At 64.8% G+C, this 53,045-nt stretch carries 46 protein-coding genes, 1 tRNA gene and 2 pseudogenes; 28 read left to right on the top strand and 21 right to left on the bottom strand.

Annotated elements, in window-relative coordinates; genetic code table 11:
- The 3 genes from P3W85_RS35980 to P3W85_RS35990 all read left to right on the top strand — a co-directional run.
- A partial coding sequence (locus tag P3W85_RS35980) for a glycoside hydrolase family 3 C-terminal domain-containing protein (RefSeq protein ID WP_276268280.1) occupies positions 1-1,123 on the top strand: 1,123 nt, incomplete at its 5' end.
- 162 nt (positions 1,124-1,285) lie between these two features.
- Positions 1,286-1,861, top strand: a complete 576-nt coding sequence (locus P3W85_RS35985; RefSeq protein WP_017230892.1) for a TetR/AcrR family transcriptional regulator — start codon at positions 1,286-1,288, stop codon at positions 1,859-1,861.
- A gap of 126 nt (positions 1,862-1,987) precedes the next feature.
- Positions 1,988-2,683, top strand: a complete 696-nt coding sequence (locus tag P3W85_RS35990) for a pentapeptide repeat-containing protein (protein ID WP_276268281.1) — start codon at positions 1,988-1,990, stop codon at positions 2,681-2,683.
- A gap of 197 nt (positions 2,684-2,880) precedes the next feature.
- Here the strand turns inward: P3W85_RS35990 and P3W85_RS35995 are convergent, their stop codons facing one another.
- Entirely contained in the window at positions 2,881-3,846 is a 966-nt protein-coding gene (locus P3W85_RS35995) for a LysR family transcriptional regulator (protein WP_276268282.1), read from the bottom strand.
- 134 nt (positions 3,847-3,980) lie between these two features.
- On the opposite strand from P3W85_RS35995, the gene P3W85_RS36000 reads away from it, so the two are divergent.
- The 6 genes from P3W85_RS36000 to aroQ all read left to right on the top strand — a co-directional run bounded on the left by P3W85_RS36000 (position 3,981) and on the right by aroQ (position 8,336).
- Complete coding sequence (locus P3W85_RS36000; protein ID WP_276268283.1) at positions 3,981-4,931, top strand: ketopantoate reductase family protein; 951 nt, start codon at positions 3,981-3,983, stop codon at positions 4,929-4,931.
- A gap of 1 nt (position 4,932) precedes the next feature.
- Positions 4,933-5,319, top strand: a complete 387-nt coding sequence (locus tag P3W85_RS36005; protein ID WP_276268284.1) for a VOC family protein — start codon at positions 4,933-4,935, stop codon at positions 5,317-5,319.
- Positions 5,320-5,332: 13 nt separating this feature from the next.
- Complete coding sequence (locus P3W85_RS36010; RefSeq protein WP_430869687.1) at positions 5,333-5,782, top strand: MaoC family dehydratase; 450 nt, start codon at positions 5,333-5,335, stop codon at positions 5,780-5,782.
- Entirely contained in the window at positions 5,779-7,005 is a 1,227-nt protein-coding gene (locus tag P3W85_RS36015; RefSeq protein ID WP_276268286.1) for a CaiB/BaiF CoA transferase family protein, read from the top strand. Before P3W85_RS36010 ends, P3W85_RS36015 begins: the two co-directional genes overlap by 4 nt.
- Positions 7,002-7,823, top strand: coding sequence for a shikimate dehydrogenase (aroE, locus tag P3W85_RS36020; protein ID WP_276268287.1), 822 nt, complete (start codon positions 7,002-7,004; stop codon positions 7,821-7,823). The genes P3W85_RS36015 and aroE overlap by 4 nt, the downstream gene beginning before the upstream one ends.
- 63 nt (positions 7,824-7,886) lie before the next feature.
- Complete coding sequence (gene aroQ, locus P3W85_RS36025; RefSeq protein ID WP_276268288.1) at positions 7,887-8,336, top strand: type II 3-dehydroquinate dehydratase; 450 nt, start codon at positions 7,887-7,889, stop codon at positions 8,334-8,336.
- Between the two features lie 6 nt (positions 8,337-8,342).
- On the opposite strand, the pseudogene P3W85_RS36030 reads toward aroQ, so the two are convergent.
- A pseudogene (locus P3W85_RS36030) lies at positions 8,343-8,677 on the bottom strand (aldo/keto reductase); the annotation flags it as partial.
- A 190-nt stretch (positions 8,678-8,867) separates the two neighbouring features.
- Between P3W85_RS36030 and P3W85_RS36035 the strand changes: the two are divergent.
- The gene (locus tag P3W85_RS36035) at positions 8,868-9,731 is read left to right on the top strand and encodes a cytochrome c (protein ID WP_276268289.1); all 864 of its coding nucleotides are present in this window, start codon (positions 8,868-8,870) and stop codon (positions 9,729-9,731) included.
- 412 nt (positions 9,732-10,143) lie between these two features.
- Here the strand turns inward: P3W85_RS36035 and P3W85_RS36040 are convergent, their stop codons facing one another.
- Positions 10,144-10,434, bottom strand: coding sequence for a hypothetical protein (locus P3W85_RS36040; protein WP_276268290.1), 291 nt, complete (start codon positions 10,432-10,434; stop codon positions 10,144-10,146).
- 443 nt (positions 10,435-10,877) lie between these two features.
- Between P3W85_RS36040 and pip the strand changes: the two genes are divergently transcribed.
- On the top strand, positions 10,878-11,837 hold the full coding sequence (pip, locus tag P3W85_RS36045; protein WP_017230902.1) for a prolyl aminopeptidase: 960 nt from the start codon (positions 10,878-10,880) through the stop codon (positions 11,835-11,837).
- Positions 11,838-11,881: 44 nt separating this feature from the next.
- On the opposite strand, the gene P3W85_RS36050 is transcribed toward pip, so the two are convergent.
- Positions 11,882-12,574, bottom strand: coding sequence for a DUF2076 domain-containing protein (locus P3W85_RS36050; RefSeq protein ID WP_276268291.1), 693 nt, complete (start codon positions 12,572-12,574; stop codon positions 11,882-11,884).
- A gap of 298 nt (positions 12,575-12,872) precedes the next feature.
- Between P3W85_RS36050 and P3W85_RS36055 the strand changes: the two genes are divergently transcribed.
- Positions 12,873-13,370 (top strand): OsmC family protein, encoded by a 498-nt coding sequence (locus P3W85_RS36055; RefSeq protein ID WP_017230904.1) that lies wholly within the window; start codon positions 12,873-12,875, stop codon positions 13,368-13,370.
- Positions 13,371-13,499: 129 nt separating this feature from the next.
- On the opposite strand, the gene P3W85_RS36060 is transcribed toward P3W85_RS36055, so the two are convergent.
- Positions 13,500-13,586, bottom strand: a tRNA-Leu gene (locus tag P3W85_RS36060).
- 187 nt (positions 13,587-13,773) lie between these two features.
- Here P3W85_RS36060 and P3W85_RS36065 point away from each other — a divergent pair.
- A complete protein-coding gene (locus P3W85_RS36065; protein ID WP_276268292.1) occupies positions 13,774-14,115 on the top strand; it encodes an FKBP-type peptidyl-prolyl cis-trans isomerase in 342 nt (113 codons plus the stop codon).
- Between the two features lie 114 nt (positions 14,116-14,229).
- Here the strand turns inward: P3W85_RS36065 and P3W85_RS36070 are convergent, their stop codons facing one another.
- Positions 14,230-15,585 (bottom strand): sensor domain-containing diguanylate cyclase, encoded by a 1,356-nt coding sequence (locus tag P3W85_RS36070; protein WP_276268293.1) that lies wholly within the window; start codon positions 15,583-15,585, stop codon positions 14,230-14,232.
- A gap of 715 nt (positions 15,586-16,300) precedes the next feature.
- Between P3W85_RS36070 and P3W85_RS36075 the strand changes: the two genes are divergently transcribed.
- Positions 16,301-19,051 carry a UPF0182 family membrane protein gene (locus tag P3W85_RS36075; protein ID WP_276268294.1) on the top strand — a complete coding sequence of 917 codons (2,751 nt, stop codon included), beginning with the start codon at positions 16,301-16,303 and terminating at the stop codon, positions 19,049-19,051.
- Here the strand turns inward: P3W85_RS36075 and P3W85_RS36080 are convergent.
- Positions 19,042-19,218, bottom strand: a complete 177-nt coding sequence (locus P3W85_RS36080) for a hypothetical protein (RefSeq protein ID WP_276268295.1) — start codon at positions 19,216-19,218, stop codon at positions 19,042-19,044. The two genes, P3W85_RS36075 and P3W85_RS36080, sit on opposite strands and share 10 nt — an antisense overlap.
- Here P3W85_RS36080 and P3W85_RS36085 point away from each other — a divergent pair.
- Complete coding sequence (locus tag P3W85_RS36085) at positions 19,217-19,840, top strand: phosphatase PAP2 family protein (protein WP_276268296.1); 624 nt, start codon at positions 19,217-19,219, stop codon at positions 19,838-19,840. The two genes, P3W85_RS36080 and P3W85_RS36085, sit on opposite strands and share 2 nt — an antisense overlap.
- Here P3W85_RS36085 and P3W85_RS36090 read toward each other — a convergent pair.
- Positions 19,806-21,365 (bottom strand): TerC family protein, encoded by a 1,560-nt coding sequence (locus tag P3W85_RS36090; protein WP_017229218.1) that lies wholly within the window; start codon positions 21,363-21,365, stop codon positions 19,806-19,808. The genes P3W85_RS36085 and P3W85_RS36090 overlap by 35 nt on opposite strands.
- A gap of 283 nt (positions 21,366-21,648) precedes the next feature.
- Between P3W85_RS36090 and P3W85_RS36095 the strand changes: the two genes are divergently transcribed.
- The 6 genes from P3W85_RS36095 (at position 21,649) to P3W85_RS36120 (ending at position 30,084) form a co-directional block, all read left to right on the top strand.
- Positions 21,649-23,190, top strand: a complete 1,542-nt coding sequence (locus tag P3W85_RS36095) for a methyl-accepting chemotaxis protein (protein WP_276268297.1) — start codon at positions 21,649-21,651, stop codon at positions 23,188-23,190.
- Positions 23,191-23,815: 625 nt separating this feature from the next.
- Positions 23,816-25,054, top strand: coding sequence for a carboxylate--amine ligase (locus P3W85_RS36100; protein WP_276268298.1), 1,239 nt, complete (start codon positions 23,816-23,818; stop codon positions 25,052-25,054).
- Positions 25,054-26,355 (top strand): NAD(P)-binding domain-containing protein, encoded by a 1,302-nt coding sequence (locus P3W85_RS36105; RefSeq protein WP_276268299.1) that lies wholly within the window; start codon positions 25,054-25,056, stop codon positions 26,353-26,355. Before P3W85_RS36100 ends, P3W85_RS36105 begins: the two co-directional genes overlap by 1 nt.
- Positions 26,356-26,433: 78 nt before the next feature.
- Positions 26,434-27,744 carry a VpsF family polysaccharide biosynthesis protein gene (locus P3W85_RS36110; RefSeq protein ID WP_276268300.1) on the top strand — a complete coding sequence of 437 codons (1,311 nt, stop codon included), beginning with the start codon at positions 26,434-26,436 and terminating at the stop codon, positions 27,742-27,744.
- Positions 27,741-28,871: a glycosyltransferase gene (locus tag P3W85_RS36115; protein WP_276268301.1), complete on the top strand. Its 1,131-nt coding sequence runs from the start codon at positions 27,741-27,743 to the stop codon at positions 28,869-28,871. The genes P3W85_RS36110 and P3W85_RS36115 overlap by 4 nt, the downstream gene beginning before the upstream one ends.
- Before the next feature lie 88 nt (positions 28,872-28,959).
- Positions 28,960-30,084, top strand: coding sequence for a hypothetical protein (locus P3W85_RS36120; protein ID WP_276268302.1), 1,125 nt, complete (start codon positions 28,960-28,962; stop codon positions 30,082-30,084).
- Here P3W85_RS36120 and P3W85_RS36125 read toward each other — a convergent pair.
- The 12 genes from P3W85_RS36125 to P3W85_RS36180 form a co-directional block, all read right to left on the bottom strand.
- On the bottom strand, positions 30,081-31,571 hold the full coding sequence (locus P3W85_RS36125; protein ID WP_276268314.1) for a WecB/TagA/CpsF family glycosyltransferase: 1,491 nt from the start codon (positions 31,569-31,571) through the stop codon (positions 30,081-30,083). The two genes, P3W85_RS36120 and P3W85_RS36125, sit on opposite strands and share 4 nt — an antisense overlap.
- 38 nt (positions 31,572-31,609) lie before the next feature.
- Positions 31,610-32,815, bottom strand: coding sequence for a glycosyltransferase (locus P3W85_RS36130; RefSeq protein WP_276268303.1), 1,206 nt, complete (start codon positions 32,813-32,815; stop codon positions 31,610-31,612).
- Positions 32,816-32,868: 53 nt separating this feature from the next.
- Positions 32,869-34,305 carry a lipopolysaccharide biosynthesis protein gene (locus P3W85_RS36135; RefSeq protein ID WP_276268304.1) on the bottom strand — a complete coding sequence of 479 codons (1,437 nt, stop codon included), beginning with the start codon at positions 34,303-34,305 and terminating at the stop codon, positions 32,869-32,871.
- Between the two features lie 57 nt (positions 34,306-34,362).
- On the bottom strand, positions 34,363-35,934 hold the full coding sequence (locus P3W85_RS36140) for a glucosamine inositolphosphorylceramide transferase family protein (protein WP_017229204.1): 1,572 nt from the start codon (positions 35,932-35,934) through the stop codon (positions 34,363-34,365).
- The gene (locus P3W85_RS36145; RefSeq protein WP_276268305.1) at positions 35,927-36,718 is read right to left on the bottom strand and encodes a hypothetical protein; all 792 of its coding nucleotides are present in this window, start codon (positions 36,716-36,718) and stop codon (positions 35,927-35,929) included. The genes P3W85_RS36140 and P3W85_RS36145 overlap by 8 nt, the downstream gene beginning before the upstream one ends.
- A 71-nt stretch (positions 36,719-36,789) precedes the next feature.
- The gene (locus P3W85_RS36150) at positions 36,790-38,277 is read right to left on the bottom strand and encodes a GumC family protein (RefSeq protein WP_276268306.1); all 1,488 of its coding nucleotides are present in this window, start codon (positions 38,275-38,277) and stop codon (positions 36,790-36,792) included.
- Positions 38,278-38,280: 3 nt separating this feature from the next.
- Positions 38,281-38,976: a polysaccharide biosynthesis/export family protein gene (locus P3W85_RS36155; RefSeq protein ID WP_276268307.1), complete on the bottom strand. Its 696-nt coding sequence runs from the start codon at positions 38,974-38,976 to the stop codon at positions 38,281-38,283.
- A gap of 185 nt (positions 38,977-39,161) precedes the next feature.
- Positions 39,162-39,443 carry a hypothetical protein gene (locus P3W85_RS36160; RefSeq protein ID WP_017229200.1) on the bottom strand — a complete coding sequence of 94 codons (282 nt, stop codon included), beginning with the start codon at positions 39,441-39,443 and terminating at the stop codon, positions 39,162-39,164.
- Between the two features lie 357 nt (positions 39,444-39,800).
- Complete coding sequence (locus tag P3W85_RS36165; protein WP_017229199.1) at positions 39,801-41,183, bottom strand: undecaprenyl-phosphate glucose phosphotransferase; 1,383 nt, start codon at positions 41,181-41,183, stop codon at positions 39,801-39,803.
- A gap of 135 nt (positions 41,184-41,318) precedes the next feature.
- A complete protein-coding gene (locus tag P3W85_RS36170; RefSeq protein ID WP_017229198.1) occupies positions 41,319-41,456 on the bottom strand; it encodes a hypothetical protein in 138 nt (45 codons plus the stop codon).
- Positions 41,457-41,576: 120 nt separating this feature from the next.
- Entirely contained in the window at positions 41,577-43,157 is a 1,581-nt protein-coding gene (locus P3W85_RS36175) for an aldehyde dehydrogenase (NADP(+)) (RefSeq protein ID WP_276268308.1), read from the bottom strand.
- A 68-nt stretch (positions 43,158-43,225) separates the two neighbouring features.
- Positions 43,226-44,158, bottom strand: a complete 933-nt coding sequence (locus P3W85_RS36180) for a dihydrodipicolinate synthase family protein (protein ID WP_017229197.1) — start codon at positions 44,156-44,158, stop codon at positions 43,226-43,228.
- A 146-nt stretch (positions 44,159-44,304) separates the two neighbouring features.
- Between P3W85_RS36180 and P3W85_RS36185 the strand changes: the two genes are divergently transcribed.
- The 4 genes from P3W85_RS36185 to P3W85_RS36200 all read left to right on the top strand — a co-directional run bounded on the left by P3W85_RS36185 (position 44,305) and on the right by P3W85_RS36200 (position 49,204).
- Positions 44,305-45,240 (top strand): LysR family transcriptional regulator, encoded by a 936-nt coding sequence (locus tag P3W85_RS36185; RefSeq protein ID WP_276268309.1) that lies wholly within the window; start codon positions 44,305-44,307, stop codon positions 45,238-45,240.
- A 163-nt stretch (positions 45,241-45,403) separates the two neighbouring features.
- Positions 45,404-46,366 (top strand): Bug family tripartite tricarboxylate transporter substrate binding protein, encoded by a 963-nt coding sequence (locus P3W85_RS36190; protein WP_276268310.1) that lies wholly within the window; start codon positions 45,404-45,406, stop codon positions 46,364-46,366.
- Positions 46,367-46,464: 98 nt separating this feature from the next.
- The gene (locus P3W85_RS36195) at positions 46,465-47,640 is read left to right on the top strand and encodes an L-rhamnonate dehydratase (RefSeq protein WP_017227263.1); all 1,176 of its coding nucleotides are present in this window, start codon (positions 46,465-46,467) and stop codon (positions 47,638-47,640) included.
- Between the two features lie 241 nt (positions 47,641-47,881).
- Positions 47,882-49,204 carry an MFS transporter gene (locus P3W85_RS36200; protein ID WP_276268311.1) on the top strand — a complete coding sequence of 441 codons (1,323 nt, stop codon included), beginning with the start codon at positions 47,882-47,884 and terminating at the stop codon, positions 49,202-49,204.
- 24 nt (positions 49,205-49,228) lie between these two features.
- Here P3W85_RS36200 and P3W85_RS36205 read toward each other — a convergent pair whose 3' ends face one another.
- Entirely contained in the window at positions 49,229-50,713 is a 1,485-nt protein-coding gene (locus P3W85_RS36205; protein WP_276268312.1) for a PLP-dependent aminotransferase family protein, read from the bottom strand.
- Between the two features lie 182 nt (positions 50,714-50,895).
- Here P3W85_RS36205 and P3W85_RS36210 point away from each other — a divergent pair, with 182 nt between their 5' ends.
- The 3 genes and pseudogenes from P3W85_RS36210 to P3W85_RS36220 form a co-directional block, all read left to right on the top strand.
- A complete protein-coding gene (locus tag P3W85_RS36210) occupies positions 50,896-51,684 on the top strand; it encodes an aldolase (protein ID WP_017227260.1) in 789 nt (262 codons plus the stop codon).
- 50 nt (positions 51,685-51,734) lie between these two features.
- A complete protein-coding gene (locus P3W85_RS36215) occupies positions 51,735-52,625 on the top strand; it encodes a dihydrodipicolinate synthase family protein (protein WP_276268313.1) in 891 nt (296 codons plus the stop codon).
- 229 nt (positions 52,626-52,854) lie between these two features.
- Positions 52,855-53,045: pseudogene (locus P3W85_RS36220) on the top strand (hypothetical protein); the annotation flags it as partial.

Genomic DNA, 53,045 nt, shown 5'->3' on the forward strand with positions numbered 1-53,045 from the left:
GGTCCTGCTCGAGAACCGCGGCCGGACGCTGCCCCTGAAGAAGACCGGCACGCTCGCGGTGATCGGGCCGTTGGCCGATGCGCCCGTCGACACCATGGGCAGCTGGTCGGCGGCCGGCAAATCCGGGCAGACGGTCACGCTGCTGCAAGGCGTGCGCGACGCCGTTGGCGACCAGGCCCGGGTGGTCTATGCCCGCGGCGCGAACGTGACCGACGATGCCGGCGTGGTCGGATACCTGAACTTCATGAACTGGGACAAGCCCGAGATCGTGCAGGACAAGCGTGCTCCCGGCGACATGATTGCCGAGGCCGTGGAAGCAGCACGCGGCGCCGACGCCATCGTGGTCGCCGTAGGCGAGTCGCGCGGCATGTCGCATGAGGCATCGAGCCGTACGAGCCTGTCCTTGCCGGGCGGCCAGGAGACCCTGCTCAAGGCGCTCAGGACGACCGGCAAGCCGCTGGTGGTGGTACTGATGAACGGCCGCCCCCTGACGCTCGCCTGGGAAAAGGAGAACGCCGATGCCCTGCTCGAGACCTGGTACGCCGGCACCGAGGGCGGCCATGCGATTGCCGATGTATTGTTCGGCGACTACAACCCATCGGGCAAGCTGCCCATTTCCTTCCCGCGTTCGCTGGGGCAGATCCCGACCTATTACAACCATCTGCGCATCGGACGCCCTTTCGTGCCGGGCAAGCCGCCGAACTATACTTCGCAATACTTCGAAGAGCCGTCCGGCCCGCTGTATCCGTTCGGCTATGGCCTGAGCTATACGGACTTCAGCGTGTCCGACATCACGCTATCGAGCCCGGCCATGCCGCGCCATGGCCGGATCGAGGCCAGCGTGACGGTGACCAACACCGGGGAGCGCGACGGGGAGACGGTGGTCCAGCTCTATATCCAGGATGTCGCCGCCTCTGTGGTGAGGCCGGTGAAGGAGTTGAAGGACTTCCGCAAGCTCATGCTCAAGGCGGGCGAGGCGCGCGTGGTGCATTTCACCATCGACGAGGACAAGCTGAAATTCTTCAACGCCAGGCTCGAATACGCCGCCGAGGCGGGGGATTTCAAGGTGCAGATCGGGCTGGACTCGGAGACGGTGCGGGAACGGGGGTTCGCGCTGCGCTAGCCTGGCTGGCGGGGCTGGCCATGCAGCCGGGCAGGTCAGGTCCCTCCAGGCTGTTCCAGCCACTCACGGCCTGACGTCAGCCCCCGGCCCCGCTTTGTCTTGTCCTTGCTACAAAGCAAGGGCAAGGTGCTAGAATAATAAATCCGTCTGGCTGGATTTATCATGTCCGAAGCAAGCAAGCGTCTCAAGAACCCTGAACTGATCCGGACCCAGTGCCTCTCGGTCGTGCGGGACCTGCTGGTCTCTGACGGCCCCGAGTCGGTTACGCTCGACCTGGTGGCGCAACGCGCCGGCGTGAGCAAGGGAGGCCTGCAGTATCACTACCGCAGCAAGAACGCCCTGCTCGAAGCCCTGTGCGAGCAGCTCTTCGAGGAATTCGACAGCCGCTATCAACGCGCGCTGTCCGCCGAGCCGGATGGTCCCGGCAAACACGCCCGCGCCTACATCAGGACATGCTTCGACAGCACCTCGCCCAACAACGCCATTGGAACGCAGCGTGCCATTGCCATGCTGGCCTTGACGCTCCCCAGCTGCCGCCAGGGATGGAGCCAGCGCATGAGGGACGCCATCGCGCATGACCCCGCCGACACCACTGCCGAAGATCGGCTCCTGATCTGCCGCCTGGCGGGAGATGGCATGTGGTACGCGGAAATGTTCGAGGTCTATGACGTCGATGCGCCCCGCAAGGCACGTCTGCTGGCATCGTTGCTGGCGATGTGCGACAGGGCCACGCACTAGACACAATGTATTGACGCACTCGCTCGTCGATCGCTTGCCTCATCCTCTCGGACACACCCAGGTGACCAAGGGCGGCACTTCCAAAACAGAATCAAGGCGTCATCCGACGTTCCTTCCGCCAATCCCATGCCCATACCATCCCCCCACATCATCAGCAATGCCGGGCTCTCGCGCAACGGCATCCTCGAGATGCTTGCGCAACGGCCGGCCGCGCTCCGTTTCGCGCAATGCAGCTTCGACGACCTGGACCTGAGCGGCCTGGACTTTTCGTCCGTGGAATTCCTGATGTGCACCTTTGCGGGCGCGCAGCTGAGAAAGGCGAACCTCGCCGAGTCGAAATGGATGCGCTGCAAGGCCGCCGGCGCCGACTTCACCCTGGTCGACGCCACGGAAGCGCGCTTCTGCAACAGCGACCTGAACAACACGCAATGGGAGCGCGCGCGGCTGGCCGGCGCCCTCTTCACGGAAACCAAGCTGACCGGCGCCCGGTTCCGCGAAACCGCCACCCTGGGCCTCGTTTTCCACAACACCCTTCTCGTCGGCAGCGACCTGCGCGGCTTGTCGTTCCGCAAGCAACGCCTGGAGCAACTCGACCTGTCCGATGCCGACCTCGCCGGCTGCGATTTCCGGGATACCGTGTTCGAGGGCGGCAGCCTGCGTGACGCCAACCTGAAGCACGCCCGCTTCGATGGCGCGGACCTCCGCCTGGCCGAACTCGGCGGGCTGAGCCTCACGACCGCCGCGGCCTCGTTCAAGGGAGCCATCATCTCCGTTGGACAGGCCGCCGAGATGGTCGGGCAGGCGGGCATCCGCGTCGGCTGAACCGGCGTTGGAACGCCAGGATTCCGTGCTGGCTTCCGTCTCCGTTGCCCGGCCCGGAATCCGGCATCGCGCGTACGGCAACCCGGCGCCAGGACAAGTGGACGCCGGCGAAGGGTTGCAACCGGTGAGCAGTTCAGCGCGCCGGCGTCGGCGGCAAGGCCGCTCCTCCGCCATGCCCTGCCCGAATTCCTGGCCTCCTACGCTTCCGAGCCGGGCTTCGGCTCCCCGTGCTTGATTCGGCGGCTCTGGAACAGGATTTCGCACACCCCGCGCAGCCAGCGATTGGCGGGATCGTGGTGGAAGCGAGCATGCCAATGCTGCTTGACGGTGAAGGGCGGGATGGCCACTGGGCAAGCCAGAACGGATAAATTGGTCATTGCCGCCAGCGTCTCGCCAATATGGCGCGGCACGGTGGCGATCAGGTCGGTCGATGCGACGATTGCCGCCAGTCCAAGGAAGCCGGGGAGTTCAAGCATGATGTTGCGGTGGATCTGTTGCTCCTCCAGCGCGCGCTCCAGCACTTGCGCGCCCGTGCCCCCGACAATGCCGATGTGACCTTCGCCGCAATAGCGCTGCAGCGTGAGTTGCTGCGCAATGCGGGCATGGCGCGCATTGACCAGGCACACCCAATCCTGCGGAAACAAGGTTTGCTGGTAGAAGCCCGCGTCAAGCCAGGGCACCAGGCCGAGCGCCAGGTCTGCCTCGCCGGACTGCAGCGCCGCCGCCGTATTGCCGTCGATACGCGCCGCCACCAGCCGAACGCAAGGAGCAAAGGTGCGCACGTGCGCCAGCAACTGCGGCAACAGCGTGATGTGGCTGGCGTCAGTCATGCAAATGCGGAAGGTACGTTCCGCCGTGGCGGGGTCGAAACTGACATCGCACGTGGTGAGCAAGCGCAAAGACTCCAGCGCGTTGCGGGCGGTCTCGATCAGCGCATCGGCGCGGGGCGTCGGCTGCATGCCGGAGGGCGTGCGAACGAACAGCGGATCGTTCAGCTGGCGGCGCAGCTTGCCCAGCCAGATGCTGACCGTGGACTGGCTTTGTCCCAGCGCCGCCGCCGACTGCGTGACGCTGCGCGTTCGGTAGAGCAGATCCAGCAGCCTGAGCATGCGGGGCTCAATCAGGTCGTCGTCGGGATTCGGGGCGAGCGCAGTGTGCGGCATGCGGTATGTGCGGCGTATGCGTATTGCATTTCGCAATGAACAGTATTGCCTTCATTGTATTTACCAAATAGGCCGAGGTCCATATCGTTTCACCTGTGGCTGCGCCCCCTTTCGGCGCGGCATAAGGAGACAAGGTGAAGATTTATGTCCTCGGTGCCGGCGCGCTCGGTTGCGCGATCGGCGGAACGTTGGCCAGGGCTGGCTCGGACGTCACACTGATCGATCGCTTCCAGGCGCACGTCGATGCCGTCCATCGCGATGGCCTGCTCATGCGGGACGGCGATTCGGAAATCCGCGTCCGGGTGAAGGCTGCCACCGGCTGCGCCGGCCTGGCGCCGGCCGATCTGGTGATCGTGCTCGTCAAATCCTTCCATACCGCGCAAGCCATTGCTTCAGCCATGCCCATCGTCGGCGCGCAGACCTCGGTCATGTCGCTGCAAAACGGCATGGGCCATGAAGACATCCTGGCGCAGGCAGTGGGCCGCGCACGCGTGCTGGCCGGCAAGACCTATGTCGGCGGGGTATTCCTGGGCCCGGGCCGCATCATTGCCGGCACCCGGGGCAAGCTCACCATCATCGGCGAACTCGACGGCGCGCTGAGCGACCGCGTGCGCGCCATCGCGGCGGAGTTCGAGCGCGCCGGCCTGCGCACCGACGTCAGCGACAACATCGTCGGCACCATGTGGGACAAGTTGCTGATCAACGTCGCCACCGGCGCGCTCAGCGGCATCACCCGCCTGCCCTATGGCGGCCTCTACGCCGTACCCGAGGCCGAGGCTTGCGCCGTGGCTGCGGTTGCCGAAGCCATGGCGGTGGCGCGTGCCAACGACGTGAAGCTCTCGATTGCCCAGCCGCGCGACGCCTGGGTGATGGCGGCAGACGGGCTGCCGCCGGATTTCAAGGCATCCATGCTGCAGAGCCTGGAAAAAGGCGCCGCCACCGAAGTCGATTTCATCAACGGCGCGGTGGTGCGGGCGGGAGCGCGCTGCGGCGTGCCGACGCCGGTCAACCAGGCGCTGGTGGCGTGCATCAAGGGCATCGAGCACGGCCTGACCCAGCAGCCTGCCGCCGCGGGGAGCCAATGACATGGCAGCCGCAAGCAAAGCCTATGTGGAGCATGCCGCCATCCGGGTCAGGGACATCCACTGGCATATCCGCTTTTTCCGCGACGTGCTGGGCATGGCCATGCGCGAGATCGACGGCACGCAGGCGCAGCCGCGCCAGTACTGGACACTCGGCGGCATGCAGTTCATCGCCAGCCCGGACTTCGACGGCCCCGAAGGCCGGCTCGCCCACCTTGGCGTGATGTGCGAGGACCTGGAAGCCGCGCTCGCCGCGGCCGCATCGTTCGGCGTGAGCGAGATGCCCCAGGGCCGCAACTGGCTGCGCCTGCCGGACGGCCTCGCCGTCGAACTCATTCAAGCCAGCCCCGGCGCGGTAGCGCAGGCCCTGGCCATCAATCCCCGTGCCTGACAAGGATATGGCAATGAGCGAAGAACGTTACTGGGACGACGCCCGCGTGGGCGACGAATGCATCAGCCCCGCCTACGAGGTGACCGAGGCCCGCGTCATGGCCTACGCCGACCTGACGGGTGACCACACCCCTGTGCACACCGACGAGGCATATGCCAGGACCACGCCGTTCGGCACGCGGGTGGCACACGGCCTGTTCGGCCTTTCGATTGCCGACGGGCTGAAGACCGTCAGCGAATACCGCTTCCTGCCCGGCATGTCGCTCGGCTGGACCTGGGATTTCCTGGGTCCGATCAAGCTCGGCGACACGCTGCACGTCAGGTTTCGCGTGGGCAGCATGCGCGAGTCGAAGAGCAAGCCCGGCTGGGGCATCGTGGTACTGCCCTCCGAGCTGATCAACCAGCGCGGCGAAGTCGTGCAGAAAGGCGAGCATCGCCTGATGATTCCGCGGAGACCGGCATGACGCAAGCGCTTCCCCTGGATGGCATCCGTGTCATCGACTACAGCCACTTCCTGGCGGGCCCCTACCTGAGCCGTTGCCTTGCCGCGCTGGGCGCGGAGGTGATCAAGGTCGAGCGTCCCACCACGGGCGACGCCGGGCGCCAGCACCCCTACTTCGTCGATGGGCAAAGCGGCTACTTCCTGCAGCAGAACATGGGAAAAAAGGGCCTATGCATCAACCTCAAGGACCCGCGCGGCCTGGAACTGATGCACAGGCTGGCCGATACGGCCGACGTGTTCGTCGAGAACTACCGGCCGGGGGCACTGGACAAGCTCGGCCTTGGCTACAAGGCCCTGAGCGAGCGCAACCCGAAGCTGGTGTATTGCTCGGTCTCGGCCTATGGCCACACCGGCCCGGATTCGCATCGTGCCGGCTTCGGGCTGATCGCGGAAGCCAAGAGCGGCATCATGCAGATGGTCGGCTCGCCCGGCGAGGCCCCGCCGTTGCTGCGCATTGCGCTGGGTGACATGTACACCGGCATCCACGGCGTGGCTTCGGTCTGCGCCGCCCTGCTGGGCCGGGTCAAGTCCGGCCGCGGGCAGCACATCGACATGGCCCTGTATGACTGCCTGGTGTCGATGCACGAGTACGCGGTGCAGTGCTACACGATGTCGGGCGGCCAGGAAGTGCCGGTGCAGACCGGCCACGACCTGCCGCAGTCGACCCTCTACGGTGTCTTTACCGCATCGGACGGCTACGTCGTTATCGCGGCCCAGGTCGACGATGCGTGGAAGCGCTTCGCCGCCCTGGTCGGCGGCGAGGCGTTCGCCGCCGACACGCGGATGCACACCGCCGCTGGCCGCAATGCCCACCGCGCGGAGATCCTGCCGGTCGCACGCGGCTGGGTGGCGCAGCGCACGGTCGCGCAATGCCTGGTGGCGCTCGATGCCATCGACGTGCCGTGCGCCAAGGTGCAACGCATTGACGAAGTGCTGGCCGATCCGCAAGTAGCGGCACGCGGCATGGTGATCGAGCAGGCGCATCCGCTGCTCGGCAAGGTGCGGCTGCCCAACCTGCCGTTCCGCTTCTCGGACTGCGACACCACGCAGAAAATGCCGGCACCCCTGATGGGCCAGCACAACCTGGACATCGCTGCCGAGCTTGGCTTCACGGCCGCGCAGATCGACGCAATGGTGAACGACGGCGTGCTGTATGCCGAGGCCACTGCAAGGAGCACGACATGACCGACCGCTACGCCGTGATCGGCAATCCTATCGGCCACACCAAGTCGCCGCTGATCCATGGTGAATTCGCGCGGGCCACCGCGCAGGATATGGAATACATTGCGATCGAGGGGCCGCTCGAGGGCGTTGCCGAGGCGCTGCTGGCCTTCCGCGACGCCGGCGGGCGCGGCATGAACGTGACCGCGCCATTCAAGCTGCAGGCCTATGAACTCGCCACCGACAGGCTGGAGCGCGCACAACTGGCAGGGGCGGCCAACGCGCTGAAATTCGAGGGCGGCCGCATCCTCGCCGACAACTTCGACGGCGTGGGGCTCCTCAACGACATCCAGCGCAATCTCGGCTTCTCGCTGGCGGGCAAGCGCGTGCTGGTGCTCGGCGCGGGCGGTGCCGCCCGCGGGGCATTGCTGCCTTTCCTGCAAGCGGAGCCGGCGGAAGTGGTCATTGCGAACCGAACCGTCGAAAAAGCGTCCGCGCTCGCCAGCCAGTTCGCCGCGCATGGCCGGGTGAGCGGCTGCGGCTACCAGGACCTGGCGCGCGAACGCTTCGACCTGGTCGTCAATGCCACCTCCGCGAGCCTCAAGGGCGGGTTGCCGCCGGTGCCGGCCGATGCCTTCGTCCGGGCAGCGCTTGCCTATGAGCTGGTCTACGGCAAGGGGCTCACGCCCTTCCTGCGCTTCGCGCAAAACGCGGGGGCGGCATCATTGGCCGACGGCGTCGGCATGCTGGTGGAACAAGCCGCTGAAGCCTTCGCCTGGTGGCGCGGCGTCCGGCCCGAGACACGGGATCTGATCCGGCGCATGACCGTGCCCTTGGTGTAGGACGCGAAGCGGATCCGCAGGTCCGGGTCAGCTGAAATCCCGATTCAGAAAAGGAGTACGGCCATGAAGGTTCTCATGCTGCACGGCATCAACCACAATATGTTCGGCAAGCGCGACCCCAAGCAGTACGGGACCATCACGCTGGCGGAAATCGACGCGAAACTGCAGGCACTTGGCCAGGAGCTGGGCGCCGAGGTGGACAGCTTCCAGACCAACAGTGAAGGGGCGATGTGCGAACGCATCCACCAGGCCTATGCGGAGGGCGTCGATGCCGTGCTGATCAATGCGGGGGCCTGGACGCACTACAGCTACGGGATCCGCGATGCACTGGCGATCCTGACGGTGCCAGTGGTCGAACTGCATATGTCCAACATCCACGCGCGCGAGGCATTTCGTCATCAATCGGTCTTCGCGGAAATCATCCTGGGTCAGATATCGGGCTTTGGCGTGGACAGCTACCTGCTGGCCCTGCGCGCCGCGGTGTCAGCCGCGCAAGCCGCACGGCAGGCCTGATCTTCATTCGGTCTGCTGGATTCGCTTGTCGCCGCGCCCGGCGCGGCTGTCGGCCGGCGGCGGCGCATCCGTCGCGTACTTGCCGCTGAGTACACCGCGTGCCAGCGGGCTGTACGAAACGACGCCAAGCCCATAGCGGGCCGCTGCCGGCAATTGCTCCACCTCCGCGGTGCGGAGCGGTTCGCTGGCGACGGGCCTGTCCATGCTGAATGCATCGGCAAGGCGCACGATGTCGGCAAGGCGCCAACCGCGGAAATTGGATGCGCCGAAGTACCGGAGCTTGCCCTGGCGGATCAGGTCGCCGACAGCCCGCCCCCCTCCTCCAGCGGCGCCTCGGCGAGCGTGAAGTCCCGGGGCAGCAACGACCGTTCGGGCCGCACTCTCCGCCTTCGCGCTTTCGCATACACTGTGCGCTCAAACAAGAATGGGTACATTCCGGCTGTCGCTCAACCGGCTCGGGGCGCAAGCACGCGAGACATTGGTTGACAGCAGGATTCCCGCACATTCCCCCGGAAAACTGGAGAAAGACGCATGAAAGCCTGGATCGCAAGGACCGTTGGCGCGCTTGGCTGCGCGATGGCATTCCTGGCAGGTCCGGCGTGCGCCGCGGACACGGCGACGCTAACCATTGCCGCTGGTACGCAACAGCGCAGCTGGACGCTCGATGGACTGCTGACCGACCGTCGCCTGACCGATGTGACGGTGGACGACGACAACCTGAAACGCCGCCTGACGTTCAAGGCGATCCCCCTGGCGGCCCTGCTGCGCGGCATGCCGGTGACGGCCGACGCGAGTGCGACGACCGCGGCCAGCGACGGCTATATTTCCCACCTGCCGATGCGCCTGCTGCTGGCCGATCGCACCGACGAGCCGCGCGCCTGGCTGGCGGTGGAAAATCCCGCCGCACCCTGGCCGACGCTCAAGGGCCAGGACATCGGGCCGTTCCGTCTGATCTGGACAGTGCCGTCGGGCCACGCCGCCGCCGTGGTCAACGAGAGCCTCTGGACCTACAGCATCGTGCGCATCGACATCACCGCATCGCCTGCCGAGCGCTTTGCGGCCATCCGGCCCGCCCCCGGCCTGCCGGCCGACGGACCGGTCATGCGCGGCTTCGCGACATTCCAGCGCGTTTGCTTTTCGTGCCATTCCCTCAACCGGGTCGGCGACGCCCACCTTGGCCCCGATCTGAACGTGCCGTACAGCCCGGTCGAGTATCTGGGCGACGACAAGCTGGCCAGCCTGATCCGCGATCCGCAGTCGCTGCGCTGGTGGCCCAACGCGCGCATGTCGGCGATCGACGAAAAAACGCTGCCCGACGCCGACCTGAAGGACTTGCTGGCCTATCTGCGGCATATGGCCGGACGCAAGGTGGCGGCGTCTGCTGCCGGCTCCTGAACTGCATCGAGCAGACAAGCGGGCGAGCTACTGGAAAGATCCGCCCTTCTGCCGGCGCTCCCGCATCGGATCTCCTGGTACGAAGCAGACGGCAGGGCCGCCTTGCCCAGGGTAGCGAGCACGCCACTGGTGAGGACGCTTGCGCTCCCATTCACGCGCACCTGGTTGATGGGCACAAGGACACGGCCAACACCGCAAGCCGGCGCATCGGTCATGGCTTGCCTGCCTGGCTGGGAAATTTGCCCAAGGCCGGCCAACCGCCAGTGTCCCGAACAGTGGACTTGGGACGCGCACCGCCCAACGACGTGCCGCGCCCAAGCAGATACTGGAGATCCTGGGTGCTCCCTGCGCCGTTCTCCAGCGCCTGGGCGGCGTGCAGCACCTTGTCGGGCCCCACGCGGCCACCCCGGAATCAGGCGCTGGCGCCTTCTTCCCCGCCACCCATCGCCATCATCTCGCTCAGCACCAGCGTCTCGTGCGCCAGGCCGGCAGCCAGCGATAGCAGGCGCCCCTGGATCTCTCCAGTCGGGTTGGCGCACGGGCCGGCGGCGGCGTAGTCGCTGGCGGCGCACAGCAGCGCATGAAGCTGCGCCGCCTTCTCGGCAGCGAGACTCAGCGGGCTCTCATTTGGCGTATGGGCGGTCACGAACATATCGGCGCCCGTGTGCTCGGCCGTGATGCCATGGCGAGTGTGCTTATGCATGGGCGGCCTCCTGCTGCGTACCGTGCAAGCGCGGCACGATGATGAGGGAGAGGGGGTCGGGAAGTGCGAAGTGCCCGGTACGGGCGAGCGAAAACTGGGGCATGGGAGTGCCTCCTTCTTGAGCGGTTTCGGACCCGCTCCCCGCTGTCAATCGGGGTGGGCGGGCGCATGACAGGGTTGACAGACCGGCAAGAAGGGACCGGCGAGCCCGAAGGCTCCCCTGCCAAGGCCCGCCCATAGGGACGTGCGAAGGCACGACGGACGAAAAAATGCCGCCTGGTTGGCGGTCGTCCGCCCTCTTGCTCGGGCTGTCAAACCCGGCCGCCGTTGTTGCAGCGGCCCGCGTAGTATAGCTTGAGGCGCCAGCGCATTGGAGCGCATGCGGCCGTCCAGCCTCGCGCGATACACTCCGACTCTGCCAACGCATCCCCTGGACCCGACCCATGCCACAGCTTCGCTCGCTCTATCCCGCCATCGAACCCTATCAAACCGGCACGATGGATGTCGGCGACGGCCACGTGGTCTACTACGAACGGGTCGGCACGCCTGGCGCCAAGCCGGCGGTCTTCCTGCATGGCGGCCCCGGTGGCGGCATTTCGGCCGATCACCGCCGCTTGTTCGATCCGGCGCGCTACGACGTCATGCTGTTCGACCAGCGCGGCTGTGGCCGCTCTACCCCGCACGCCGGGCTGGAGGCCAATACGACGTGGCACCTGGTGGAGGACATCGAGCGCCTGCGCCAGCTGGCCGGCGTCGAACGCTGGCTGGTCTTTGGCGGCTCGTGGGGCTCGACGCTCGCGCTGGCCTATGCGCAGACATACCCGGAGCGGACCAGCGAACTGGTGCTACGCGGGGTCTATACCGTGTCCCAAGCGGAACTGGACTGGTACTACCAGCACGGCGTCTCGGAGATGTTTCCCGACAAATGGGCCCGCTTCCAGGCCCCCGTCCCGGAAGCCGAGCGCGGCAACATGATGGCCGCCTACCGCAAGCTGCTGACCGGCAGCGATACCGCGAAACAGCTGGAGGCGGCCCGGGCGTGGAGCGTGTGGGAAGGCGAAACCATCACTTTGCTGCCCGATCCTGACAACAGTGCAAAGCACGCCGACGGCCATTTCGCGCTGGCGTTCGCACGGTTGGAGAACCACTACTTCACGCACCGCGCCTGGCTGGAGGAAGGACAGTTGCTGCGCGACGCGCATCGCCTTGCCGGCATTCCCGGCGTGATCGTGCACGGCCGCTACGACATGCCCTGCCCGGCAAGGTATGCCTTTGCCCTGCACCAGGCGTGGCCCGACGCCGATCTGCATCTGATCGAAGGCGCCGGGCACGCATGGACCGAACCCGGCATCCTCGATCAGCTGATTGCCGCTACCGACCGGTTTGCGGCGGCACCGCGATAGTCCGGCGCGGGCAGTCCGGGCAAGCCCCGCACGCCCTGAACGTCCTAGGCGTTGAATGCATCGTCATTCAGGAAGTCGTCATTGCCCAATCCGTCATCCAGGAGCCCATTGCTCAGGCCCCCATCCGTATCGGGCGCCCCCCGCGACGAGCGGCCGTCGTTCTCGTAGTAGTTGTTGACGACGGTGGTCTCCGTCGGCATCTGCCCCATGGCGGGCTGCCCGAAGAAGCCGCCGCCGCTGCCGCTATTGCGATGGAACAGGTTCTCGATCCCCTGGAACAGGAACGCGCCGCCGGCCACGCCGGCTGCCGTCGTTGCGATACCGCCCAGCGCGCTCCCCAGGCCGCCGCTCAGGAAACCGGGCCGGGACGGCTCCGCCGGCACGGGCTGGGCCTGCTGCGGCACGGCGACAGGCGCGCTCGCCGGCGGCGGCATGACGGGGTTCGGTGCGGCGCGGCCAGCGCTATTGCCCCAGGCATTGTCCGGGTCGAGAAAGCGATTGGCGCCGCTGGACTGCGCCATCTGCAACTGACTCTGCAGCGTGGCGATCTGCGTTTTTGCCGTCGCCAGCGCATGGTCCAGCATCATGGCGCGCTGGACCAGCAGGTATGCGGCATCGGGCTGCCTGGCAACCGCGTCGGCAATGAAGGCCTCTGCCTGGGGGTCTTTCGCCCCAGCCCTGGCCTGCGTCAGCTGCGTCAAGAAGCCTTCCAGCGCTTGCATCTCTTGCGGGGTCATGGCACCTCCTATCCGGGTTGTCTTGTGTGCTGCCAGTCTATGGGCCGAGACTTAAGCAAGACTTAAAAAAGGCCGCTCCAAAGTGACTACCGAGCCGCGCGACCGCCTCGCGCCGGGGCCTCGGCAACACCTTGCATTGCCAGCAGGCCTTCCGTGTCGCCACCGTTCCAGTTTCGTGGCGCGCCCAGGCTTGGCCGTTGCCGCCGGGTCACTACAGATATGCAAACTCGAATTCCTTATTTCCCAAGGATGGGAAAAGCCTCAAGAATCGGACTGAAAGACGCTCGAGGAGACTATCTTGTCCGATCCATATCAATCGCTGTTCATCGCAAACCAGCAAGCATTGGCTGCACAACCCGAAAAGGCCGTTGTCAATTTCTCGGTGGAAAGCCGCGGCGAGGACGGACTGCACCGCAAGGTCAGGATACGGGAGTTCACGGTGGACGTGGACGAGCCGCTTGGCCTTGGCGGCAGCGACAAGGCGGCCAGCCCGGTCGAGCTTGCCCTGGCTGCCCTGGCGACCTGCCAGGAGATCACCTACCGCCTGCATGCAGCCGCGCTCGGCATTCCCCTGAGGGATGTTTCCGTCCAGCTACAAGGCACGCTTGACCTGAGAGGCTTCTTTAGCGTTGATCCGGAGGTTCGCCCAGGCTTTACCGATATTCAAGGCACCGTGAAATTCGATAGCAGCGCGAGCCAGGATGCGCTCAAGGCGCTCAAGGAGAGCGTTGACCGGCATTGCCCGGTGCTGGATCTCTTCCGGAATCCGACCCCTGTCTCGATAGCGATCGCCTAGCGGCGTTCAAACTGCGGGTGCGGGGAGACCACATGCGCGGATTCGCTTTGGGCAGTGCAAAAGCTACAAAAGCTAAAAAGCTACAGAAACAAAAGGCCTGCACGGATGCAGGCCTTTTGCTTTCAATCTTGGTGCCCAGGAGAGGACTCGAACCTCCACAGTGTTGCCACCGCTAGGACCTGAACCTAGTGCGTCTACCAATTTCGCCACCTGGGCAAGGTGAGCTGCGCATTTTACCCAACCAATCGAAATTTGCAAGCGCTGCGCATGCGGGATCGGAAGAAAATTCGCACCGCGTCCCGCAGGCACTCCAGGCCCGCGTGCATGGCGATGCTTCAGGAAGTTTGCGAGAATCCCGCCTGAGCAGGCTATCCACGAACCACCAGGCGAACGAGAACGATCGATGAGCAGCGAACTACAGGTTGAAGACCTTCAAATCGGCGACGGCAAGGCCGTGGTCAAAGGCGCCTTGATCACCACCCAGTACAGCGGCTTCCTGGAGGACGGCACCAGGTTCGACTCCTCCTACGATCGCGGCAAGCCCTTCCAGTGCGTGATCGGCAGCGGGCGCGTGATCAAGGGCTGGGATCAGGGGCTGATGGGCATGAAAGCCGGCGGCAAGCGCAAGCTCTTCGTACCCGCCCACCTGGCGTATGGCGAGCGGCAGGTCGGCGAGCATATCAAGCCGAACGCCAACCTGATCTTCGAGATCGAGCTGCTGGAAGTGCTGACGCGGGACGATTGAGCGCGCAAGGCCCGGCGCGTTACGGCACCACTCGCTCCGCTCCCCGGGATGAGATCCCGGATTTCGCCGCGTGACCGCAGCCGCCGGGAGCCACCGGAAGCCACCAGACGCCATTCAGCCATCCGCGAGATGAACGCGATTGCGCCCGGCCGCTTTCGCCCTGTACAGCGCCACGTCGGCCGCCTCGACCAGTTCGTCGGCCAACCTTTCCCACCGCAGCGCGGCGCAGCCGGCGCTGACCGTGACGTATCCGGCGGGAGCCGGGGCGTCGAGTCTCAACCGCATCACCGCCTGGGTCGCTTGCGCCGCGATTTCGGATGCGCCATGCAGATCGGTGTCCGGCAGCACGATGGCAAACTCCTCTCCGCCGTAGCGGCAGACGAAGTCCGCCGGACGCCGGACGACTCCGGCCAGGGCCGATGCCACGGCGACCAGGCAGGCATCTCCCTTGGGGTGCCCCAGGGCGTCGTTGTAGCGCTTGAAATGATCGACATCGATCATGATCAGCGACAGCGGCAGATTCCCGCGCTTGGCGCGCTCGAATTCCTTGCCGAACTGCGCGTTGAAATAGCTGCGGTTGTAGATCGCCGTGAGCGCGTCATGCACCGATGTCTGCAGCAACGTGACATGGGCTGCGAACAGCCGCCGGTACAGCACCGTGACTTCCCACACCAGGACGCACACCAGGACGCCCGGGGCAAACATGCTGAATACCCTGGCGAGATACCAGCCCACGCTGAACCTGGCCGCGCTCAGCAGGTTCAGGCTGGTATCGATAAGGCAGGCAAGCAGGGCGATCGATATCCATATATCGAGCACGGCGCGCAGGCGCCCGCGTAGCAGCACGACGGCAATGGCGACGACATTGAGCGCCCAGATCACCAGCGCCGTAGCATTCCTCTCATAGCCGCCCGAACTGCCCGCTACCTTGAGCGCGGATGGCAAATCGCCGTACAGGGCCAGCCCGCAAAGCGCCACGCCGACCGCGACCGGCCCGCCCACCAGCCCCCACGTCCACAGGCCGACATTCCTGGGGCGGATCAACGCTTCCCCGGACAGGTTACGCATCACCACGGCGAGAATCACAAAGAACGGAAAGCCGCCATGCCAGAAGACCCACATCCACAGCGCGCTGTCGGGGCCGGCGCCAAAGAGGCCATCGGGCGTGAAGACGCCGGGAAACATCATCAACTGCAAAGCCACCGCCAGCGCTGTGAAGGCGTAGGCGCCACCGAGCGCGCCCAGGATCGGCTGCCGCGTCACGGTGAATTGCGCGCTGAGCAGGAAGCTGACAATGCAGGCTGTCGTGAATACCGTCAGCGCGCACATCGGCATGAAGGGAGGCACCGCGGGCAGCGCCTGCGTTGCGCGAGGCACGGCCAGCGCGAAGACGCCCAGGATGAGCAGCGTCGTGATGCCGGCAAGCGTTGCCTGTCTGCGCGTAGCCGGCCTTACCAGGAAGCTTTCCATGCAGTCCACCCGTATCAGTGTCCGGAGTCACAACTTCGTTGAGTAAGTCAGCCGATAAGACGCGCGATCCGCCGTCACCAATGCTCGCAAGGCTTCAGCCTTGCTGCGCTTCGCTCCCAGGCTCCCATGCCTGCTCTACTGACTTGCCCGGTCAACGAGGTTCAGACCCAGGACACCAGCCGTCCCTCCGCGGCCGGCAGCCATCGGGTCCGGCAACGCGAAGCGACATCCGTCGAAACGCTATCCACGCACAGGCTGTCATGCCGTGTTCCCGGCATTGCGCTGACGATTCTGCGCCACTTTGCGCTTGCACGACAAGGGGAGCCCACTCTTCTGCCATGCGTCGGCGGCAAGGTGAAAAGACCGGAAAGACCACCTGCAAGCTAGCGTCGGCCACCGCCGCGTCGGAGCCGGCGCCTGAGCAACGGCAAAATGTTACTTAATATTCACACCAACAGGCGTACGGGACAATCCGCCAAGCCGGGCAATCGAGTGAGACTTGACCCACGCAGGCGCCCGCGGGAGCCCCCCGCTTGCCTGTTCGCAAGCCTACAATGAGTTATCCGGTGCTCTCTGCGGCGGTTTCTTGCCTGGCTACGGGCCGCCATGCGCTTATGCATCGCCCGTCCGTTCAGCCGCGCGCCTTGCGGCATTGGCGATGCCCGATGGTCCGGCCGCATCCGGCGAAGGATAACGGCCCGGCAAAGGAGGGGCGATGCGGTCGCGAGTCAGATCCGGCGGGCGCTTGAAACGGTATGCGGTCACGGCCGCAGCCGTCGTCGCCGGCCTGTTCGCCGTCGGGCGCTTCACCAGCATACTGGTCGACTGGCTCTGGTTTTCCTCGGTCGGCTACGCCGGCGTTTTCTGGACCATCTTCTCCACCCAGGCGCTCCTGTTTGCCGCCGTGTTCGCGGCATCGGCCGGCGCGATCTGGGCATCGGGGCGGCTGGCGCACCGCTATGCGAGCAGCCCCGGCACCCTGCGGGCCGCCTTCTCGCATGGTATGCCCGAAGTCGTCAGTGAACTGGCCGAAGAGGTCGCGCCGCACATTCCGTGGCGCGCCAGCATCGCCTGGGCCGCCATTCTTCTCGGGCTGCTGATCGCCACCAGCGAAATATCGAACTGGAGCATGGTGCTCCGCTTCCTTCATCAGGTGCCATTTGGCGAGCGCGATCCGATCTTCGGCAAGGACATCGGCTTTTATCTCTTTTCCCTGCCCGTCTATGTCGCGCTCAAGAACTGGCTGCTGCAACTGCTTTTCTGCTGCGCAGCGATCGCGGGCGTGATCTACGGGATGCGCGGAGACATCGCGCCGGGCTGGTCGCCGGGCGGATTCTCGCCCGCCGCGGCCGGTCACGGCTCGGCTCTGCTCGGCTTGTTCTTTTTGCTGAAGGCCTGGTCCTACGGGCTCGATCGCTTCCTGCTGCTCTACGGCGACAACGGCGTGGTGGTCGGCGCGGGCTATACGGATATCCATGTCGAACTGCCGCTCCTGTGGCTGCTTGCCGGCCTTGCCGTTGCCGCATCCGCCGCCTGCTGGGCGAATATGCGCTGGCACGACTATCGCATTCCCGCCGCGTCGGCACTGCTGGTGTTCGGCGGTTCGCTGGTGTTCGCAGAGATCTACCCGGCGCTGTTCCAGCGCTTCTACGTCAAGCCGAACGAGTTGCAGCTGGAGACGCCGTATATCGAGCACAATATCGCGCTGACGCGGCAGGCCTACGGTCTGGGGCGGATCGCGGTAAAGCCGTTTCCGGCCGAGCAGGATCTGAATCTCGCCTCGCTCCAGGCCAATCGCCCGACCATCGACAACGTCCGCCTGTGGGATGTCCAGCCGCTGCTGGATACCTACGCGCAGTTGCAGGAAATCAGGACCTACTACAAATTCCTCTCCGTGGATATCGACCGCTACCGGCTCGACGCCGGCTACCGGCAGGTGATGCTGTCCGCGCGCGAACTGGAGCCGGCGATGCTGCCGTCGAACGCGCAGACCTGGGTGAACCTGCATCTCCTGTTTACCCACGGCAACGGCGTGGTGATGTCGCCGGTCACCGAGAAATCCACGGAAGGCCTGCCTTCCCTTTATCTGCAGGATATTCCGCCCGCCGCCAACGGCGGCCCGCCCATCCGCGAACCGCGCATCTATTTCGGCGAAGGCGGCCAGGGCTTTGTCATCGTCAAGGGCAACATACCTGAATTCGACTACCCCAAGGGAAAGGACAACGTCTACGCCGCCTACAGCGGGCGCGACGGCGTCGCCGTCGGCAGCCTGGCACGGCGCAGCCTGTTCGCCTGGCAGCTCGACGATCTCAACATCCTGCTGACGGGCTATATCACGGACGAGAGCCGGATCCTGCTCCATCGCAATATCCAGGACCGGGTACGTACGATCGCCCCGTTCCTCAGCCTCGATCACGACCCCTATATCGTGGCGAGCGACGGACGCCTGTTCTGGATGCAGGACGCCTATACCACCAGCAGCTGGTTTCCCTACGCCGAACCGGGCACCGGCGACGGCACCAACTACATCCGCAACGCGGTCAAGGTGGTGATCGACGCCTATAACGGCACGGTCGAGTTCTATGTGAGCGACCCTGCCGACCCGATCGTGCGGACGTACCAGCGCATCTTCCCCGGCCTGTTCAAGCCGCTGGAGGCCATGCCGCAGGACCTGCGGCAGCATATCCGCTACCCCGAGGATCTGTTCCTGATCCAGGCGCAGCGCTACCGCGCGTACCACATGGATGCGCCGGAAGTCTTCTACAACCGCGAGGATCTCTGGCAATTCCCCCGGGCACCGACCGATCTCGACGGCAGGAATTCCCCCGGCATGCAGATGATGCCCTATTACATGATCATGCGGCTGCCCGGGGAGCCGCGCGCCGAGTTCGTCCTCATGCTGCCAATGGTGCCAAGCCAGCGCGAGAATATGATCGCCTGGCTGGCGGCGCGTTGCGATCCACCCGAGTACGGCAAGCTGATCGTCTACGCCTTCCCCAAGGACAAGCTGGTCTTCGGGCCGTTCCAGATCGAGGCGCGCATCCAGCAGAATACCGAGATCTCGCAGCAGATCTCGTTATGGAACCAGATGGGCTCGCGCGTCATCCGCGGCCATCTGCTGGTGGTGCCGATCGAGAACTCGATCCTCTACGTCTCCCCGCTCTACCTGCGCGCGGCATCCGGCCAGTTGCCCGAGCTGAAACGGGTGATTGCCGCCTATGGCGAGCGCGTGGTGATGGAGGAAACCCTGGGCGAAGCGCTGGCGGCGCTGTTCAAGGAAGCCGCCCCGCTGACAGCGCCGCCCGGCGGCACGGCGGACGCCCGCGCGCGCGCGGCGCTAGCCCATTATGACCGTGCCATCGAGCGATTGAAGGCGGGAGACTGGAGCGGCTTCGGCGCGGAGCTCGATGCGATGCGGCCGCTGCTGGAGGCGCTCGGCGCCGGCCACCCCAAGGATCAGAGGTAATCCTGCTTTGCCGCCAGGTAGCGCCGCGCGGTCCGGCCCGCCCGGGCGAGTAACATGCCCACGGAAAACCCGCGGCGATGCCACGATGGCGGCGCCTTCAACTCACGAAATATCACGATGCCGGTTTCCTGGATCACGATCACGAATTTTGGCGGCGCGGCCGTCATGCTGCCGGCCGCCGCCGCTATCACAGCGTGGCTGCTGCTTGGCCGCGTATGGCGGATGGCACTGGCATGGGCGCTTCTGTTCGGCATCGGCGCCTTGCTGGTGGCGCTCAGCAAGATGCTGTTCCTGGGCTGGGGCATCGGCATCCGCGCGATCGACTTTACCGGCATCAGCGGCCACGCCATGCTGGCCGCGGCGGTATTTCCCACCGTGGCGCACCTGGTGCTGCAAAAGCGCTCGCCGCACGTTCGCCTGTGCGGGGCGGCGCTGGCGCTGGCGCTCAGCCTCGGGGTCGCCGTGTCACGCGTGGCGCTGATCGCCCATTCGGTTTCCGAGGCAGTGGCGGGCTGCGCGCTCGGGTTCGCGGTCAGCGCGGCTTTCATCCACCTGACGCGCAAGCTCGAAGCGCCAAGATTGAGCGCGCTGCCCATGGCGCTCAGCTTGTTCGTGCTGATCATGCTGCTGCATGGCGAACGCCTGCCTACGCAGCGCTGGATCACGGACGCGGCGCTGCAATTGTCGGGGCGCGAGCATCCCTTCCGGCGGGCGCGCTGGAAGGCAAGCGGCTTGCCAGGCGTCACGCCTGCCATCACCCGGCAGCCGGCGCGTCTCCCACATACCTGACTTCAACGCTATCGATCCGGCGATCGGACACTGCGACAACCGTGAACCGGTAGCCCTGATAGTCAAACACGGTATCCGGCGACGGCACCGCCCCGAGGTGGGCAAGCAGGAACCCGCCGAGGCTGGAGAACGAAGCGCCCGCGCCAGGCCCAGCCAGAGGGATCTCCAGCGTCCGCGCAATCGTGTGCAGGTCCGCGCCCCCGTCCATCAGCCAATGGCGATCGCCCAGCGGCGCGATCTCGGCTGCCTCGTCCTCGTCCGGGAAGTCCCCTGCGATCGCCTCCAGGATATCCACCGGGGTCACCACGCCTTGCAAGGCGCCGTACTCGTCCGTCACCAGCACCAGCTGGCCGCGGGAATTCCTCAATGTCTCCAGCAACCGCAGGATGCCGATCGACTCGTGCACGATGATCGGATCCCGGACTGTCTTCGCCATATCGATATGGCCCTGCTCGAGAATGTCCCCGATCAGGTCTTTCCCCCGTGCGACGCCGATAACGTCATCCATCTGCGTGCGGCAGACCGGGAAGAAGCTATGGGGCGCGTCCAGAACCTGCTTCCGGATCGCCCCGGCATCATCTTCGACCCTGATCCAGGAGATATCGGCACGCGGGGTCATGACGGAGCGCACCGACCGTTCCGCCAGCGTCAGCACGCCGCTTACCATGTTGCGCTCCTCAGGCGCGAATGCGGTGGCCTGGGGCAGTGGCTGAGGTACGCCTTCCTGCTCCGCGACGGCGCTTTTGCGGCGGCCGCCGAGCAACCCGAGCACCGCGTCGGCCGTGCGCTGGCGCATCGGCAGCCGCGCTTCGTGGCGCCGGACATTCCTTCTCGCCACCTGGTTGAAGAACTCGATCACGACCGAAAAACCGATCGCCGCGTACAGATAGCCCTTGGGGATGTGGAAACCGACGCCCTCCGCCACAAGGCTCAGCCCGATCATCAGCAGGAAACTCAGGCACAGGACCACCACGGTCGGATGTGCGTTGACAAAACGCGTCAACGGCTTGGATGCCAGCAGCATGACGCCAATGGCAATCACCACCGCCGCCATCATGACAGCCAGTTGATTGACCATGCCGACGGCGGTGATGACCGCATCCAGCGAAAACACGGCATCCAGGATGACGATCTGCGCGACCACGACCCAGAAACCCGCATAGTTCGACCTGCCGCCCTCCTCATGCGGCATGCCCTCCAGCCGCTCGTGCAATTCCGTGGTGGCCTTGAAGAGCAGGAACAGGCCGCCGAGCAGCAGGATCAGATCGCGCCCCGACACCGGCCAGGTTCCAACCGCGAACAGGGGATCGGTCAGCGTGATCAGCCACGACATCACCGAAAGCAGGCCAAGCCGCATCAGCAAGGCAAGCGACAGCCCGATGAGCCGTGCTTTATCGCGCTGACCGGGGGGAAGCTTGTCCGCGAGGATGGCGATGAATATCAGGTTATCGATCCCGAGAACGATCTCCAGCACCACCAGCGTAGCCAGGCCGATCCAGATGGAGGGGTCAGTCAGCCATTCCATTTTCTAATCCATTCCTTTGTAGTCCAGGAAGCCGGCCAGGCCGTCCTCCGCAAGTTGCATATTCTAAGGTAGCCGCGTTACCGATACAGGTGGGCGGCGCTCCGCCGGGCCTCTTCCCATCGGCGTGCCGGCAGTGCCCGCACTAAAGTTTCTCCCCCGCTTGTCGTTACTCACCATAGTCCGCAACTACGTCCGCCATCGCGCGGTGCGGCAGGGAAAAGAGCGGATTGGCGCCTTGGGCGCCAGCCTTTCGCCGCCATTCATATCCAATCAGGTAGAAGAAATGAAGAATCTTGGAATTGGTGTACGCCTTGGCATCGGCTTCGGCGTGGTGCTACTGCTGTCAACGCTCATGACCGTCTTCGGCATCCTGTCGCTGCAGGCTGTCGCCGGGCACACGCACGACATGATGCAGCAGCCGCTGGCCAAGGAGCGGCTGGTCAGCGACTGGTATCGCCTCATGCACACCAGCGTGCGCCGCACGACTGCCGTGGCAAAGAGTGCGGACCCCTCGCTCGGCGCGTTCTTTGCCGCGGAGACCCAGGGGTCCGTCGTGGCCATTGCCGCGCTGCGGGACAAGATCCAGCCGATGCTGGTCTCCGCGGAGGAGAAGGCTGCGTTCCAGAAGATCCAGAGCGTGCGCGGCCCCTATAACGAGTCCCGCGACCGGATCACCAAGCTGAAGGCGGCGGGCCAGACGGACGAAGCCGGCAGCGTGCTGGAGAAAGAGTTCGTGCCCGCCGGCAACGCCTATCTTGCCGAGGTCCAGAAGCTCCTGGATATCCAGCGCGCCAGCATCGACGAGACGGCGGGCAACATCAACGCGATCTATGAGACCGCGCGAACCCGCCTGATCGTGTTCGGCGTGCTGGTATTGGCGATCGGCGCCGCCTTCTCCCTGTGGCTGACCACCGGCATCACGCGGCCGCTCCACCGGGCCGTTGGCTTCGCGCGGACCGTCGCATCCGGCGACCTGACCAGCCGCATCGAGGCGGACAGCAAGGACGAGACCGGCCAGTTGCTGCAAGCCCTGGCCGACATGAACGCCAACATTCTGCGCATTGTCAGCCAGGTACGCACCGGCACCGAGTCCATCGCCGCCGGCACCAGCCAGATCGCCGCGGGCAACACCGACCTGTCCCAGCGCACGGAAGAACAGGCGTCGTCGCTGGAGGAAACCGCTTCCAGCATGGAGGAACTGACCAGCATCGTCCGCCAGAATGCAGACAATGCAAGGCAGGCGAGCTCCCTCGCGGTCAATGCCTCCCACATCGCGGTCAAGGGCGGCGAAGTCGTCGGACAGGTAGTCGATACCATGGACGAGATCAACGGCGCGTCGAGAAAGGTGGTCGACATCATCTCCGTGATCGAGGGCATCGCCTTCCAGACCAATATCCTGGCGCTGAATGCCGCGGTGGAAGCCGCCCGCGCGGGTGAGCAGGGCCGGGGCTTCGCGGTGGTGGCCGGCGAGGTGCGCAGCCTTGCCCAGCGCAGCGCGACCGCGGCCAAGGAGATCAAATCACTGATCGGCGACTCCGCGGACCGCGTGGAAAAGGGCTCGCAGCTCGTCGCGCAGGCCGGCCAGACCATGGAGGAGATCGTGGGCGCGGTGAAGCGGGTGACCGATATCATGGGCGAGATCAGCGCCGCGTCCAACGAGCAAAGCGCTGGGATCGAGCAGGTCAACCAGGCGGTCAACCAGATGGACACCGTGACGCAGCAGAATGCCGCGCTGGTGGAGCAGGCCGCTGCCGCCGCGGGGTCGCTGGAAGAACAGGCCCAGCGCCTGAAGCAGGCGGTGTCGACGTTCCGCCTCGCGGCGTAGGAGGCATTGGCAGACGCCAGGCAGATGCGCCAAAGCCGCCTGGAATGACGACGATTGTTGCCCCCATCCCCTCTGGGCGGCTTAGCCAGGAGCCACTGGAAGCGAAGCCAACGGTTTGATCCAGGGCGCGGCGGCACTTGGCACACCCGCCATCTCCCGCCCCTCTCCCGCAAGCGGGAGAGGGGAGAAAATCGGCGGCACCATGGTTTTATCGGCAAAAAGAAGCCCCGCATGGGGCTTTCTTTTTGCCCTCCCCTCCAAGAATCCAGTCCGCCGCGAAAAAGAATGTAGTGGTCAGGCTTCTTCGGACAGGCTGACAGGTTGCTCTGCTGTTGGCTTGGCCTCGTAAGCGGTAGGCGATACACATCGTCGGCTGCACTGCACAGGTGCCGTTGAGAACACGCGAGAGCTTTGTCCTGGACGGTGCCTGTACCCCATATCCCGGATCGACATTGGCAACTGACCGTGCCGACTGTGTGCGCGCGCGTACGGATGACGCGGCATCGTGCTCGCAGACTCGGGTTATCGGGTCCGGCCGTGCGAACACGGCAACCCCATATGGACATGCCGGAGCGAGACCGTCGCCAACAATGTTGACGCGCTGACAGTGAGCCCGGCAGCTTTCATGGAAGATGATCACACGATCAGGGTCATGACAACAGAAAGCCTTATCGAACAGAGAACTGCCGCGGTTATCGTCGGTGGCGAACTCAATGGGCTGGGACTGGTACGCTCGATGGGCCGTCAGAAAGTCCCCACCATTGCAGTCGATATTTCACGCGATAGGGCCGCATTATGGTCACGCTACGCCCGTGGCTGTTTGATTCGCAGCTTCACGGGACACCACTTTGTCGAGGATATGGTTGCGCTCGGCAAGAGATTCGATAGACGCCCGATTCTTTTCCTGACTGATGAAGATGCGGTTCATACGGTATCCGAGAATCGTGACGAACTCGCCAACTGGTTTCAGTTCCGTCTACCTTCGGACCATAACGTCAAGCTTTTGAGCAATAAGGCAGAGTTCCACGGGTTCGCTCTGCAGAACAACTTTCCCGTTCCACATTCGGTCATTCTGCGGAGCCAATCCGACCTCGGACTTCTGCAGCACCTGGGTTTTCCCTGCGTGCTGAAGCCCGATGACAAGCGCCAGGTATTGAGGGGGGATAAAGAGCGGGCAGTACGCGTCAATTCCCTGAGCGAGGCGCTGGAACACGCGAGCATCATGCTCCGCACGCCGGGCGGAGTCATCGCCCAGGAATGGATCGACGGCCCGGAGAGCAATATCTACTTCACCCTCTTCTATAGAGGTGCCGAGGGGCGGGTCGCGGGTATCTTTACGGGACGCAAGATCTTATGCTTCCCCCCTGATGTGGGCAGTACAGCCATCTGCATCGCGGCCCCCGAAGCGCGTGAAGCGCTTGAAGCGATGACGCTTGCCTTTGCCGAGTGCACCGGCTTCGAAGGCATGGGCAGCATGGAATATAAATGGGACGACAATCGCAATAAATATATCATGATTGAGCCAACCGTCGGCAGAACGGATTGGCAGGAAGAAATCGCGACATTGTGCGGAGTGAATATTCCGCTAGCGGCCTACAATTGCGAACTGGGACTTCCGGGAATAAAAAATACGACAAGCCCCACCCAGGTTGCATGGCGTGCAACCTTTATGCAAGCGCCACCACGCCATTTAATACCGGCACGAACCCGGTTGATTGATGGATATTTTCGCTGGGATGATCCACTGCCGGCATTTCAGTATTACTGCATGGATCGCACCATTAATCGCATAATCCGGCCATGGCGCATGCATCGAGAATTCTCGGGCGGCAACGGTAGCGGAAAATCCGCGGGGAAAATATAATGCCATCTACCGACACCGTTATTATCGGCGCGGGCCCCTATGGCTTGTCGGTTTCAAGCCACTTGACCGCGGCCGGCGTGCCACATGAAATTCTTGGAAATCCAATGCATGCCTGGCGGCATTTCATGCCGCCAGGCATGTTTCTGCGGTCGGAGGCATTTGCTTCGAATCTCTATGCGCCGCAGCGCGGCTACACGATGGAAGCATATTGCCGGCAAAACCATATCGCATACGAACCGGTGGGCATGCGACTGCCGCTGGAAACGTTTGTGGATTATGGCCTTTGGTTCCAGTCGCATCTCGTGAAGCATGTTCGCAAGGTAGATGTGGTCGGAATCCACCGCAAGGATGGCTTATTTCGCCTTGATCTGAGCGATGGCAAACCGTTGGTTGCGCGGCGCGTGGTGATAGCGCTAGGCCTGAAGGGCTTTGAGCAAATGCCGCCAGTGCTGCAGGGCCTGCCCAGACCCTATGTAGCCCACTCCGGTGAATTCGGGAGCCTGGCTTGGGCGAAAGGCAAGAATATTGTCCTGGTGGGTGGCGGTCAATCTGCGCTGGGTCTTGCCGCCCTCCTGGGCGAGATCGGGGCGCGTGTCCGCATACTCGTGCGCGACGGGACCGTGACCTGGAATGACAGGCCGAAGTTGTCGCGTGGAATCATCTCCAGGCTATTAAAGCCGGAAGGAGGCCTCGGACCCGGGTGGCGTTCTTATATCTTCTCCGAATATCCATTCGTTTTCCACGAACTGGGTAGCCAACGCCGCAAGAGGATTATCGAGACCTCCTGGGGGCCTTCGGGCGCATGGTGGCTGCGCGATCGCGTGGCAGATGACGATATTATACTTAATACCGAAATCAATCACGCCGAAATCAAAGGCAATCAGGTAATTCTAGGGATCAAATCCGATGGCAAAACATCCAGCATTATGGCTGAACATGTTATTGTCGCCACCGGATTCCGTGTGGATATGAGGCAACACGCCTTCCTCTCGCAAGAGATCATGGATTCGCTTTCGGTCATCGGTGGCTCGCCAGAACTGACCCGTGATTTTGAGACCAGTATCCGTGGACTTTATGTTGTTGGACCAGCCTCCGCACGAAGCTTCGGCCCTGTTATGCGTTTTGTCTATGGCGCGAAGTATACGGCTCCGCGCCTGGCGCGGCATATCGGAAAGTGCTTCCTGGAAGACGCCAGAAGCAGTCGCCTCACTCAGTCAGTAGTCACCCCTCCGGAATTTGTGGAGGGTAGCGGTGGAAGCGGGTTGCCGGGACAGCCTGTTTTCCGGAACCCCCAGAAATAGCGGTGCGGACTGCAGGCCGCGGCAGCACATGGCACGTCACTGCGTTGTCCTTTCGCTCGGATTGGCAGGAGATCACAGATGAGACCCAACCGCGCCTATCAAGCTTCCGTTGTCGCGACCTGCCTGGCGATCGGCCTGTACATGACCGTGTCGCCAGCGCTGCTGACCGCCATTGGTGTGCCTTACATCACGACCACGGGCAATTTCATCTTCAAGCTTCATCCGGGGACCTATGCGTTGCTCGCCGCCGTGGCGTTCGGCCTGCTCTCCCGCGGCAATCCCCTCACATCGGCGATCCTTTCGATGCGCAAGCATCTGCCTCTCGTTCTGCATCTCTGCGGCATCCTGCTGTTGTTCGGCTACTCGATGCTCCGGTATGGCCCATCGGGCTCGGCGTTCCTGATCGAAACGTTCATGGCGCCGGCCTTGATTGTGCTGGTGCTGGCAAACTTCCGCGCATCCGAGCAGCGGTTCGTCTATCGATTCATCCTTGGCCTCCTGGTTGTCAATTCCCTGATTGCAATCGGCGAGACGCTGTTGCAGCAGCATCTGGTCCCGTACATCGTCTCGGACGGTGTTGCGATCGAGGAAGAGTACTTTCGGGCCACATCACTGCTCGGCCACCCGCTGAACAATGCCATCATCACCGCCAGCCTGCTCTTCAGCACACTCGATATGCGCAGCCGGCCGGCCAAGGTGCTGCTGATCGGCCTGTTCGCGATCGCGTTGCTTGTGTTCGGTGGCCGAGCCGCCTCCATCGTGGCCGTCGGCGTGTTGAGTGCCTATCTGTTCATCAAGGCCTTCAGCGGAATTGTCACGGCGCGCTTCAGCTACGTGCAGATACTGGGCGGCGCGCTGCTCGCCCTCGCCCTGACCGCGCTGTTCGCCGGCGTGGTCGCGGTATCGGGATTCGGCGAGAGCATTTTTTCGCGGCTGTACCTGGATGACAGCGCAGCAATACGGATGCAGAACTGGCAGGTATTCAATTACATGACGCCGGGGGAGATCCTCTTTGGACTGTCGCCCCAGGACATCGTCCAAGTGATGTTCCGGCTCGGCCTGCATTACCCGTTCGAGACCATCGAGATTCCGTGGATCTACATGACCATGCAGTTCGGCCTCTTCGGGCTCGCGGTTCTGCTGGTGTCGCTTGGTTCAGCGTCTGTCTGGTTTTACCGGCGGACCGCCGCAGGCGGCCGTCTCGCATTGCTGGTGTTTTTCGTGATTGCATCCACATATAGCTCGCTGGCCGCAAAAAACTGCGCCCTGGTGCTGCTGTTCGCCGCGGTTGCCAGCGTGAGCGGACTTGCCGTGCAACGCCCGCGCGCAGTCGCAAAACCGGCGCGCCCGCGGCAACGCGTCGGCGCAACACTGAAGGTGAGCACATGAAAGTGCTGCATCTGATCAATGGAGACCTCTACTCGGGCGCCGAACGCGTGGAAGATCTGCTCGCGTTGAACTTGCCGGCATTCGGCTATCACGCGGACGTTGCAACGCTCAAGCGCGGATGCTTCGCGCAATGCCGCCAGGCATCGGGCGCAAACCTGTTCGAAGTCACGATGCGCTCGCGCATCGACTTCCACGCAGCCTGGAAGATTGCCCGGCTCCTGCGCGCGGGGCAGTTCCAATTGCTCCACACGCATACGCCGCGCAGCGCGATGATTGGCGGAATCGCCGCCAGACTCGCGCAATGCCCTATGGTGCATCACGTCCACAGCCCGACCTCGCGCGACACCCAGACCGCCTGGCGCAATATGACGAATGCCACAGTCGAACGCTGGAGCCTCACAGGCGCACGCCGGTTGATCGCCGTATCGGACAGCCTGCGCAGCTATCTTGAGCAGGCGGGCTTCAACTCTGCGTCCATCAGTGTGGTTCCCAATGGCGTCCCCGTGCACGAACCAGGCATCGAGTGGCGCGCACCCGCAGGGCCATGGGTTGTCGGCACCGTCGGTCTGTTCCGGCCGCGCAAAGGCATCGAGATCCTGATCGAGGCGCTGCACCTATGCCTGCAATCCGGCCTGGATGTACGGCTGCTCGCCGTCGGCAGCTTCGAGGAGGATAGCTATCGCCAGGCGATGGTGCGACTGGCCCGGAAGCTTGGCGTCGCGGACAGAATCGAATGGGCAGGCTTCAAGCTCGATGTCCGCGCCGAACTGCGGCGCATGCACATCTTCGCTCTTCCGAGCCTGTATGGCGAGGGCTTGCCGATGGCACTCATCGAAGCGATGGCCGCAGGCCTGCCCGTGGCCGCGACCGCCGTGGAAGGTACACCGGAGGTACTCACGCCTGCAGGTGCTGGGCTGCTCGTCGAGCCAGGCAACGCCAGCCAGCTTGCCGACGCCATTGCCTCGCTGGCCGCGCTCGGGCCACGCGCACGCGAGGTGGGCGACGCAGGACGCAGGCGTCAGATCGAGCGCTATTCGGACGCGGTGATGGCGCGCGCCGTAGCGGATGTCTACGACCTGGTGCTCAAGCCGCATGCGGGATGCCACGCGGAAGCGATTCCGTTGTAGCCTGGCATGAGATCGGGCGATTCTCGCCAGAATGCGCGTTTTGGGAAAACCATTGGCGCGCTCGCGCTGCCTACATCACGATCAATCCATGGATCGCCGTCAGTTCCTCGCAATACTGGCTGCCGCGAGCTGTAGAACCGCCCTCGCCGCATATGGCGATGCCGGTGGCGAGAGCGCTGGCCCCATCGCCCAAAGTCAGCAGCGCAGCACCGCCGGCAGTGCTGAGAGTGCTGAGAGTGCCGGCGGCATGTCGGCAGCATCACCCGCGTCTTCCGCCAGCGGAGCATCCCTCGCCATGCATCGCGATCCAGACCTGCAGCCCTTCAGCAGCGCGAGCGTGTGGAATGCCGGAATCGGCTCGGGAGCCCGATGGAGTCGCCCCGAAGACCCCGACACCCTCGATCTGCGAGCACCGTCGACATGGATAAACGCCGGCGAATGGTCGATGCCGTTCTACGTCGGCGCGGCCACCGATCCGCTTGTGACTGTGACGTGCACCGACACACTCTACCCGGTTTCGCCGCAACGGATTCATATGCCGGCCGGCGCTGTACCTGCAATGCCCGTCAACGGCGACAGGCACATGAATTTCTTCGACGAGACCCAGCCGGGTCTGATGTGGTCTTATTGGGGCTGCTCGGGCAATACGGAGACGGGCTTCACCGCCGCTCTCGGCACGGTCGATCATGTCTGCGCCGACCTTCCCGGAGACTACAACTTCGGCATCGGCACGATCCGCCAATGGGAACTCGACGCCGGCGCGATCCATCACGCGCTGCGCATCGTGCTCCCGACCAGCAGGACCAGGTCGCCCGGCTCGACGTGGACGCAGGGCATCCCGTGGCCCATGAGCCACGAGGACTACAATGGTCCGACAGAATACACGGGGAATGTCATTTTCGGTTCGACCATTGGGATTCCGGCCAGCATCCCGCTGTCATCGCTCGGCCTGACGAGCGGCGGCCTGCTCCTTGCGACCGCCTTGCAGACGTATGGGGCCATGCTGCGCGACACAGCCGGCGCCGATGGCCCTCTGCTGTTCTTCGCCGAACCGTCAGCCGAAGGATCGGTGGTGCTTGCCCAGATGCGCAGCGACCTTCCGAAGATACAGGCCCTGCTGTGCGTTCTTCGCAATCAATCGCCGGGCACGGTGAATGGTGGTGGAAAGCCGATCGCCCCGACGCCGTTGCCGTTGAAACCGGGACTCTGCTAAGCGGGCTCCTCGACCACCCGGGCAGGCGCTGCCGCGGACAGGCGACGCTGGTTCATTATCGTGCCGAGCACGTTGGCGCGAACCGAGCGCAGATCGTCAAGGATGTCGCGCACCCGTGCTATCTGGGTGTGTTCCGCATCGACAACCATCATCACCGCGTCCACGTTGGAGGCGACCACCAGCCCGAACTGCGAAGCATGTGGCGTGCTGCTGCCGACGACCACTTCATCGAAGCCGTCGCGCAGTTTCGCCCATAGTGCGCTCTGGGCTATCATCGCGTGGGCCGCGTAGTCGGGTTCGCGCAAGCCCCTGAAGGCAGTGTATGAAAGCGTGCCCGATACCTGGCGCACGGCACTCTCCAGAGGCCGGCCGCACTGCAGGCAATCCAGCACGCCCAGCTCGACGTCGGGATCCTCGGCCGAAATAAGCAGTACCCGCCGCTTGCACAATTGCGCGGACAGGCTGGCGTAAGCGAACGCCACGTCCGGCACCCCCGCCCCCCAGGACGTGCCGAGGAACTGCAACAGGCGCGCCGGACGGCTGCCAAGCGCGGTGTCGATGCGGCTCACCAGTTGGGCCATCGACATGTCAAAGTCCCGAGCCGGGCCCGCCTGCCCTTCCGCCTCCGTGCTCCCCACGCTCGGCCGCATGCAATGCTCGACATCGCGCGACGGCTGGCCATCGCTTGCAGGCACAGACCATGCGCGCCCAGGCCCGCTCATGGCATCGCGCGCCGCCATCATTTCACGCGCCAGCAAACCGGGAAAGACGAGCGCGTCATGCGCGTAACGCCGCGAGAGGCGCCCCGGCTCTGACGCAACGCGATGCAGCCATTCGAGTCCGTGTTCGCGCATCCAGAGCGGCGCACGCGCCTTTTCGCCGGCCACGAAGTCGATCGCAGCGCCCACACATAGCGCGACCTTCGCGTCAACGCTATGCCGGTTCGCGTGAATCCACAGTTCCTGCTTCGGAGCGCCAAGACCGATGATCAGGATATCCGGCTTGGCAGCACGGATGGCGGCGAGGACCTTGTCGCGCTCGCGCGGCACGTTCTCGAACCCGAATGGCGGACTGGATGTCCCCACCACCTCGATGCCATGCCACAGGTTCTGAATCATCACGGACGCGCGTTGTGCGACGCCGGGCGCAGCGCCGAGCAGATAGACGCTCCTGCGGCGGTCCCCGGACGCGAGGCGATCGAAGAGACTCGGTATCAGATCGCTGCCTGGCACAACGCCCGGCAAAGGACGTCCGAGCACTCGCGACGCCCATACGACCGGCCTGCCGTCAGCCAGCACCATCGACGCGTCCCTGTATGCCTGCCGGAAGGCCTGTGAAGCGTCCAGCTTCACAATATGGTTGACGTTCGGTGTCACCACGTAGCGGCACGGCCCCGGAGGATCTTCGAGCCAGGCCAGAATTCTCTCGATTGCGGCGTCCATGCCTATCGCATCGACTTCGATGCCAAACAGATTTGATTTTTTCATGATCACGGCGCGTCTGATTGTTTTGGTGTTTTATGGTCTCAGGCCTGCTTTTCGCGATGGGCAATCCCGAGCCGGGCGAAGAGCATGCGATAGCCGCACACGCTCTTTTCCACGGTGAAATCCTGCGCGCGGGATTGCGCAGCTTTCACGTCGCCCGGCGAAATCAGCGCCCGGCCGATGGCTTCAGCGACAGCCTGTGCCGAATCCTGCGCGACCAGCTCGCCGTAGCGCCCGCCCGCGAGAACCTCGCGCGGCCCTACCGGACAATCCGTGCTGACGACCGGAATCCCCGCAGCCATGGCCTCCACCAGCACATTGCCGAACCCCTCGAACTTCGACGTCAGCACAAACACGGCGGCGCGGTGCATATAGGCGAGCACGCGCGGGCTTTGACCGGGCATGCGCACGCAAGCCGAGAGTCCTTCGCGGCGAATCCTCTCTTCCAGGCCGGCGCGCTCCGGCCCCTCGCCCAGGATGAGAAGGCGTGCAGCGCTGCCGCGCTTGCGCAGCAGCCCGAACGCGTCCAGCAGCAGCGGCAGATTCTTCTCTACGCTCAGGCGGCCCACGGCAAGCACGACCGGCGGGGCGCCTTCGGCGAACCAGAGGTCATCGACCGGTGCGTCGGCGAGTGCCTGCCAGTCAGGCGTGAGCACCGGGTTGTAGATCACCTGCACGAGTTGCCGCCTGCGCGGCCCCAGCAGGGTCGCCAGATCGTCGGCCACGCCGCTCGAAACAGCAACGACAGCGTCCGCGAGCCCATAGGCAAACGGCAGCAGCCAGGGCAGCACCCGGTATCGCCACTCGGAGCGAGAGCGCATCAGCGCTGTCACCGGCGCATGCTCGGTCAGGACAAGGCGGCATGCGCGTCGAGACACCAGCACGGCCGCGACCGCCATGATGTTGTTATGGGTCAGCCCGGAGACCAGGACATCGGGCCGCTCGCGGCGCAGCAGGCGCGCAAGCCGCGGCAAGGCGCCCCGCGTGGATCCGACCCCGAGATCGGCGATCGGCAGGTCGCCAGCGAGTTCCCGCGCCATGCCTTGCATGGTATGGAGCACCAGCGTGACCTGACAACCCTCGCGTGCCAGTCCTTGCGCCAGACGGACCATCGCGACCTCCGCGCCACCCACTATCAGCTTCGGCAAATAGATCATCACGTGTTCGCCCGCAGTCACGCGAGCCCGCGGCCGAGTTCGCGCGGGTGCGCCGATATCGGGAAGTGCATCGCTCATCCGCGTCTTCATGGTGTCATTCCTTTTCGGTCGCCCGCCTGCATATCTTTCCCGTGAGGCCCCTGCTAGCTACGGAATTCCACGAAACGCCGATACAGGAATGCACGCATTCCCGCGACATCCAGCGCAAGACACGTGGCGGCGTATACCGCGACGCCAAGCGACACCGCGCCCGCGAGTCCCCCAAACGTTGGCGGCAGGTCCAGGCCGCGAATGGCGGCCATCATGGCGGCCGATGCCAGGACGATGCGCAGCGCCGGCCCAACGGGAAAGTCGAACTTCAACGCGCGACGGCCCAGCACGATGCTGGCGGCAAGCGCCACCGCGTGTGCGATCAGCGACGCCCAGACGGCCCCCATCAAGCCAATCCGCGGCAGCAATACGAAGTTCAGGACCACGTTCAGCAGCGCCGCCGGACCGACACACCAGAGCACTGTCGTAGTGCGCTTGCCAAGAATGAAGGTGTGATCGAAGTAGTGAACCTGCATGCCGCTCATCAGCGCGGAGATGACGATCCACGGCATGATCTGCAGCGCCTCCTCGCGAAACGCAGGTCCGATCAGCACCGCCCCAAGCTGGGGTCCCGCAGCGATCAACCCGGCGCATGCCGGCAGTGCTATCGACAGGAGCAGCGTGCCATTGCTTGTCATCTGCTTGCTGGCGGCCGAGCTGCCATGCGTCTCGAGTGCACGCACGGTCAGTGGAAACGCCGCCATGCTGATGGCGATAAAGATGCTCCCGATCGATCTGTCGATGGTGTTGTAGGCCACGGAATAAATGCCGACCTCGCTCGAACCGAGCAGATATTGAATCACGATCCGGTCCGCCGCATTCAGCGCATAGCCGAGCGTATTGACCAGGATCAGCGGCCCGCCAAACGACAAAAGCGAGCGCAGCACCCGTGCATCGGCTGGAACGCGCGTGACGCGCACGATCGCCTGGAAGTCGATTGCGCATCCAACCAGCGCGCCGGCGACGAGGCCGAGCAAGACGCTGCGCGCGCCGTCGTGGCGGACCATCAATATCGAAACGCCGAGGCCAAGTGCAAGCAATGTCTGGCTACACTCGATCAGATTGTAGCGAACGATCTTCGCGCCACCGCGGTTGAGGGCCTGGTTGATCGACACAAGGCTGCGTGTCAGCACGAGCGGCAACCCCAGCCAAAGCCCGTCCAGGAGGTCCTTGTGGAACGTGCCGAACAACAGCACGGCCACATAGCCTGCGGAGAGCAGCGCCGAACTCAGCGCCGCGCCCCTGTAGACGCTTGCGGCGAAGACCGGCATGTTGGCATCGATCTCCGCCCGGGCATAAAAACGAGTCGCACCGACTTGCAGCCAATAGAAGAATCCCGCCTGGCACAGAAGCGTGACGTTGACGACAACGGAATAGACACCATAGTCGGCAGGACTGAGCATGCGCGTGTAGACGTACACGGAGGCAAATGCCGTGATCGCGGGAACCACGTTGGCCGGCAGATAGCCGAGGACATGCCGAACTAACACTTGCCACGCTCCCCGTTGAAATGCCACGCCGAATGAAGGCCAGGCGGCCGTTTTGTTTTATAGCTTGTCCTGGGCTCGGGCCTTGGACAGGGCGAACGAGCGACGTATGCGGGACATACGCGAGGCGATCTTGCGCCCTACTACCGCAAAGTTGATTCCGTAGCGCTTGCCGTCCACCAGCATGCGGTCACCCCATTCCGATATCGTGTGGAGCCCGTGCGGATTCATCCGGTCCCCTGCCGGGCTCACGATTCCGACCACCTCTTCCCGATAGAGGTCCGGCGTGCAATGCAGGATGCGATTGACGGCGATCGCCTGTCCGTATCCACTCCTGCACACCTGCGCCACCCGCAGAAGCTGATTTCCGTCCTTCACCACGGAGCCCGCCGAACGGGCCGAGCAATGATCGATCTTCACGGGATTCTGCGGATGCGCACGCCACGGCCCGAGAAGATCGGATGCATAGCACAGGCACAGGTTGTCGAATGCCCCCAGCGACACGTCGGTGTACGCCAGCCAGAAATAGCCATCGTGCTCAAAGATCGTAGGATCAGCGGCTTCCGTCTCGTATAGCGGCACCGCGACCTGCAACCATCGTCCGTTGTCATCCTGGCGGTTCAACACGCAACGGCGGCTCTGCGCCGACTCCGCGACGCAATACAGGACACCGGCGTGACGGAACAGGTAGGGGTACGACAAATGCCCCGGCAAACCAAGATCGACCGGCTCCGGCCGAGCCAGCACGGCAACTCCATCGAGCTTGAGCTTGACAATGCGTCCAACGCCACGCCCAACGTCGTATTCCTCGCAATAGAGCTCGTCGTTGCGGCCCGGCACGCCAAATGGATCGGCCCAGTAATACGACGACACGCGCTCGCCGATCCATCGTACCGGCAGGCGTTGCGAGCGCAGCGCTTCATTGGGCGTCATGTCGACGACACCCAGCATCCACTGTTCGACCAGCAGGATGCGTGCAAGCCGCCGCAGCACGTGATTCTTCCGTCCGCGCGCCTTCCAGATCAACCTTTGTACCGATGTCGGGCGCGATCCGCGTGCTTTCCACGCGGGGCGAGGATCGAGCGCGCCGAGCGCGCGGATCTCGCGCAGCGCCGCAAGCAGCAGCGTTTCGGCAAAGGTGCACAATCGCTGCAGCGAAACGTCCTCGGAGGGATCGACATACGCCGCGGCGCTGTCGATCAGCGTGATCGCCGCCGCCTTGCTTGCAACCAGGTGAAGACGCGCACCCACTCCCGACGCGATCGTTTCGAGTCCGTGATGCGCATCCCCGAGCACCACGTCTCGCCCGTCGCAAAGGCGCCATATACCCTCGACGGCGTAGCGATGCGAGCCCGCATCGAGCCGACCGCTCAGATCGACGATTGCCGTGACCATGCGTGCCTCGGGCGGCGTGCCCACGCGGCCGGATCGCGGCGGACCGCCGTTCCCGCCATCGACCGATGCCGCATCCCAGACAAGGGGCTCGCACAGGCCGGACCCTCGCAGCCGGTTCACCAACTGTTGCTCCCAGCAAGCCGGATCGCGCGAAGCAAGCACAATCGCAATGGCAGGAAGAGCGGCAGTGCTCGAGGCAGCGCTCGAAGCCTGGCGCTCGTCCCGGATGTCATTCATCGTCGCCTCGCGAACCGGACCGCCCCTCCCACGTATCGTGGTTCAGTACCGCGCCCAGCACAGGCGCGTTGACAGCATCGAGCGAATCCAGCAACGCCTGCGCAGAAGTCTCCAGCGTGCGGCCGGCCTCGATGACAACGACAACGCCATCCGCGCGTGACGCGATCGCAAGCGCGCCGAGAGAAATATCGACGGGCCTGCAATCGACCACGACTTCATCGAACGCCTCGCCGATCTTCCGCCAGACGGCGACATCGGCCATCAGCATCTCCGCATCGCGATCGCTGGTGAGCTCGCAGTTCAGCGCGCCATAGGAGAGCGTGCCGTGCAGTGTGGAGATGGCGTCGCTCAGCGGCCGCCCTCCGGACACGCACGCAAGCACGCCGGGGGCACCTCGGCCTTCGTCGGCGGACAGAAGCAACACTCTGCGCTGGCGCAGGGCGGCCAATGCGCTTGCATACGCGAACGCAACAGTCGAGGCGCCGGCGCCACGGTTCGCACCGATGAATTGCAGCACGCGCTTCGTGCGGCCTGAAAGCCGCACGTCGATGCGATGGACCAGATCGGCAATATGGGGCTCGCATGCGCTGAAGAGCCAGTCCGTGTGATTCGGCGGGGTCTCGCAGTGCGGATCATCGGAAGCGGCACCCTCGCGGCCCTGCGCGCCATCTCCCGGGCCCTCCGCCTGCGGCTCCCTGCGCAATGCCCTTGGCCATGCGCGGTTCCGCGTGGCATCGGGCTCGATCTTCGCATCGCGGTGGCGTAGCCTCTGCACTGATGTCATGATATGTCCCCCTCGAAAGATCTCCTGGCCTCATCCCGGATCGAACCGCGTTCGCTGCCGTGAAGATCCGGTCAATGCACAGCGGGAATATCGGCGAGCACGGGTACGCCGAGCGAGCGCTCGACAGCTTCCCGCGAAAGGAAGGTCGGCCGCATCAGCGCGAGCGCAAAGGCAGCCGTCAGCGCGCAGCACAGGCTTAGCACCAGGCCGACGCCGAAGATCACCAACTGATAGGACTTGGCGGTAACCGGACGAAGTCCGCTCTGGATAATGCTCACGTTGGCCTGCGCTTTCTGATCGCGTTCATCCATCAGGCGGGCATCCTGCAGCTTGCGCACGTTTTCCATGTAGCCGTCTTCGACCAGCTTGCGCTCGCGATTCAGGCCCTCGACGCGCGATTGCAGTGCCGACAACTCCGCGATCCGTCGCGTAATCGCGGTTCGTTGATCCAGCAGCGTCGCTCGGCGCGCCGCTGCCGAGCCGGCCTCGGTGCGGGCGCGGATCAGATCGGTTTCGACCGCATCGCGCACCGGATTGCGCCCGGTGCGCACGACACTGCGTGGCTGGGCTTCCTGCTGGCGAATGAAGGTCTCGGCCTTGTCGATATCCTTGCGCACATCGACAACAAGAGGGTTGTCGTCGAAAAACCTGCTCGTCAGGTCGCGCTCCTTGAGCCGCAGCTCGAGCAGCTTTTGCTTCGCGGCGTCGACCGCCCCGACGGGCGAAGTCTCCCGCAGAAGCTGGATGTCGCCAGGAACGGCCGCAAGGCTTCTACTCAAGGTCTGCACCCGGTTCACACCGGAATCCGCGTCCTGGACGGCCTCGGCGAGCTTGAGCTCCATGACATTGCGCTCGTTGAGCAGCAGCGTCAGCTCATGATCGAACGACACCACGTTGTGCTCACGCCGGAACTGCGAGAGGTCGCCATCGGCTTTGGCAAGGCGCTGCTGGTACTTTTCGACCTGTCCTTCCAGGAAGGCGCCGCGCGGACTCGCGAATATGGTCCTGCGCCTGTCGAGATAAGCGGCCACGATATGGTTCACGACCTGAGCGGCGATATCCGGGTCCGGGTGCCCGAACGTCACCTGAATGACGTTGCTATCCTTGAGAAGCTCCGCCTTGAGCTGCTTGTTTACCCGTTCAGCCGCAACGGCCATCCGCTTCGCGGGCGAATCCTTCAACTCGTTCGCAATCGAGGGGTACACCTTGTCGATGCCGACTTCGCCCAACGCGCGATCGATCACGTCTCGGCTTTGCAGGATCTGGACTTCGGCATGCAGCGTCTGATCGCGATCGAACGACATCGGCTGAGCGTTGCCGTCCCGGTTGTCCGGATTGTAGACATACTCCCGCCCGAACCTCACCAGCAGCGACGATGTCGACTGGAAGAGCGGCTTCGGAATGAAGGAGAGAATAGTGAAGAGCAGCATCGGCAGCGCGAATGCTCGCAGGATCCACTTCCGATCCCGCTTCAGTGCCGCGGCCACTTCACGCAGGGTTGCCCGTGCCTCCAATGTACTGCCGAGTGAGGACGGGTCGGTTTCATCGAACGCGCGCATGGCTCAGTTCCCCACCATGTTATGGTTGATCACGTAGGAAAACGCGGTATTGAACGGAATGTTGCGACGGATGTATTGATCGATCCACAGGTTCAGGTTCGCCACCGCGGAGCGCTGCACGATGACGACATCGAACGGCTGCAAGGTGACATCCTTCGACTGCGCTTTGCCATCCATCACGGCCGCGGCGTCGACACTCAGCATTTGCGCGTTTCCGTCGGGGGCGCGGCGCAGGATCGAAACCTTGCTGGCGTCCGCCGTCTCCTTGAAGCCCTGCGCAACCAGAATCGCCTGCAACGCGGTGAGCGAAGGCGACAGCGGCTGAACGCCGGGATGCAGTACCTCGCCGCCCACGAAGACCTGCTGGCTGCCAAAGCCCTTGACGATGTTGATCGCAAGATCCGGACGCCGCAGCTTTGCCGAATACGCCGCCTTCAGTTGCCTGGCGAGGTCGTCGGCGGTGCGGCCCGCCGCCAGCTGCGAGCCGATCAGAGGCAGGTCGATGTGACCGTCCGGACGAACTGTCGCGACCGTATTGAATTCGGGCACGAAGTCGAAGCGCACCGAGAGTTCATCGCCGGGAGAAATGAGATAGATACCGGCGTCAGGCGCTCTGCTTGCATCGGGCGCGGGGGCTTGCGGAGCCGACACTTGCGGCCCTGGCGGGATGATCAGGCCGGTGTTCGGATCAGGCGGCAATTGCGCGTGTGCCGCCGAGCCGGCCGCGAGCAGGCACGCGCATATCCCGGCTTTGCACCAGATGCGGCCCGGGGATTGCCTGGTTCGAGTTCTTGATGTCATTTTCACTCCCTTTCACGCTCGGGGCCTCTCGTTTCCGATGCAAGCCCAACACGGCAGGTGCCGCGCCGGACCGGGCAAGGGCGTCAAAGGCGGCGTTCCAGTTGGGGATATGGGTCCGGCGATCGGCATGCTCTCCTGGTGCGCCGATGCGCAGCCCAGCCGATCGCCGATGGCAAGCGGCCGGACTCGCGCTTGATGAGCTTGTAGCATTCGCTGGATTGCGTCCTCATTCCCCTCATGGCCGCAGAGGCGATCCCGGCGGCGCTGCCGTCTTTCGGCAGGGGAAACATACGGACGGCGGCAGTGGCGCGGAAAACGACATGAACGATGCGCAGCCCGGAATCGGCGCGCATGCGCACTGGCATGGGAGGGTTCCGGCATCGGCTCCCAACCCTTGCGCGGCAATGCCGACAACACAGGGTTGACATGCGGATCCGGTCGCTGATTGAACATCTTTCTCCCCCCCGGCCCATCAAAAAAACACGTGATTCAACGCCGGCCCGTCTCTCGCGGGGTCCGCGCCGGCCGCCTCTACTGTGGACCTGGCTCGCACGGCATCTATCTTTGCTCTTATTTAAATCTACATATGGTCAACCCAACAGTGGACACACGGATGATCCCTGCTCATCCTTCGGTAGGAATGAAGGCCGCGCGGGAGCGGGTTGCAGTGCAGCAATCACCAGGACTTGGCTGCGCATGGCATGCCGGCAGCTGCCGGACCATCAGTGCAGCAGGCTGTGCAGGATGATGTGCAGATCCAGACGGAACGACCAGTTGCGGATATAGAAGATGTCGAACTCAACGCGCCTGCGCATGGTTTCCATGGCGTCGGTCTGGCCGCCCAGGCTGTTGATCTGCTCCCAGCCGGTTATGCCGGGCCTGACGCGATGGCACAGCATGTAGCGATCGACGATTCCCTTGTAGAGTTCGGCATGCTCGATGGCATGCGGACGCGGGCCCACCACCGACATATCGCCACGCAGCACATTGAAGAGCTGTGGCAGCTTGTCAAGCCCGGTACGGCGCATGAAGCCCCCCACGCTTGTCACGCGCGCATCTCCGCGCACGACCCGGGTGATGCCGCTTGCCTCCTTGCGCTGCTCCATGGTGCGGAATCCGTAGAGGCGGAAGGGCTGTCCGTCCATGCCCAGGTGAGCCTGGCGCGACAGCACGGGCCCCCGGGACGAGAGCTTGACCAGCGCCGCCAGCACCAGTAGCAGCGGCGCCAGGCCGATCAGCGCGACGACGGCGAATACGCGATCGAAACTGGCCTTGAGTACACCGGTAATGCCTGACATCGTGGGACTGTTGAGATCGATGACCGGCAGGCCGAGGAACTCGCCAAAGCGGTGGCCGAGCAATTCGACCGACATGATGTCGGGTACCCAGCGGATATCGATCAGATCATTGCGGAAGTGTGACACCACGCTATAGAGATCGCGGCAGGCTGCCATCGGCAGCGTCAGCCAGATTTCATGCACACCGTTGCTGCGTACGAAGGCACAGACGTGCTCCAGCGACTCAAGGCGCATCACGCCGGCGGGCACCGGCCGCGTGCCTTCGTCGTAGATGCCGACCACGTTGTAGCCAGCGCCACGATTGCTCCGCACGCGTTGGTACATCTCGTCACCGAGCGAGCCATAGCCCAGGATGACCACCCGCTTGGCGTTGATACCCGCTTTGCGCGCGCTGTCCAGCATGCAGTAAAGCGCGATTCTCGACGCTGGCAACGCTACCGCCACGCTCAGCAGCCAGCTCATGTACCAGAGGCGGGAAAGCGCAGCCGACTGGTGCAACAAGTAAGCCGCGGCCACGCCGAGGAAACAGACTGCTCCCCAGGCTGCCAGCGTGCGCAGCAACTGTGCGGCCCGGCTGCGGCCGCGCCAGGACTTGTATAGCCCACAGGCGGGAAATACCAGCAAGGTGGTTACGGTGCACAAGGCAGTGATGAAGCCATGCACGGGAGCGGCACCGCTCATGCCTTGCGGAAATATCAGCTCGGCTGCCGCCACGCCGCAGCCCGCGACAATACCCGCATCGGAGAAGCGATATAGGTGTTGCAGGGCGGCTTGCCGCGCCGCAACAAATGCGCAGACCGTTGACATGAGTGGGGTCTCCGTCGGGCATGCCGGACCGTTGATGGAGACCATGGTCGTGCTGCACCCAAACCCGGTCTGTTTGCTTGCGTACGCATCGGGATGGGAGGCAGGCCGCCGGCTCGACAACGCATTGGGGCGCTGTCACGCGCACACGGCGGGTGTCGCCTGCGTGCGCAGCGTTGCCGAATCTGCCCGGCCCGCGCCGCGCTCGCGCTTGCGGCAAAGCGGGCCGGTGTCGAAGCGCAATTGCACATGCCAGCGGATCGCGAGGTGTTGCATCTGACGGCGCCAGACAGGGAGCAGCCGTTGCGCCCCCTGCCCGTATGTGCTTGGACGCCTGCCGTCCTGGCGAGGACAATGCAGGTCGAAACGGCCGCCGGTATCGCCAGCAGCCGGCGGCTAGCGCCCTGGCTGCGCCTCGCCGTCGACCCGCAACGCCAGGCCGAGCGGATTGCCCGGCTGCAGCGCTTGCGGCAGCAGCGCCGCAGGCATGTCCTGATAGCAGACGGGCCGCAGGAAACGTGCGATCGCAAGCGTTCCGACCGAAGTGGAACGGCCGTCCGAGGTCGACGGATACGGCCCGCCATGCACCATCGCATGGCTTACCTCCACCCCCGTGCCGAAGCCATTGACGAGGATCCGGCCTACGCGGCGCTCCAGCGCGGGCAGGAAAGCGCGCGCGGCCTCGTAGTCGGCTTCGTCGATATGGATAGCCGCGGTAAGCTGGCCTTCGAGCGCCTCCACCACGCGGCGCATGCTGGCCAGGTCGGGGCAACGGACCACCAGCGACGCCGCGCCGAAAATCTCGGCGCGCAGCGCTTCGTTCTCCAGGAAGGCCTCGGCACTGGTCGAAAACAGCCCCGCCTGCCCCTGGTATGGCGCGCCAGCCTGGCCGCGCGCCAGGGTGCTGACCTGCGGATGGCAGGCGAGCGCATCGACGCCCGCGCCATAGGCACGGTGAATGCCCGGGGTCAGCATGGTCGATGCCGGGGCCCGCGCAATGGCCGCGCCGGCCGCTTCGAGGAAGCGGTCCAGGCCGGGACCATCCACCGCGAGCACCAGGCCGGGGTTGGTGCAGAACTGGCCCGCGCCGAGCATCAGCGATGCGGCGAACGCCTGGCCGATCGCGTCGGCACGGCTGCCCAGCGCATGCGGGAACAGCAGCACGGGGTTGATGCTGCTCATCTCCGCATAGACGGGAATCGGCTCGCCGCGGGCCGCGGCCAGCTTCATCAGCGCCGTGCCGCCGGCGCGCGAGCCGGTGAAGCCCACGGCCTTGATGCGGTGATCGGTGACCAGGCCCTGGCCGATCTGCAGGCCGGCATCGAACAGCAGCGAGAATGTGCCCTCGGGCAAACCCAGGTCGCTGACCGCTTTCTGGATAGCGCGGCCAACCAGCTCGGACGTGCCGGGATGCGCCGGGTGCGCCTTGGCGATGACCGGGCAGCCCGCCGCCAGCGCCGATGCCGTGTCGCCACCCGCCACCGAGAACGCCAGCGGGAAATTGCTGGCGCCGAAGACGGCGACCGGGCCCAGCGCGATATTGCGCAGGCGCAGGTCCGCGCGCGGCAGCGGTTTGCGTTCGGGCTGCGCGGGATCGATGCGCAGGTCCAGGAAATCGCCCTGGCGCACCACGGCGGCAAACAAGCGGAGCTGGCCCACGGTGCGCCCGCGCTCGCCTTCGATGCGCGCGCGCGGTAGCCCGCTCTCGCTGACGCAGCGTTCGATCAGCGCATCGCCAAGCGCCAGGATATTGGCGGCGATCGTTTCCAGGAAGAGGGCTCGTTGTTCGAGCGGGGTGTCGCGGTAGACATCGAAGGCCTGGCCCGCCAGCGCGCAGGCCTGCTCCAGTTGCTCCGGCGCGGCCCCGCCGAAGGCGGGTTCCAGCGTTTCCCCCGTGGCCGGATCGACGGCCCGGATCACGCCATGGGTGCCGCGCACGGACTGGCGGCCAATCAGCTGTTCGCCTGAAATCTTCATATTGGATCCTTGGAATGAAAAGGCGGCGCCGATGCCGCGCCGCCGATAATGCGTTGCCCGCCAGGGGTTTACCTGCCCCAGCGCAGCACCAGCGGATCCAGCCTGCGCGCGATCTGCAGCAGGCCGGCGCGCGTGGCGGGATGCATCGGCTGCAAGGGATGGCGCACCGCGTCGGAGGCGATCACGCCGCCTTCCTTCATCAGCACCTTGCTGGTGGCCAGCCAGCCCTGGCGGTTTTCATGGTTGATCAGCGGCAGCCATTGCTGGTAGTGCTGCGCAGCCAGTTCCGTATCGCCTGCCTGGTAGGCATCCACGATCCTGCGGATACCGTCCGGAAAGCCAGCGCCTGTCATGGCGCCGGTGGCGCCGGCATCCAGGTCGGCCATCAGCGTGATGGCCTCTTCCCCGTCCCACGGGCCCACGATGGCGTCGCCGCCGAGTTCGATCAGCTCGCGCAGCTTGGCCGCCGATTGCGGCACTTCGATCTTGAAGTAGGAGACGTTGGCGATCTCCTTCGCCATGCGGGCCAGGAACGGGGCCGACAGCGCGGTGCCGCTGACCGGGGCGTCCTGGATCATGATGGGAATATCGATGGCGTTCGACACAGCGGCGAAGAAATCGTAGATGCCGCGCTCCGGCACGCGGATGGTGGCGCCGTGATACGGCGGCATCACCATCACCATGGCGGCGCCGGCATCCTGCGCGGCGCGGCTGCGTTCGGCGCAGATGCGCGAGCTGAAATGCGTGGTGGTGACGATCACCGGCACGCGGCCCGCCACGTGGTCCAGCACGGTCTTCATCAGCAGGCTGCGCTCGTCGTCGGCAAGCACGAACTGCTCCGAGAAATTGGCCAGGATGCAGATGCCGTTGGAACCGGCGTCGATCATGAAGTCGATGCAGCGGCGCTGCCCGTCGAGATCGAGGCCGCCCTGCTCGTCGAAGATGGTGGGGGCCACCGGGAATACGCCGCGATGGACGGGCTGGGTGCTGTGCATGGTCATGGTCTCCTTATTGTTCCGGCGGGGCAGCCTTGCTGCGAGGCACCCAATATACGGTGCGCCCCGCAGCGATGTATATTGAAACCTTTCCATCGCGTGATCGCTTTTGCGACTCACCACCCTATCCCCCCCACCTCCCGCGAGTACGCATGAAAGCCACGCTGGACGTCCTGATGTCGCGCCTGCGCATGAAGCAGCTGCAGTTGCTGATCGCGCTGGACGACCATAAATCCCTGCACCAGGCCGCATCGGCCATGGCCATGACGCAGTCCGCCGCCAGCAAGTCGCTGCAGGAACTGGAATCCATGCTGGATGCGCCGCTGTTCGCGCGTTCCAAGACCGGCATGCGCCCCAACCCCTTCGGCCACTGCGTGATCCGCTATGCGCGCCTGATGGCGACCGACCTGACCGCGCTCTGCCAGGACATGGCCGAGATACGCTCCGGCCAGGGCGGCCACCTGGCGATCGGCTCCATCATGGGCGCGGTGCCGGAAGTGCTGGTGCCGGCGCTGGAAGCCATGCAGACAGCCCAACCCAACCTGTCCATCGAGATCGTCGAGGACACCAGCCTGCGCATGCTCGCGCTGCTGGACGACGGACGCCTGGACCTGGCCATCGGCCGCGCCTTGGTCAGCGACCAGCCGGCCAGGTACCAGTACGAGGCGCTCGGGGACGAGCCGGTCTCGGTGGTGGTCGGCCACGCCCACGCCGCGCCCCGTGCCAGGGAGATGACGTTTGCCGACCTCGCCGGCTATCGCTGGATCGTCTATCCCGGACAGATGCCCATGCACGCCCTGCTGCAGCGCGAACTGGACATGGCCGGCCTCGGCATGCCGCCCAATGCGATCACGACCTCCTCCACCTTTGTCACCGCCGCCATGCTGCAGCGCAGCGCAAAGCTGGTTTCCCTGTTGCCGACCAGCGTGGCGGCGCTGTTCGCCCGGCAAAGGATGCTGCGGATCTTGCCGGTCCGGATGCAGTCCAGGCAGCAGACCTTCGGCATCGTGACCCGGCGCGGGGGCACGCTCTCCGCCGCCGCCGGCGAATTGATCCGCTTGCTGCGCGCGGGCGCCGCCGCGGGGTAGGCCAGCCCGGCAACTGGCTGGACGGGTGCCCCCGGGCATCCGCCAAAGTATTCCTGCAAGTAATCACCCATTCAAAAAACGTCAGTAGTCACATATCGCTCCCGACCCTATAGTCTGGCTGACCGCGCTTCGGCGCAGGCCAACAACAACGTGGGAGACAACGATGAAAAGATGGCTGACCGGTGCGATCGCCGGCCTGATGGGATTCGCCGCCGCCCCCGGCGCCCAGGCGCAGGACACCCGCCCGGTGCGGCTGATGGTGGGCGCGGCCCCCGGCGGCGGCACCGACGTGATGGCCCGCATCGTCTCCGAGAAGCTGGCCGCCATCCTCAAGCAAGCGGTCGTGGTGGACAACCGCCCGGGCGCCTCCAACACCATCGCCGCCGACATCACCGCCAAGGCGGTGCCGGACGGCAACACGCTGCTGATGGGCGTGGTCACCTCGCAGGCCATCGCGCCGCACCTGCTCAAGCTGCAGTTCAATCCGCTCAAGGACCTGGCCCCGGTGGCCTTGGTCGCAACGGTGCCCAATGTGCTGGTGGTCAACAACCAGGTGCCGGCGCGCGACGTGAAAGCGCTGGTGGCGCAGATCCAGGCCAACCCGGACAAATTCCGCTACAGCTCCTCCGGCGTCGGCAGCACCCAGCACCTGGCCGGCGCGGCCTTTGCGCACCAGATCCACGGCAAGCTGCTGCACGTGCCGTACAAGAGCAGCAGCAGCGCGCTGGTGGACCTGATGGGCGGGCAGGTCGACATGAGCTTCGAGACCATGCCTTCGGTGATCAACTTCATCAAGTCCGGCAAGCTGCGCGCGCTGGCGGTCACCGCCGACCGGCGCTCGGCGCTGCTGCCCGATGTGCCCACGCTGGCCGAAGCCGGCGTGCCGGGCATCCAGATGAACGCCTGGTACGGTGTCTATGCGCCCGGCGGCACGCCGCCCGCCACGCTGCAGAAGCTGAGCGCGGCGCTGGCCACTGTCCTCAAGGACCCCGACACCGTGCGGCGCCTCAACGACGTGGGCGCGCTGCCCGGCACGCTCGGCTCAGCCCAGTTCGATGCCTTCTCCCGCGCGGAGTTTGCCCGCTACGGCAAGCTCATCGGCGAGCTGGGCGTGAAACTCGACTGACACCACGCTGCTTTGCCTCTCTCTTTTCCGCAAGCGCGCCCCACTGCCCCGGCACGCGCTTGCCGCCAGGCCAACCCCGATCATTGACGGAGAACACCTTGAAAATCACCAACGTCCGCGCCCGCGTCTTCGAATGGAAGGGCAAGACCGTGCCCCCGCAGGCACACTTCTGCACCAACGCCACCGACATCCTGTTCGAGCGGGGCGACGCCATGGGCTCCTTCCGCTTCCACGGCTGGCTGGTGGTGGAAGTGCAGACCGATACCGGCCTGGTCGGCATCGGCAACTGCGCGCTCGCGCCGCGCGTGGCCAAGGAGATCGTGGACCAGTACCTGGCCCCCATCGTGATCGGCCAGGACCCGTTCGACAACGAATACCTGTGGCAGAAGATGTACCGCCGCACCCATGCCTGGGGCCGCAAGGGCATCGGCATGGCCGCCATCTCGGCGGTGGACATCGCGCTGTGGGACCTGATGGGCAAGGCGGTGGGCAAGCCGGTGTTCAAGCTGCTGGGCGGCCGCACCAAGGAGAAGATCTGGTGCTACGCCTCCAAGCTCTATAACAACGACGACCGCGACGCCTTCCTGGCCGAGGCCCGGCGCTATCTCGACCAGGGCTTCACCGCCATGAAGATGCGCTTCGGCTACGGCCCCAAGGACGGCGCCGCCGGCATGCAGAAGAATATCGAGCAGGTGCGCCTGCTGCGCGAACTGGTGGGCGACAACGTCGACATCATGCTGGAGTGCTATATGGGCTGGACGCTCGAATACGCGCGCCGCATGCTGCCGCGCCTGGCCGAGTTCAACCCGCGCTGGCTGGAAGAGCCGGTCATCGCCGACGACATCGAAGGCTACGCCGAGCTGAAGAAGATGAGCCCCTTCCCCATCTCCGGCGGCGAGCACGAATTCACCTCCTACGGCTTCAAGGACCTGCTGGAGCGCCGCGCGGTGGACGTGATCCAGTACGACACCAACCGGGTCGGCGGCATCACCGCCGCGCAGAAGATCAACGCCATGGCCGAGGCGTGGTCGGTGCCGGTGATCCCGCACGCGGGCCAGATGCACAACTACCACCTCACCATGGCCTCGACCGCCTCGCCGATGTCCGAGTTCTTCCCGGTGCACGACGTGGAAGTGGGCAACGAGTTGTTCTACTACATCTTCAAGGGCGAGCCGGCGCCGGACAAGGGCTACCTGCAGCTCGACGACAACCTGCCGGGGCTGGGGCTGACGCTGAACGAAGCGTATTTCGGGGAGTTCGACATTATCGGGTAAGCGCGGGCGGTGGCGGCTGGGTGGATAGCAACAAGCCCCGCATCCCCCTCATGCATGGCGCAACCAGGCCGCGCCGGACTTACGCCACGCGCATGAAGAATCGCGGCTCACGCGGGAATGCGGACGACGCCATGCCGCGTGGGCTCCGCAAGCCTCTTTCGGTATCGGGCCGGACAGACCGGCCTACGACAATCGCGCCTGACCTGAGCAGTCACGGCGGAGAAACAATGGAGACAGAACGATGACTGCCCTGAATGCAGCCGAGGGCCTGCTTGCGCGCGCCATCACGAAAAGCCGCGCACGCCTGCTGCCCTTCCTGGTCCTGATGTATATCCTTGCGTTTATCGACCGCGCCAACGTCGGCTTTGCCAAGAACGCACTGCTGGCCGACACCGGGCTGAGCGATGCCGCCTTTGCCTTCGGCGCCAGCATCTTTTTCATTGGCTATGCCTGTTTTGAAGTCCCCAGCAACCTGATGCTCCACCGGCTGGGTGCGCGTATCTGGCTGTGCCGGATCATGGTGACATGGGGCGTGGTATCGGCCGCGATGATGTTCGCGCATGACGCCACCACCTTTTATGTGCTGCGCTTCCTGCTTGGCATTGCCGAAGCCGGCTTCTTTCCCGGCATCATCCTCTACCTGACCTACTGGTTTCCCGCGCAGAGCCGCGGCCAGGCGCTCGGCCTGTTCTACTTTGGCCTGCCGCTGGCTCTGGTGCTGGGCAGCCCGCTGTCAGGCTGGCTGCTTGAGTTCCACGGCGTGTTCGGCCTGCGCAACTGGCAATGGCTGTTCGTGGTGGAAGGCCTGATGGCTTCCGCGGTCGGCATCCTCGCCTATTTCTATCTGGTCGACCGGCCGGCCCAGGCGCGCTGGCTCCACCCCGACGAAAAGCAGGCCTTGCAGGCGGCGCTGGCGGCGGAAGACGAGCGCAAGCGCGATCAGAGCCCGCATGGCTTCCTGGGGGCCCTGCGCAATCCGCGCGTGCTGCAGTTCTGCCTGGCGTATTTCACGATCCAGATGAGCGTCTACGGCGTGGTGTTCTACCTGCCGGCGCGCATTGCCGGCTTGCTGGACGGCAAGATCGGACTGACCGTGGGCATGCTGACCGCGGTGCCATGGATCTGCGCCCTGGTGGTGACCCGCCTGGTCACGCGCCGCGCCGACGCCAGCGGCCAGCATCGCCGCCTTGCGGTTTGCATGCTGACCATGGCCGCGCTCGGCATTGCCGCCTCGGCGTTGGCATCCAGCATCGTCCCGGTCGTGGTGGCGTTCTGTTTTGCGGCGGCCGGCTTCGTTGCCGTGCAGCCGCTGTTCTGGACCATCCCCACCAGCTTCCTCAGCGGCGCGGCTGCCGCCAGCGGCATTGCGCTGATCAACTCGCTGGGCAATCTCGGCGGCTTTGTCGCACCGAACCTGAAGACGCTGATGGAGCGCCAGTTCGGCGACCCGCGCGCCGGCATGTTCGCCCTCGCCGTGGTCGGCCTGCTGGGCGCCATCCTGATCGCCCGCCTGAAGGGATCGGCGCCGCTTGCTCCGCATCGTCCGCTGGTGCCAGCCCGGTGAATATCCAAGAACCACCTGGCCGGATCAGCCGCGGCACTTCCGCCGTGCAGCCCCAAGCCGCCGGATGGCGGTGCCGAGTTCGGCCTCGTCCAGGTTGCCATAGCCCAGCCGGAACCCCTCCACATTTCCCGGGCCGTTCAGATAGACGCTGCCGGGCAGGCAATCGACGCCTTCGGCGCTGGCCGCCTCGGTGAAGCGCCGTATGCCGATGCCTTCGTGCAGATGCAGCCAGAGCGCGAGGCCGCCAATGGGTACCTGGAAGCTGGCGTCGGCGCCGAGTTCTCCGCGTACCAGCGATGCGCAGAGGTCGCGCCGCTGCTCGTAGATCTTGAGCGCGCGCCGGATGTGCCGCTTCAGTTCGCCCGACTCCATCAGTTCGGTGACCGCGATCTCGGTCAGCGCATTGCCTTGCCGGTCGATCAGCATGATTTCCGCGGCGCATTGCGCCACGAACCCCGCCGAGGCAACGATGTAGCCAAGGCGCAATCCCGGCGCCAGGACTTTGGAGAGCGAGCCGATCAGCAGCACATGACCGGTGCCGGTCATGCTCGCCAGCGGAAACACCGGATTGGAGGAGAAATGGAACTCATGGTCGTAGTCGTCCTCGACCACGACGAAGCCATATTTCCTGGCCAGCGCCAGCAGCTTGAGCCGCCGGTCCGCCGGCATCGTCACCGTGGTCGGGAACTGGTGATGCGGGGTGGTGAAGACCGCCTTGAGCTGCGTGGCCTGGCACACCCGCTCAAGTGCTTCCGGGATCAGGCCGTGCTCATCCTGCTCGATATCGAGCACGGTTGCGCCGCACGAGCGGAACGCCGCGCGCGCCGGCGGATAGCTCAGTGTTTCGAATGCCACGCGGTCACCGGGACGCGTCAGCAGGCGGGCGGCGAGATAGATGCCCATCTGGCTGCCGCGCACCACGCAGATATTCTCCTCGCGCACGTTCAGGCCGCGCTCCAGCCGGAGCATGGCGGCAATCGCCGCTCTCAGCGCGGGCTCGCCGCGCGGGTCGCCATAGCCGAGACGGTTCGCCCTGGCAGACGCCACCAAGGCATGGCGATACGCCCGCGATAGCAGGTCGAAAGGGATCAGGCGGGTATCCGGAACCCCGTCGGTAATGACGATCCGCCCGGTGCCCGCGGCGCCCGCCAGGGGCAGCGTGGCCCGGAGCAGGTCCTCGCCCTCGCTGCCGGCGGACGAGGCAAAGCCGGCATAGGCGGCCTCGTCGGCACTGCCCGCATCCGGCTTGGGGAGCCGCCTGGAGACGAAGGTCCCGCGTTTCTCCTGGGTTTCGAGCCAGCCTTGCGCTTCGAGTTCTTCGTAGGCGAGCACCACGGTCTTCCGGTTCACGCCCAGATCGCCTGCGAGGACGCGCGTGCCGGGCAGCGCCATGCCCGGCTCCAGGCGGCCGCGGCGGATCTCCTCGATGACCGACTGGACGATCCGCAGATGAAGCGAATCGTCGCCGGATTGCGCCGGCAATAGCGCGAGCTTCCATGTCCTGAGCATTTTTCCCTTTCCCGATCTGGACCAGCAGGAATTCTAATTCTGGATGTTTCAAATGGTCCAGCCCAACTCTAGGATTGCTCCCTGTGCAGAGGCAAGGCACCTGCCATCCGCCACTGGCACCGCAAGGGTGGCGGCGCGCTGCGCCGCTACCGCATGGTTGAACCCACGACTTGGAGCCTTCAATGGCCGACACCCTTACGACTTCAAAAGCGCAGCTGGTCGCCCTGGCCCACCAGCAGATGCAAGGCGCCATCCAGGCCCCGGCATGGTCCACCCGGGAGAAGCTGGCGCTGACGTGCCGGATCCTCTTCGACGCCGGGCACGATTCCGGCCTGGCCGGCCAGATCACCGCCCGCGCCGAATCCGGGGACACGTACTACACGCAGCGCTTCGGCCTCGGCTTCGACGAGATCACGGCCTCGAACCTGGTGCACGTGGACCAGGACCTCAAGCTGGTCAGCGGAGAAGGCATGCCCAACCCGGCAAACCGCTTTCATACCTGGGTCTACCGCGCGCGCCCCGAGGTGAACTGCATCATCCATACGCACCCGCTGCATGTGGCCGCGCTGTCGATGCTGGAGGCGCCGCTGCAGGTCTCGCATATGGATACCTGCCCGCTGTACGACGATTGCGCCTTCCTCGCGGAATGGCCGGGGGTCCCGGTGGGCAACGAGGAAGGGGAGATCATCTCGCGCGCCCTCGGCGACAAGCGGGCCATCCTGCTCGCGCATCACGGCCAGCTGGTGACCGGCAGGACCATCGAGGAAGCCTGCAATCTCGCCGTGCTGATCGAACGCGCGGCCAGGATGCAACTGCTCGCCATGGCTGCGGGGACGATCAAGGCCATTCCGGTGGCGCTGGCACGCGAGGCGCACGACTGGATCTCGACCGCCAAGCGCGACCAGGCCTCGTTCTCCTACTACGCACGCAAGGCCCTGGCCCGGCAAGCGCACCAGGACTGCATTGCGTGACGCCGCAAGCCGCCCCCCCATCCCCTCCAGACAAGACAAAGCAGGCAATCATGACCCACAAGATCCACGGCATCGTTTCGTATCCCATCACGCCGTTCAATCCCGCTGACGGCAGCGTGGACCTCCCCACCCTGAAGCGCCTCATCGACCGCCTCGTGGCGAACGGCTCTCACGCCATCGCACCGCTCGGCAGCGCCGGCGAAAGCGCCTATCTCACCGACGCGGAATGGGAGGCAGTGGCCGAGGCATCCATCCGGCACGTTGCCAGGCGGCTCCCGGTGATCGTGGGCATCTCCGACCTGACCACGCGCAACGCCGTGCGGCGCGCGAAGTTCGCGGAACAGGCCGGCGCGGACGCGGTGATGGTCATGCCGGTGGCGTACTGGAAGCTGTCGGATGCCGAGATCTTCCGTCACTACGCCGAAATCGCGCAGGCCGTGGGCCTGCCGATCATGGTGTACAACAATCCCGCGACCAGCGGCATCGATATGCCGCCGGCGTTGATCTTCAAGCTGTTCAGCGAGATCGATAACGTAACCATGGTCAAGGAAAGCACGGGAGACATCCAGCGCATGCACCGCCTGCAACAGCTCTCTGACGGCGGCATTCCCTTGTTCAACGGAAGCAATCCGCTGGCGCTGGAAGCCTTCGCCGCCGGCGCGGCGGGCTGGTGTACCGCCGCGCCCAATCTGATCCCCGAATGGCCGGCCCGGCTGTATGAAGCCTGCACGCGCGGCGACCTGGTACAGGCACGCGAGGTCTTCTACCGGCAACTGCCCTTGCTCCAGTTCATTCTCAAAGGCGGCCTGCCCACCACCGTGAAGGCCGGACTGAACCTCGTCGGCTTCATGGCAGGCATCCCGCGCGCGCCGCTACAGCCGTTGAGCAAGGAGGGCGAAGCGCAACTGGGGGCGATACTGGCCGGACTGGCCGCTCGATAGCCGTTGTCCGGATGCGGGCCCGGCTCGATTCGCCGAGCCAGGCTCCGCACCAATATTCAAAAATACTGAACAATCTATCCGGATAAGGCGAGTCCAAGGCTCCGATGGCTCTTCTATAGTTCGTTACATGAACGGCGCACAGCAAAGAGAAACCAGCAAAGCAACGTTCTGGCAGATCCAACGAACAATCAACGAAATTCAACGAATTTCCCAGATACCGGAGAACATCATGACCAAGACCTTCGCCCGCAAGCTCGTTTCCACCCTCGTGCTGTCGTTCGCCGCCATCGGCGCCGCCCATGCCGCCAGCGCCGCCACCGCTAGGGACCTGCTCCCCGGCGACAAGTATGGCTACGAGTTCCGCACCCACGACACCTTCACCGACGGCGCACGCTCCGGCAAGCTCGACGTCTTCACCGA

Source organism: Cupriavidus basilensis (assembly GCF_029335485.1).
GTDB lineage: Bacteria > Pseudomonadota > Gammaproteobacteria > Burkholderiales > Burkholderiaceae > Cupriavidus > Cupriavidus basilensis_E.

Coding starts and splice junctions, on each gene's coding strand:
- P3W85_RS35985 (WP_017230892.1), top strand. CDS start 1,286: ATGTCCGAAGCAAGCAAGCGTCTCAAGAACCCTGAACTGATCCGGACC.
- P3W85_RS35990 (WP_276268281.1), top strand. CDS start 1,988: ATGCCCATACCATCCCCCCACATCATCAGCAATGCCGGGCTCTCGCGC.
- P3W85_RS35995 (WP_276268282.1), bottom strand. CDS start 3,846: ATGCCGCACACTGCGCTCGCCCCGAATCCCGACGACGACCTGATTGAG.
- P3W85_RS36005 (WP_276268284.1), top strand. CDS start 4,933: ATGGCAGCCGCAAGCAAAGCCTATGTGGAGCATGCCGCCATCCGGGTC.
- P3W85_RS36010 (WP_430869687.1), top strand. CDS start 5,333: ATGAGCGAAGAACGTTACTGGGACGACGCCCGCGTGGGCGACGAATGC.
- P3W85_RS36015 (WP_276268286.1), top strand. CDS start 5,779: ATGACGCAAGCGCTTCCCCTGGATGGCATCCGTGTCATCGACTACAGC.
- aroE (WP_276268287.1), top strand. CDS start 7,002: ATGACCGACCGCTACGCCGTGATCGGCAATCCTATCGGCCACACCAAG.
- aroQ (WP_276268288.1), top strand. CDS start 7,887: ATGAAGGTTCTCATGCTGCACGGCATCAACCACAATATGTTCGGCAAG.
- P3W85_RS36035 (WP_276268289.1), top strand. CDS start 8,868: ATGAAAGCCTGGATCGCAAGGACCGTTGGCGCGCTTGGCTGCGCGATG.
- P3W85_RS36040 (WP_276268290.1), bottom strand. CDS start 10,434: ATGCATAAGCACACTCGCCATGGCATCACGGCCGAGCACACGGGCGCC.
- pip (WP_017230902.1), top strand. CDS start 10,878: ATGCCACAGCTTCGCTCGCTCTATCCCGCCATCGAACCCTATCAAACC.
- P3W85_RS36050 (WP_276268291.1), bottom strand. CDS start 12,574: ATGACCCCGCAAGAGATGCAAGCGCTGGAAGGCTTCTTGACGCAGCTG.
- P3W85_RS36065 (WP_276268292.1), top strand. CDS start 13,774: ATGAGCAGCGAACTACAGGTTGAAGACCTTCAAATCGGCGACGGCAAG.
- P3W85_RS36070 (WP_276268293.1), bottom strand. CDS start 15,585: ATGGAAAGCTTCCTGGTAAGGCCGGCTACGCGCAGACAGGCAACGCTT.
- P3W85_RS36075 (WP_276268294.1), top strand. CDS start 16,301: ATGCGGTCGCGAGTCAGATCCGGCGGGCGCTTGAAACGGTATGCGGTC.
- P3W85_RS36085 (WP_276268296.1), top strand. CDS start 19,217: ATGCTGCCGGCCGCCGCCGCTATCACAGCGTGGCTGCTGCTTGGCCGC.
- P3W85_RS36080 (WP_276268295.1), bottom strand. CDS start 19,218: ATGACGGCCGCGCCGCCAAAATTCGTGATCGTGATCCAGGAAACCGGC.
- P3W85_RS36090 (WP_017229218.1), bottom strand. CDS start 21,365: ATGGAATGGCTGACTGACCCCTCCATCTGGATCGGCCTGGCTACGCTG.
- P3W85_RS36095 (WP_276268297.1), top strand. CDS start 21,649: ATGAAGAATCTTGGAATTGGTGTACGCCTTGGCATCGGCTTCGGCGTG.
- P3W85_RS36100 (WP_276268298.1), top strand. CDS start 23,816: ATGGAAGATGATCACACGATCAGGGTCATGACAACAGAAAGCCTTATC.
- P3W85_RS36105 (WP_276268299.1), top strand. CDS start 25,054: ATGCCATCTACCGACACCGTTATTATCGGCGCGGGCCCCTATGGCTTG.
- P3W85_RS36110 (WP_276268300.1), top strand. CDS start 26,434: ATGAGACCCAACCGCGCCTATCAAGCTTCCGTTGTCGCGACCTGCCTG.
- P3W85_RS36115 (WP_276268301.1), top strand. CDS start 27,741: ATGAAAGTGCTGCATCTGATCAATGGAGACCTCTACTCGGGCGCCGAA.
- P3W85_RS36120 (WP_276268302.1), top strand. CDS start 28,960: ATGGATCGCCGTCAGTTCCTCGCAATACTGGCTGCCGCGAGCTGTAGA.
- P3W85_RS36125 (WP_276268314.1), bottom strand. CDS start 31,571: ATGAAAAAATCAAATCTGTTTGGCATCGAAGTCGATGCGATAGGCATG.
- P3W85_RS36130 (WP_276268303.1), bottom strand. CDS start 32,815: ATGAAGACGCGGATGAGCGATGCACTTCCCGATATCGGCGCACCCGCG.
- P3W85_RS36140 (WP_017229204.1), bottom strand. CDS start 35,934: ATGAATGACATCCGGGACGAGCGCCAGGCTTCGAGCGCTGCCTCGAGC.
- P3W85_RS36145 (WP_276268305.1), bottom strand. CDS start 36,718: ATGACATCAGTGCAGAGGCTACGCCACCGCGATGCGAAGATCGAGCCC.
- P3W85_RS36150 (WP_276268306.1), bottom strand. CDS start 38,277: ATGCGCGCGTTCGATGAAACCGACCCGTCCTCACTCGGCAGTACATTG.
- P3W85_RS36160 (WP_017229200.1), bottom strand. CDS start 39,443: ATGCCAGTGCGCATGCGCGCCGATTCCGGGCTGCGCATCGTTCATGTC.
- P3W85_RS36165 (WP_017229199.1), bottom strand. CDS start 41,183: ATGTCAACGGTCTGCGCATTTGTTGCGGCGCGGCAAGCCGCCCTGCAA.
- P3W85_RS36170 (WP_017229198.1), bottom strand. CDS start 41,456: ATGCAACACCTCGCGATCCGCTGGCATGTGCAATTGCGCTTCGACACC.
- P3W85_RS36175 (WP_276268308.1), bottom strand. CDS start 43,157: ATGAAGATTTCAGGCGAACAGCTGATTGGCCGCCAGTCCGTGCGCGGC.
- P3W85_RS36180 (WP_017229197.1), bottom strand. CDS start 44,158: ATGACCATGCACAGCACCCAGCCCGTCCATCGCGGCGTATTCCCGGTG.
- P3W85_RS36185 (WP_276268309.1), top strand. CDS start 44,305: ATGAAAGCCACGCTGGACGTCCTGATGTCGCGCCTGCGCATGAAGCAG.
- P3W85_RS36190 (WP_276268310.1), top strand. CDS start 45,404: ATGAAAAGATGGCTGACCGGTGCGATCGCCGGCCTGATGGGATTCGCC.
- P3W85_RS36200 (WP_276268311.1), top strand. CDS start 47,882: ATGACTGCCCTGAATGCAGCCGAGGGCCTGCTTGCGCGCGCCATCACG.
- P3W85_RS36205 (WP_276268312.1), bottom strand. CDS start 50,713: ATGCTCAGGACATGGAAGCTCGCGCTATTGCCGGCGCAATCCGGCGAC.
- P3W85_RS36210 (WP_017227260.1), top strand. CDS start 50,896: ATGGCCGACACCCTTACGACTTCAAAAGCGCAGCTGGTCGCCCTGGCC.
- P3W85_RS36215 (WP_276268313.1), top strand. CDS start 51,735: ATGACCCACAAGATCCACGGCATCGTTTCGTATCCCATCACGCCGTTC.